This window comes from Blastomonas sp. SL216 (assembly GCA_026625625.1).
Lineage (GTDB): Bacteria > Pseudomonadota > Alphaproteobacteria > Sphingomonadales > Sphingomonadaceae > Blastomonas.
In genome coordinates, this window is sequence record CP113055.1 from 3,579,136 (window position 1) to 3,636,806 (window position 57,671).

Annotated in this window: 39 protein-coding genes (2 of these 39 only partly in view); 20 read left to right on the forward strand and 19 right to left on the reverse strand. The window is 65.1% G+C overall.

Going from position 1 to position 57,671, the window contains the following annotated elements; genetic code table 11:
* The 3 genes from pyrF to purB all read right to left on the reverse strand — a co-directional run.
* Positions 1 to 361, reverse strand: the 5' portion of a protein-coding gene (pyrF, locus tag OU999_16900; GenBank protein ID WAC23391.1) for an orotidine-5'-phosphate decarboxylase. Its footprint begins 314 nt before the window's first position; the window shows 361 of its 675 coding nt (coding positions 1-361); it begins with the start codon at positions 359 to 361; its stop codon lies beyond the left edge, outside the window.
* Positions 362 to 390: 29 nt separating this feature from the next.
* On the reverse strand, positions 391 to 717 hold the full coding sequence (locus OU999_16905; protein ID WAC23392.1) for a hypothetical protein: 327 nt from the start codon (positions 715 to 717) through the stop codon (positions 391 to 393).
* Between the two features lie 118 nt (positions 718 to 835).
* On the reverse strand, positions 836 to 2,146 hold the full coding sequence (gene purB, locus OU999_16910; protein WAC23393.1) for an adenylosuccinate lyase: 1,311 nt from the start codon (positions 2,144 to 2,146) through the stop codon (positions 836 to 838).
* A gap of 203 nt (positions 2,147 to 2,349) precedes the next feature.
* Between purB and OU999_16915 the strand changes: the two genes are divergently transcribed.
* Both OU999_16915 and OU999_16920 read left to right on the forward strand, forming a co-directional pair.
* Positions 2,350 to 4,701, forward strand: a complete 2,352-nt coding sequence (locus tag OU999_16915; protein WAC23394.1) for a transketolase — start codon at positions 2,350 to 2,352, stop codon at positions 4,699 to 4,701.
* A gap of 73 nt (positions 4,702 to 4,774) precedes the next feature.
* Positions 4,775 to 8,113, forward strand: coding sequence for a PAS domain-containing hybrid sensor histidine kinase/response regulator (locus OU999_16920; GenBank protein WAC23395.1), 3,339 nt, complete (start codon positions 4,775 to 4,777; stop codon positions 8,111 to 8,113).
* A gap of 5 nt (positions 8,114 to 8,118) precedes the next feature.
* Here OU999_16920 and OU999_16925 read toward each other — a convergent pair whose 3' ends face one another.
* Positions 8,119 to 8,739 (reverse strand): response regulator transcription factor, encoded by a 621-nt coding sequence (locus tag OU999_16925; protein WAC25461.1) that lies wholly within the window; start codon positions 8,737 to 8,739, stop codon positions 8,119 to 8,121.
* Positions 8,736 to 10,691 (reverse strand): acetate--CoA ligase, encoded by a 1,956-nt coding sequence (gene acs, locus OU999_16930; protein WAC23396.1) that lies wholly within the window; start codon positions 10,689 to 10,691, stop codon positions 8,736 to 8,738. The genes OU999_16925 and acs overlap by 4 nt, the downstream gene beginning before the upstream one ends.
* 188 nt (positions 10,692 to 10,879) lie before the next feature.
* Between acs and OU999_16935 the strand changes: the two genes are divergently transcribed.
* Together OU999_16935 and OU999_16940 are read left to right on the forward strand one after the other, a co-directional pair.
* Positions 10,880 to 12,277, forward strand: coding sequence for a DcaP family trimeric outer membrane transporter (locus OU999_16935; GenBank protein WAC23397.1), 1,398 nt, complete (start codon positions 10,880 to 10,882; stop codon positions 12,275 to 12,277).
* Between the two features lie 26 nt (positions 12,278 to 12,303).
* The gene (locus OU999_16940) at positions 12,304 to 13,974 is read left to right on the forward strand and encodes an MFS transporter (GenBank protein ID WAC23398.1); all 1,671 of its coding nucleotides are present in this window, start codon (positions 12,304 to 12,306) and stop codon (positions 13,972 to 13,974) included.
* Between the two features lie 97 nt (positions 13,975 to 14,071).
* Here the strand turns inward: OU999_16940 and OU999_16945 are convergent, their stop codons facing one another.
* Positions 14,072 to 14,515: a MarR family winged helix-turn-helix transcriptional regulator gene (locus tag OU999_16945; GenBank protein WAC23399.1), complete on the reverse strand. Its 444-nt coding sequence runs from the start codon at positions 14,513 to 14,515 to the stop codon at positions 14,072 to 14,074.
* A 76-nt stretch (positions 14,516 to 14,591) separates the two neighbouring features.
* Between OU999_16945 and OU999_16950 the strand changes: the two genes are divergently transcribed.
* The 4 genes from OU999_16950 to OU999_16965 all read left to right on the forward strand — a co-directional run bounded on the left by OU999_16950 (position 14,592) and on the right by OU999_16965 (position 20,527).
* Positions 14,592 to 16,037: an aldehyde dehydrogenase gene (locus OU999_16950; protein ID WAC23400.1), complete on the forward strand. Its 1,446-nt coding sequence runs from the start codon at positions 14,592 to 14,594 to the stop codon at positions 16,035 to 16,037.
* A 126-nt stretch (positions 16,038 to 16,163) separates the two neighbouring features.
* Positions 16,164 to 17,000 (forward strand): p-hydroxycinnamoyl CoA hydratase/lyase, encoded by an 837-nt coding sequence (locus OU999_16955; GenBank protein WAC23401.1) that lies wholly within the window; start codon positions 16,164 to 16,166, stop codon positions 16,998 to 17,000.
* A gap of 18 nt (positions 17,001 to 17,018) precedes the next feature.
* Entirely contained in the window at positions 17,019 to 19,151 is a 2,133-nt protein-coding gene (locus tag OU999_16960) for an acetate--CoA ligase family protein (protein WAC23402.1), read from the forward strand.
* A gap of 62 nt (positions 19,152 to 19,213) precedes the next feature.
* A complete protein-coding gene (locus OU999_16965; GenBank protein WAC23403.1) occupies positions 19,214 to 20,527 on the forward strand; it encodes an MFS transporter in 1,314 nt (437 codons plus the stop codon).
* A 378-nt stretch (positions 20,528 to 20,905) separates the two neighbouring features.
* Here OU999_16965 and OU999_16970 read toward each other — a convergent pair whose 3' ends face one another.
* Positions 20,906 to 22,855 (reverse strand): 9-O-acetylesterase, encoded by a 1,950-nt coding sequence (locus OU999_16970; GenBank protein WAC23404.1) that lies wholly within the window; start codon positions 22,853 to 22,855, stop codon positions 20,906 to 20,908.
* On the reverse strand, positions 22,855 to 24,513 hold the full coding sequence (locus OU999_16975; GenBank protein WAC23405.1) for a glycoside hydrolase family 43 protein: 1,659 nt from the start codon (positions 24,511 to 24,513) through the stop codon (positions 22,855 to 22,857). Before OU999_16975 ends, OU999_16970 begins: the two co-directional genes overlap by 1 nt.
* Positions 24,514 to 24,692: 179 nt before the next feature.
* Here OU999_16975 and OU999_16980 point away from each other — a divergent pair, with 179 nt between their 5' ends.
* From OU999_16980 to OU999_17015, 8 genes are all read left to right on the forward strand, one after another.
* Positions 24,693 to 27,416, forward strand: a complete 2,724-nt coding sequence (locus OU999_16980; protein ID WAC23406.1) for a DUF4982 domain-containing protein — start codon at positions 24,693 to 24,695, stop codon at positions 27,414 to 27,416.
* Between the two features lie 106 nt (positions 27,417 to 27,522).
* Positions 27,523 to 28,653, forward strand: a complete 1,131-nt coding sequence (locus tag OU999_16985; GenBank protein ID WAC23407.1) for a glycoside hydrolase family 43 protein — start codon at positions 27,523 to 27,525, stop codon at positions 28,651 to 28,653.
* 5 nt (positions 28,654 to 28,658) lie between these two features.
* The gene (xylB, locus tag OU999_16990; GenBank protein WAC23408.1) at positions 28,659 to 30,140 is read left to right on the forward strand and encodes a xylulokinase; all 1,482 of its coding nucleotides are present in this window, start codon (positions 28,659 to 28,661) and stop codon (positions 30,138 to 30,140) included.
* The gene (gene xylA, locus OU999_16995) at positions 30,137 to 31,444 is read left to right on the forward strand and encodes a xylose isomerase (GenBank protein ID WAC23409.1); all 1,308 of its coding nucleotides are present in this window, start codon (positions 30,137 to 30,139) and stop codon (positions 31,442 to 31,444) included. The genes xylB and xylA overlap by 4 nt, the downstream gene beginning before the upstream one ends.
* Positions 31,445 to 31,539: 95 nt before the next feature.
* A complete protein-coding gene (locus OU999_17000) occupies positions 31,540 to 33,120 on the forward strand; it encodes an aldehyde dehydrogenase (NADP(+)) (GenBank protein ID WAC23410.1) in 1,581 nt (526 codons plus the stop codon).
* Positions 33,117 to 34,088, forward strand: a complete 972-nt coding sequence (gene gguC / locus OU999_17005) for a GguC family protein (GenBank protein WAC23411.1) — start codon at positions 33,117 to 33,119, stop codon at positions 34,086 to 34,088. The genes OU999_17000 and gguC overlap by 4 nt, the downstream gene beginning before the upstream one ends.
* Entirely contained in the window at positions 34,085 to 35,005 is a 921-nt protein-coding gene (locus tag OU999_17010) for a Gfo/Idh/MocA family oxidoreductase (protein ID WAC23412.1), read from the forward strand. The genes gguC and OU999_17010 overlap by 4 nt, the downstream gene beginning before the upstream one ends.
* An 18-nt stretch (positions 35,006 to 35,023) precedes the next feature.
* Positions 35,024 to 35,734: an FCD domain-containing protein gene (locus tag OU999_17015; protein ID WAC23413.1), complete on the forward strand. Its 711-nt coding sequence runs from the start codon at positions 35,024 to 35,026 to the stop codon at positions 35,732 to 35,734.
* 21 nt (positions 35,735 to 35,755) lie between these two features.
* Here OU999_17015 and OU999_17020 read toward each other — a convergent pair whose 3' ends face one another.
* Together OU999_17020 and OU999_17025 are read right to left on the reverse strand one after the other, a co-directional pair.
* On the reverse strand, positions 35,756 to 37,552 hold the full coding sequence (locus tag OU999_17020; GenBank protein WAC23414.1) for a dihydroxy-acid dehydratase family protein: 1,797 nt from the start codon (positions 37,550 to 37,552) through the stop codon (positions 35,756 to 35,758).
* Positions 37,553 to 37,590: 38 nt separating this feature from the next.
* Positions 37,591 to 38,721 carry a galactose mutarotase gene (locus tag OU999_17025; protein WAC25462.1) on the reverse strand — a complete coding sequence of 377 codons (1,131 nt, stop codon included), beginning with the start codon at positions 38,719 to 38,721 and terminating at the stop codon, positions 37,591 to 37,593.
* A 50-nt stretch (positions 38,722 to 38,771) separates the two neighbouring features.
* Between OU999_17025 and OU999_17030 the strand changes: the two genes are divergently transcribed.
* Positions 38,772 to 40,133 carry a sugar MFS transporter gene (locus OU999_17030; GenBank protein WAC23415.1) on the forward strand — a complete coding sequence of 454 codons (1,362 nt, stop codon included), beginning with the start codon at positions 38,772 to 38,774 and terminating at the stop codon, positions 40,131 to 40,133.
* A gap of 228 nt (positions 40,134 to 40,361) precedes the next feature.
* On the forward strand, positions 40,362 to 43,364 hold the full coding sequence (locus OU999_17035) for a TonB-dependent receptor (GenBank protein ID WAC23416.1): 3,003 nt from the start codon (positions 40,362 to 40,364) through the stop codon (positions 43,362 to 43,364).
* 136 nt (positions 43,365 to 43,500) lie between these two features.
* Here OU999_17035 and OU999_17040 read toward each other — a convergent pair whose 3' ends face one another.
* From OU999_17040 to OU999_17055, 4 genes are read right to left on the reverse strand one after another with little or no spacing between them, the layout of a single operon-like run.
* Positions 43,501 to 44,754 carry an SGNH/GDSL hydrolase family protein gene (locus tag OU999_17040; GenBank protein WAC23417.1) on the reverse strand — a complete coding sequence of 418 codons (1,254 nt, stop codon included), beginning with the start codon at positions 44,752 to 44,754 and terminating at the stop codon, positions 43,501 to 43,503.
* 51 nt (positions 44,755 to 44,805) lie between these two features.
* Entirely contained in the window at positions 44,806 to 46,098 is a 1,293-nt protein-coding gene (locus tag OU999_17045) for an MFS transporter (protein WAC23418.1), read from the reverse strand.
* An 8-nt stretch (positions 46,099 to 46,106) separates the two neighbouring features.
* Positions 46,107 to 47,318 (reverse strand): D-galactonate dehydratase family protein, encoded by a 1,212-nt coding sequence (locus tag OU999_17050; GenBank protein ID WAC23419.1) that lies wholly within the window; start codon positions 47,316 to 47,318, stop codon positions 46,107 to 46,109.
* Positions 47,319 to 47,326: 8 nt separating this feature from the next.
* A complete protein-coding gene (locus OU999_17055; protein WAC25463.1) occupies positions 47,327 to 49,639 on the reverse strand; it encodes a glycoside hydrolase family 3 C-terminal domain-containing protein in 2,313 nt (770 codons plus the stop codon).
* A gap of 220 nt (positions 49,640 to 49,859) precedes the next feature.
* Between OU999_17055 and OU999_17060 the strand changes: the two genes are divergently transcribed.
* Complete coding sequence (locus OU999_17060; GenBank protein ID WAC23420.1) at positions 49,860 to 51,953, forward strand: alpha-glucuronidase; 2,094 nt, start codon at positions 49,860 to 49,862, stop codon at positions 51,951 to 51,953.
* 4 nt (positions 51,954 to 51,957) lie between these two features.
* Here OU999_17060 and OU999_17065 read toward each other — a convergent pair whose 3' ends face one another.
* On the reverse strand, positions 51,958 to 52,764 hold the full coding sequence (locus tag OU999_17065) for a ThuA domain-containing protein (GenBank protein WAC23421.1): 807 nt from the start codon (positions 52,762 to 52,764) through the stop codon (positions 51,958 to 51,960).
* Positions 52,765 to 52,847: 83 nt separating this feature from the next.
* Between OU999_17065 and OU999_17070 the strand changes: the two genes are divergently transcribed.
* Entirely contained in the window at positions 52,848 to 53,921 is a 1,074-nt protein-coding gene (locus OU999_17070; protein ID WAC23422.1) for a LacI family DNA-binding transcriptional regulator, read from the forward strand.
* 11 nt (positions 53,922 to 53,932) lie between these two features.
* Here OU999_17070 and OU999_17075 read toward each other — a convergent pair whose 3' ends face one another.
* The 4 genes in view from OU999_17075 to OU999_17090 are tightly spaced (at most 30 nt apart) and all read right to left on the reverse strand, a layout consistent with a single transcriptional unit that may run on beyond the window.
* A complete protein-coding gene (locus OU999_17075; protein ID WAC23423.1) occupies positions 53,933 to 55,354 on the reverse strand; it encodes a sugar porter family MFS transporter in 1,422 nt (473 codons plus the stop codon).
* Positions 55,355 to 55,384: 30 nt separating this feature from the next.
* Positions 55,385 to 56,245: an SMP-30/gluconolactonase/LRE family protein gene (locus OU999_17080; GenBank protein WAC23424.1), complete on the reverse strand. Its 861-nt coding sequence runs from the start codon at positions 56,243 to 56,245 to the stop codon at positions 55,385 to 55,387.
* 1 nt (position 56,246) lies between these two features.
* Positions 56,247 to 57,023, reverse strand: coding sequence for an SDR family NAD(P)-dependent oxidoreductase (locus OU999_17085; protein ID WAC23425.1), 777 nt, complete (start codon positions 57,021 to 57,023; stop codon positions 56,247 to 56,249).
* On the reverse strand, positions 57,020 to 57,671 hold the 3' portion of the coding sequence (locus OU999_17090) for a fumarylacetoacetate hydrolase family protein (GenBank protein WAC23426.1). The gene runs 482 nt beyond the window's last position; the window shows 652 of its 1,134 coding nt (coding positions 483-1,134); its start codon lies off the right edge, out of view; the stop codon is at positions 57,020 to 57,022. Before OU999_17090 ends, OU999_17085 begins: the two co-directional genes overlap by 4 nt.

The following is a 57,671-nucleotide window of genomic DNA, read 5'->3' on the forward strand; positions in this document are numbered from 1 at the left end:
CGCTGTCGTCCAGGCTGGTGAGCATTGTGACGGCGACGACCTTGGTATGCGCGCCAGCCGCCGCCTTGGCATCTTCCATCATCGCGCGGCCCCCGGCGGCATGGATGGTGACGATCGCCGGCTCCAGCACATGGATGGCCTGCATCGCGGCGGCGACGGTATTGGGAATGTCGTGCAGCTTGAGGTCGAGAAAGATCGGAAGCCCCAGCTTGGCGATCTCGTGCACGCCGTGATGGCCATGGGCGCAGAAGAATTCCAGCCCCAGCTTTACCCCGCCGATATGGCTGCGCACCTGCTGCACCAGAGCGGAGGCGCGCGCCAGATCGGGAAGATCGACCGCGAGATAGATGGGATTGGACATGATGAAAACGTGACCCCTGTTATGATCCTTCAGACCGACCGCAGCGCAGGTTCCGGCTCGGCGGGAACTTCGGCGACCGGCGATGGCGCGCTCGCCTGTGCCGGGACCGATGCTGCGCGCGCCTGGTTGGCCTCCAGCGTGATGATGCGGCGTTTCAGCCGCCAGCTGGCGGTGCGATGATAGGCCCAGAGCGGAACGAAGCCCGCCAGAAAGGTCAGCATCAGCAGCACCGGCAGCTTGGTGACCAGCTGCAATCCGCCCCACAGGTCGACCGTGACGGCCTGCCAGTTATTATACGCGAAAACGACGAACACCACCGCGACCATGATGAGCATCAGCGTCTTCAGAAACTGCATGACCGCCCAGTCTCTCTCAAGTCCAGCCTCCTTCAAGTCCTGCCCGCGTCCCGGCGGTCGATGGGACAGCATAGGGGCATTATCCCGGCTTGACCAGCCTCGGGCCAGCTAGCCAGGTTCAGCCGAAAACCCGCGCAAAGATCGTGTCGACATGCTTGAAATGGTAATCGAGGTTGAACTTCTCCTCGATCTCCTCTGCCGAGAGTGCCGCCGTGACCTCTGCATCGGCCTTGAGCAGTTCGAGCAGCGATAGCGCGCCGTCCGATTCCCACACCCTCATCGCGTTGCGCTGGACCAGGCGATAGGCGTCCTCGCGGCTGACCCCGGCCTGGGTGAGCGCCAGCAGCACGCGCTGCGAGTGGACAAGCCCGCCCATCTTGTCGAGATTCTTCTGCATCCGCTCAGGGTAAACGAGCAGCTTGTCGACCACCCCGGTCAGGCGCGCCAGCGCGAAGTCGAGCGTGATCGTCGCATCCGGTCCGATATAGCGCTCGACCGAGCTGTGCGAGATATCGCGCTCGTGCCAAAGTGCCACGTTCTCCATCGCCGGGATGGCGGCGCTGCGCACCATGCGGGCCAGGCCGGTCAAGTTCTCGGTCAGCACCGGGTTGCGCTTGTGCGGCATGGCCGAAGAGCCCTTCTGGCCGGGGGAGAAATATTCCTCCGCCTCCAGCACCTCGGTGCGCTGCAAGTGGCGCACTTCGGTCGCCAGCCGCTCGATCGACGAGGCGATGACGCCCAGCGTCGCGAAATACATGGCGTGGCGGTCGCGAGGGATGACCTGGGTCGAAACGGGCTCGAGCGCCAGGCCGAGCTTCTTGGCGACATGCGCTTCGACGCGCGGGTCGATATTGGCGAAGGTACCGATCGCGCCCGAAATCGCGCAGGTGGCGATCTCGGCGCGCGCGGCCTTCAGGCGGGCGCGGCAGCGGTCGAATTCGGCATAGGCTTGGGCAAGCTTGAGGCCGAAAGTGGTCGGCTCGCCATGGATGCCGTGGCTGCGGCCGATGGTCGGCGTGTATTTGTGCTCCATCGCGCGGCGCTCGATCGCGGCGAGCAGCGCGTCCATGTCTTCGAGCAGGATGTCGGTGGCGCGGGCGAGCTGGACGGCCAGGCACGTATCGAGCACGTCCGAGCTGGTCATGCCCTGGTGCATGAAGCGCGCCTCGTCGCCGACCTGTTCGGCCACCCAGGTCAGAAAGGCGATGACATCGTGCTTGGTGACCGCCTCGATGGCGTCGATCGCGGCGACATCGATGACCGGGTTGGTCGCCCACCAGGCCCAGAGCGCCTTGGCGGCGGACTTGGGCACCACGCCGATCTCGGCCAGCGCGTCGGTGGCGTGCGCCTCGATCTCGAACCAGATGCGGAACTTCGCCTCAGGCTCCCAGATGGCGGTCATTTGCGGGCGGGCATAACGGGGGACCATAAGCTGTCCTTGCGACAAGAGGCGAGATTGGGACGCGCGCAGGCGACCCCGGCGAGTCCGCCGCGCAGCTAGCAGCAAGCCGCCAAGGGTTCAACCGGCGGCAACCCCGCGTTGTCGTTCGCGGCACGAAAATGCTGGATGATCGTCATCGGTTTCGGGCATGGGAGGAACACGATTCCCCCGATCCGAAGCAAAGGCCCGCCATGGTCATAGATACTGTAACCACCGAAAGCCGCGCTGAAACCGTCCGGCTGCTGACCGAGATCGAACAGCGGCTGCGCTGGCTGTCGTCCTGGATGATCCACAACGCCAACAATATTCGCGAAAAGCGCGATGGATTGAAGGTCGGCGGACATCAGGCGAGCTGCGCGTCGATGACCGCGATCATGGCGGCGCTCTATTTCCACGCGCTGCGCCCGCAGGACAAGGTGGCGGTCAAGCCGCATGCAGGACCCGTGCTACACGCGATCCACTATCTGCTCGACGAGCAGACGCGCGAGAAGATGGAGCGCTTTCGCGGGCTGGGCGGCGTGCAGAGCTATCCTTCGCGCACCAAGGACAGCATTCCGGTGGATTTCTCGACCGGCTCGGTGGGCCTCGGTGTGGCGATCACCGCGTTTTCGTCGCTGGTGCAGGACTATCTGATCGCGCACGGCCAATTGCGCGAGGAGCAATCGGGGCGGATGATCGCGCTGATGGGCGATGCCGAACTCGACGAAGGCAATATCTACGAGTGCCTGATCGAAGGGTACAAGCACGACCTGCGCAACTGCTGGTGGATCGTCGACTATAACCGCCAGTCGCTTGATGCGACCACCGCCGACCGCATGTTCCGCCGCTTCGACGATATCTTCGAGACCTGCGGCTGGCGCGTCGTCACCCTGAAGCATGGCAAGCTGCAGCGCGCGGCGTTCAAGCGGCCCGGCGGCAAGGCGCTGGAGGACTGGATCGAGACCTGCCCCAATGCCGATTTTGCCGCGCTGACCTATCTCGGCGGCGCGGCATGGCGCGAGCGGCTGATGCACGATATCGGCAAGAAGCGCGGGGTGGCCGAGCTGCTCGGCTCGTTCGACGATTCAGGGCTGGCGCAGCTGATGACCAATCTGGGCGGGCACTGTATCGAGACGCTGCTCGACGCGTTCGACAGCATGGATGACGAGCGCCCGACGCTGCTGATCGCCTATACCGTCAAGGGTTTCGGCCTGCCGCTCGCCGGGCACAAGGACAACCATTCGGGCATGATGAACGGGGCCCAGATCGAGGGTTTCCGCGATGCGCTGGGCATCGCACCGGGCGAGGAATGGGGCAAATGGTCGGGGCTGGGCGACAATCTCGCCAGCGCATTGAAGGCTTTCGTCTCCGACTCCCCGATCGCGCGCAAACAGGCCGAATATGCCGCGCCTGCGATCCCGCTGCCCGACCGGCTGCCCGTGCCCGAAGGGGCCGAGCAATCCACTCAGGCCGCGTTCGGCAAGATCCTGCACGATCTCGCCAAGTCCGATGCGCCGCTGGCCGACCGGCTGGTCACCACCGCGCCCGATGTGACGCAGACGACGAACCTTGGCGCGTTCGTCAATCAGCGCGGGCTGTTCCGGCGGCAGGAACTGGCCGATGTGTTCCAGCGCGTGAAAATCCCCTCGGCGCAGAAATGGGCGGCGCACCGCGCGGGCCAGCATATCGAGCTCGGCATTGCCGAGAACAATTTCTTCCTCGCGCTCGCGGCTCTGGGCCTGTCCGCCCCGCATTTCGGCACGCGGCTGATGCCGGTGGGCACGGTCTATGATCCGTTCATCGCGCGCGGGCTCGATGCGCTCAATTACGGCTGCTACCAGGATTCGCGCTTCCTGCTGGTCGGCACGCCTTCGGGCATCACGCTGGCGGGCGAAGGCGGCGCACACCAGTCGATCAACACGCCGCTGATCGGCATGGGCCAACCGGGGCTGGAAAGCTTCGAACCGGCGTTCGCCGATGAGGTCGCGCTGATGATGGCTTTCGCGTTTGCGCATATGCAGGCAGACGATGGCGCGTCGGTCTATCTCAGGCTCACCACCCGCGTCATCGAACAGGTCCAGCGTCGCGACAGCGCCTGGGAGGCAGAGGCGCTTGCCGGCGCCTATTGGCTGCGCGAGCCTGCGCCGGGGGCCGAGGCCGCGATCGCCTATTGCGGCGCGGTCGCTCCGGAAGCGCTGGCGGCCTGGGATGCGTTGAAGGACGACATTCCCGGCCTCGGCCTGCTCGCGGTGACCTCGCCCGACCGGCTGCACCGCGACTGGTCTGCAGAACGCTCGGCGCGCTGGACCGGAAATCCCGGCGGCCAGAGCCATGTCGCCAGGCTGCTGGGGGCACTCGCACCGAGTGCGGGCCTGGTCACCGTGCTCGACGGATCGCCCGCAGCCTTGTCCTGGCTCGGCGGCGTCCGCGGTCACCGCGTCAGCCCGCTCGGCACCGACCGCTTCGGCCAGACCGGCGACCTGCCCGACCTGTACCGCACCTACCGGCTCGACCGCGAGGCGATTATCGATGCGATGGCGGAGCTGTTCGTCGGGCGCGATTGACCGCGCTTGCCCCGCTGACATAGGGTAGCGCCTCACGAGCCCGACCGGGCCGGGGGAGGAGCTTGCCGGTGCCATGAGCCTGCCGTCTGCGGCATTTATCGGGCTTGCCGTCATCCTGCTGCTGTTCGCGGTCGCGGCGCTGGTGGAGCGGCGCGCCGGCGAGGCGCAGCGCTGGCCCTGGTTGCGCCAGCTGGCCTATACGCTGGCGCTGGGGGTCTATTGTTCCAGCTGGACCTTCTATGGCGCGGTGGGCAGCATCGTGCGCGATGGCTGGTTCTACCTGCCGATCTATCTCGCGCCGATCTGCCTGTTGCTGCTCGCCCCGCGCTTCCTCAAGCGGCTGGCCCAGGCGGTGGCGGAGGAACAGGCGACCACCGTGTCCGATTTCATCGCCGCGCGCTTCGGCCATGACAATGGCGTGGCGCGGCTGGTGACGCTGATCGCGCTGGTCGGCACCATCCCCTATGTCGCGCTGCAATTCCGTTCGATCGGCGGGGGGCTGTCGCTCGCCTCTGGCCGCCCGATTGCCGATGCGGCGATGATCGGTGCCGCGCTGCTGCTCGCCTTGTTCGCGATCCTGTTCGGCGCGCGCCGCTATGAGCTCGCCGGGCGCAGCGAGGGGCTGGTCTACGCCATCGGCCTGGAATCGGTGATCAAGATCGTCGCGCTCACGGCAGTGGCGGCGGTGGCGGTGCTGCTACTTTCGGGGGCGGACGCGGGCGCGGTCGATCGCGGCGCGGCGCTGATTGCCGAGAATTTCCGGCCCGAGCGGCTTTCGGTCGAGTTCGCGGTCATCTTCCTCATCTCGCTGATGGCGATCATCGCGCTGCCCCGGCAATTCTATATGGGCCTGGTCGAGGCGCAGGACAGCGGCGCGCTGCACCGGGCGCGGTTGGGGCTGGCTGCCTATCTTGCCGTGATGGCAGTGATGGCGCTGCCCATTGCGCTGGCGGGCGCGAGCATGGTGCAGGCAGAAGCCGGAGCGGACCTGTATGTGCTGCAAATCCCGGCGCTGGCGGGCAGCAACGCGGTGCTGGTACTGGCGCTGGTCGGCGGTATCAGCGCGGCGGCATCGATGGTCATCGTCGATTCCACTGCGCTCGCCACCATGGTCTCGAACGACCTGATCTTTCCCGCGCTGCTGCAGCGCGACCGCTCCGACGCGGCCGAGGGTGCATTCGGACGGCGCATGCTGCGCGTGCGGCGCGCCTCGATCCTGGGCATCGTCGCCGCCTCGCTCGCCTGGGCGCTGCTGATCCCGGCGGAGAACACGCTGGCCTCGATCGGCCTCGTCGCCTTTGCCGCGATGGCGCAGTTCACCCCGCATCTTATCCTGGCGACGCAGGGCGGCGGGCGCGATGCGCTGGCGGCGCGGGTGAGCCTGGGCATAGGCTTTGCCCTGTGGCTTTACACGCTCGCCCTCCCGCCGATCCTGCCCGGTGGCTGGATGATGGCGCTGCAAGGCACGCTGGCCGATCCGATGCGGCTGTTCGGCATCGGCAATGCCTCGCCGCTGGTGCATGGCGTGGCGTGGAGCCTGGGGTGCAACCTCGTCGCCTATAGCCTGGTTGCCGCGCGCAAGGTGCAGGCCCGGCCCTTGCTGTGGCAACTGCGCGGGGCGCAGAAGATCAGCGATCTGGATGATCTCGCCCGGCTGACCGCCAGCTTTGTCGGGACCGAGCGCGCGCTGGCCGAATTTCCCGATGCAGCGCCGGGCGTCGCGATCACTCGTGCCGCCGCGCAGCGCGCACGCGATCTGATCGCCCGCGTGGTGGGGGCATCCTCGGCGCGCGCTCTGGTCGCCTCGGCACTGGCGGGCAGCCAGATGAGCCTTGCCGATGTGACGCGCCTGCTCGGCGAGCGCGGTCAGTCGCTCCGCTTTTCGCGCGAGCTGCTGGCGGCGACGTTTGAAAATGTCGATGCCGGGATCAGCGTGGTCGATGCCGAGATGAACCTGATCGCGTGGAACAGCCAGTATCTCGACATATTCGGCTATCCGCCCGGGCTGGTGCGGGTGGGCACGCCGATCGCGGAGCTGATCCGCTACAATGCGCGGCTCGGCGATTTCGGCTCGGAGGATATCGAGCATCATGTGGACAAGCGGCTGATGCACATGCGCCGCGGCCAGCCGCACAGCTTCGAGCGGCAGCGCAAGGACGGGCGCGTGATCAAGACCGTGGGCGGGCCGATGCCCGGCGGCGGCTATGTCACCAGCTTCACCGATATCAGCGACGAGGCGCGGATGCGCGACGAGCTCGAGCGCACGCTCGCCGAGCTGGAACAGCGCGTTGCCGACCGCACGCAGGAGCTGAGCAGCGCCAACCGCCAGCTGGCTGAGGCGACGCGCGACAAGACGCGCTTTCTGGCGGCGGCAAGCCATGATCTTTTGCAGCCGTTGCACGCCGCGCGGTTGTTCACTGCGGCGCTGACCCGCGATGCCGAGCCGGGCACGCAGATGCTGGCACGCCGGATCGACAGCGCGATCGGAGCGGCCGACGGGCTGATCCGCGCGCTGCTCGACATCAGCCGGCTCGATGCAGGCGGGGTGGAGCCGAGCCCCGAACCGGTGGCGCTGGCGCCCTTCCTGACCGACCTGGTCGAAAGCTTCGCGCCCATGGCGGACGACAAGGCGCTGGCGCTGCGGATCGGTACGCTTGGCGGAGACGTGCATACCGACCCTGGCCTGTTGCGGTCGATCCTGCAGAATTTCCTGTCCAACGCGCTGCGCTACACGCCTGAAGGGGGCGTCCTGGTCGGCACGCGGCGGCGCGGCGGGCGCATCCGCATCGACATTGTCGATACCGGGGTGGGCATCGCGGCGGATCAGATCGACACGATCTTTGCCGAGTTCACCCGGCTGGGTGCGGTCGAGGCCGAAGGGCTGGGGCTGGGCCTGGCGCTGTCGGAACGGATTGCGCGGCTGCTGGGCGGGGTGATCGAGGTGCGCTCGGTCCCCGGCAAGGGCAGCCGGTTCAGCCTGTCGCTGCCTGCCGCCGCCGCGCACCGTGCCCCTGCGCCAGCGCAGCCCATGCCGCTCGCCAGTGCGCGGGGCCAGGCGCTCAAGGTGCTGGTGATCGACAATGATCCGCTGATCGTCGAGGGCACCGTGAGCCTGCTGACGCTGCTCGGCCATCGGGTGACCGGGGCAGGCGATCCGGACACCGCGCTGGCGCTGGCCGGGCCGTTTGATGCGGCATTGGTCGATTTTCACCTGGGTGCGGCCATCGACGGGCTGGCGCTGATCGCCGCATTGCGCGCCCGGCACCCGGCGCTGCCCGCCGCTTTGGTGACCGCACAGGGCTCGCCCGACGTCGCACGGCGGGCGGCCGACATGGGCGTGGTGCTGATCGCCAAGCCGGCAGGCGCGGACCTGATCGGCGGGTTTCTGGCGTCGGTCGCTGGAGCGCGCTAACCGGCCTAGTGCTTGAGGTCCAGTCCCAGCGAGCGGGCGACCAGCGCGGCCTGGGTGCGGTTCTGCACGCCCAGCTTGCGCATGATCGTCGTCATGTGCGCCTTCACCGTCGCCTCGCTCATGGCCAGGTCGTGCGCGATCTGCTTGTTGAGCTTGCCGTCGATGACCTCGCGCAGCACGCGCAGCTGGGTAGGGGTGAGTCCGGCGACGTCCTGTGGCAGCGGCTCAGGCGTGCCGACAGGTGCCGCGGCAGGAGCGCGCCCGCCCAGGGCTCGCGCGATCGCCGCTTCGATGGTGTCGAGATCGCTGTCCTTTGACAGGAAGCCGACGGCGCCCAGCTGCCGCGCTTCTTCGGCGACCGCGGCCCCTTCGGCGCTGGACACCACCAGAATCGGCACTTCGGGCCGCTCGGCATGCAGCATGGCAATGCCCGAATAGCCCATCGCGCCGGGCATCTTGAGGTCGAGCAGGATGAGACGCAGACCCTCAGCCGTGCTCGCGGCGGCTGCGGCGGCGGCCAGCGTTCCGGTTTCCAGGATCTGCGCCTGCGGAGCGACCCGGCTGACCGCCAGGACCAGCGCCTGGCGGAACAGCGGGTGGTCATCCGCGATCAGGATCGTTTCTATGTCGCGTCTGCCATTTGCGGTCTGCCCGCGACAAGATGCTCGACAACCTGGGGATCGGCAAGCGTCGATATATCGCCCAGGTTAGACAGGTCGTTCTCGCCAATCTTGCGCAGGATGCGGCGCATGATCTTGCCGCTGCGGGTCTTGGGCAGGGCGGGGGTGAACTGGATGATGTCGGGCGTGGCGATGGGGCCGATCTCGCGGCGGACCCATTGCACCAGATCGCGGCGCAGCTGCTCGTCGGGCTCGACCTCGACATTGGTGGTGACAAAGGCATAGATGCCCTGGCCCTTGACCGCATGCGGCATGCCGACCACAGCGGCCTCTGCCACCTTGGGATGCGCGACCAGCGCGCTTTCCACCTCGGCCGTGCCCATGCGATGGCCGGAGACGTTGATCACATCGTCGATGCGCCCGGTGATCCAGTAATAGCCATCCTCGTCGCGCTTGCAGCCATCGCCGGTGAAGTACAGCCCCTTGAAGGTGGTGAAATAGGTCTGGAAGAAGCGCTCGTGATCGCCCCAGACGGTGCGCATCTGGCCGGGCCAGCTGCGGTCGATGACCAGGCACCCTTCTCCTGCGCCCTCGATCACCTGGCCTTCATTGTCGAGCAGCAGCGGCTTTACCCCGAACATCGGGTTGGCGGCAGAGCCCGGTTTCAGCGCATGAGCGCCGGGCAACGGGGTCATCATGCACGCGCCGGTCTCGGTCTGCCACCAGGTGTCGACAATCGGGCAGCGGCTCTCGCCGACGACGCGGTGATACCATTCCCAGGCTTCGGGATTGATCGGTTCGCCCACCGATCCGAGCAGGCGCAAGGACTTGCGGCTAGTCTTCGTGACCCATTCGTCGCCCTCACGCATCAGCGCGCGCAGCGCGGTGGGGGCGCCGTAGAAGATCTCCACGCCGAACTTGTCGACGATCTGCCAGAAGCGGGATGGATCGGGCCATGTCGGCACGCCTTCGAACATCACCGTGGTCGCGCCGGTCATCAGCGGGGCGTAGACGACATAGCTGTGCCCGGTCACCCAGCCGACATCGGCGGCGCACCAGTAGATCTGGCCGGGGCGGTAATCGAAGACATATTGGAAGGTCATCGCCGCCCAGACGCTGTAGCCGCCGGTGGTGTGCAGCACGCCCTTGGGCTTGCCGGTGGAGCCCGAGGTATAGAGGATGAACAGCGGGTCCTCCGCGCCCATCTCCTCCGCCGGGCATTCGGCGGACTGGCCCGCGACGCCCCGCGCCCAGTCGATGTCGCGGCCCTCCACCATCGGCACGTCCGCCCCGGTGCGCTTCAAGACGATGACGGTCTCCACCGCCTCGCAATGATGGCCGAGCGCCGCATCGACATTGGCCTTCAAGGGCACGCGCTTGCCGCCGCGCAAGCCTTCATCGGCGGTGACGACGATGCGGCTGTCGCAATCCTGGATGCGCCCGGCGAGCGCCTCGGGCGAGAAGCCGGCGAACACCACCGAATGGATCGCGCCGATCCGCGCACAGGCGAGCATCGCGACGGCCGCTTCGGGCACCATCGGCAGGTAAAGGGTCACCCGCTCGCCCTTGCGCACGCCTTGCGCCTTGAGCAGATTGGCGAAACGGCAGACCTGTTCGTGCAGTTCGCGATAGGTGATCGCGCGCGAGGGCTCGTCCGGGCTGTCGGGCTCCCACAGGATCGCGACCGTGTCGCCGCGTTCGGCCAGGTGCCGGTCGAGGCAGTTGGCGGCGAGGTTGAGCGTGCCATCGGCAAACCAGCTGATGCCGAAATCGGCTTCATGGAAGCTTGCCTCGCTGACCCTGGTGAACGGCCTGATCCAGTCGATCCGCTGCGCTTCCTCGCGCCAGAAGGCGTCGGGCTGCTCGATCGAGCGTGCATAGCGCTCTTCATAGATCGGCGCGGTGATCAGCGCGTTGGCGGCCCAGTCGGCGGGCACGGGATAGATGCTCTCGGCCATTGTCACTCTCCTCATAAGGCTGCGTCTGAGGGCGCAGGGCTGAGCGCATGATAGGCCGCTCGCGGCGCGCCGGACCATTAGACAAAGGTCGTAGACCCTCGACCATGGTCGCTCTGGAAGGCGAGGCGCTTTCGGCAAAGACTGCAACGGCTACCGGGAGAACCCGGAGCGGGGTTGAGGAGAGCGCGATGCCAAGGGGTTATCGATCATGGGGAGCGGTTCTGCTGTCCGCCAGCGCGCTGGTCGCGCCGCAGATGGCGCAGGCGCAGACGGCGCGCGAAGCGGCGCTGGAAGAGCGGCTGGCCAGGCTGGAAACCGAAATGCAGGCGCTGCGCTCCGAGTTGAGCGCCGCCCGCAACGCGCAGGCAGAGACCGCCGCAGCGGCGACCGAGGCTGCCAGCCGCAGCGAGGAAGCGGTGACCCGGCTGGCCGCGCTCGAGGCCAAGCCGAGCGCGCCTGCCGAGGGCTTCCGCGTCGGCGGCACCACCTTCAAGCTGGGCGGCTTCGTCAAGGCCGTGGCGAGCGCGACGCGCTATGACGATGGCATGCTGGCTGGCGGATCGCTGGGCAAGGAATTCTACCTGCCGCAGCAGATCCCGGTCGGCGGCACATCGACCCGGGACTTCATGGCCAATGCGCGCCAGACGCGGCTGTTCTTCACCAGCTCGACCCCGGTGGCGGGCAAGGAACTGAAAAGCCATATCGAGTTCGACTTCGCGCTGGCGACGGCGCCGCCGGGCGCGCAGCGTGCGACCAATGCCTATACGCCAACGCTGCGCCGCGCCTTCCTCACCTACGACAAGTTCCTGATCGGTCAGGAATGGACCACCTTCCAGAACCCGGCGCTGCTGCCCGAGAGCACCGATTTCGTCGGGCCGCTGGAAGGCACGGTGTTCGTGCGGCAGATGATCGTCCAGTACCGCCAGCCGCTCAGCCCGGAGCTGGAACTGCATCTGGCGCTGGAAAATCCGCAGACAGAGACGGTCAACACCACCAATGCCGCGCTGGCCGATAACGACCAGGACCGCGTGCCCGATCTGGTTGCCAAGCTGGTCTACAAGCAGCCCAATCTGGACCTGCATGTCGCAGGACTGGTCCGCCAGCTTTCGGTGCATGATGGCGGCAGCAAAGATGACATGGTCGCCTGGGGCATTTCGGCAGGCGGCAAGTTTGCCTTCGGGCCGGACAAGCGCCACGATGTCCGCTTCAGCGCGACCTATGGCGATGGTATCGGTCGCTATCTCGGCCTCGGCTATGCGCCCGACGCGCTGTACGACCGCAATGTGCTGGGCAACCGGCTGATCAATGTCGGCAATTTCGCGGGCTTTGCCTCGCTCAAGCTTGGCTGGACGGGCAATCTGCGCTCGACCCTGGCGGTCGGCTACAGCCATGCCGACTATCCCGGCGGCATCACCGTGCCGGGGCTCGCCAATGTTTCCGCGTACAGCGCGGCGCTCAATCTCTTCTGGTCCCCGGTCAAGAATCTCGACATCGGCGTCGAAGTGCGTCACGCCGAGCGTGAAGTGGCCAATGGTCTGAAGGGGCAGATGGACCGCCTGGAGATGGCGGCAAAATACACCTTCTGAAGATACAAGCACAAGGAGTGGGTATTATGGCTACGGTATATGAGGATGCTTTACCCAAGCATCACCAGGCTACCCAGGGGGAGAAGCTGGTCATCGCCGCTTCCTCGCTGGGCACGGTGTTCGAATGGTATGATTTCTACCTATACGGCCTGCTGGCGACGTACATATCCGCCCAGTTCTTTTCGGGCGTGAACGAGACTACCGGCTTCATCTTCGCGCTGGCCGCCTTTGCCGCCGGTTTTGCCGTCCGCCCCTTCGGCGCATTGGTCTTCGGGCGCATTGGCGATCTGGTCGGGCGCAAGAACACCTTTCTTGTGACCATGGGCATCATGGGGCTTTCGACCTTCGCGGTCGGCCTGTTGCCCAGCTATGCCTCGATCGGCGTTGCCGCGCCGATCATCCTCATCCTGATGCGGCTGGCCCAGGGCCTGGCGCTGGGGGGCGAATATGGGGGCGCTGCCACCTATGTCGCCGAGCATGCGCCCGAAGGAAAGCGCGGGCTCTATACCAGCTGGATCCAGACCACGGCCACCTTCGGCCTGTTCGCGGCGCTGCTGGTGGTCATCGGCTTCCGCTTCGCGCTGGGGGAAGAAGCCTTTGCCGCATGGGGCTGGCGTCTGCCGTTCCTGATCTCGATCGTGCTGCTCGCGGTGTCAATGTGGATCCGGCTGCAGCTCAACGAAAGCCCGGTCTTCCAGAAGATGAAGGACGAGGGCACCACCTCCAAGGCGCCGCTGACCGAAGCGTTCGGCCAATGGGGCAACCTGCGCTGGGTGCTGGTCGCGCTGATGGGCGCGGTCGCGGGCCAGGCGGTGGTCTGGTATGCGGGGCAATTCTATGCGCTGTTCTTCCTGGAAAAGACCCTGAAGGTCGATGGCGCGACCGCCAATATCCTGATCGCGGTTGCGCTTGCCCTTGCCACGCCGTTCTTCGTCTTCTTCGGCTGGCTGTCGGACAAGATCGGCCGCAAGCCGATCATCCTGGGCGGATGTGCGCTGGCGGCGGTACTTTATTTCCCGCTGTTCGGCGCGCTGACCCAGGCCGCCAATCCGGTGCTGGCCCAGGCCCAGGCCTCGGCTCCGGTCACGATCAGCGCGCACCAGAATGAATGCTCGTTCCAGTTCGATCCGGTCGGCAAGAACACATTCGATTCCACCAGCTGCGACATCGCCAAGACCTATCTTGCCAAGGCGGGCGTCAGCTACAGCAATGCCGAAGCCGCAGCGGGCACGATCGCGACGGTGAAGGTGGGTGACAAGACGTTCACCGCCCCCGATGCCGCCAAGCTTTCGGGCGACGACAAGAAGGCCGCGATCAAGAGCTTCCAGGACGAGCTCAAGGCGGGCCTGATCACGGCGGGCTATCCCGAAAAGGCGGATACGGCGAAGATCAACAAGGTGGCCGTGATCGCGATCCTCTGGGCGCTGGCGATGCTGGTGACCATGGTCTACGGCCCGATTGCCGCGATGCTGGTGGAACTCTTCCCCAGCCGCATCCGCTACACCTCGATGTCACTGCCCTATCATATCGGCAATGGCTGGTTCGGCGGCTTCCTGCCGACCACGGCCTTCGCGATGGTCGCAGCCACCGGCAACATCTATTACGGCCTGTGGTACCCGGTCGTGGTGGCAGCCGCCACGGTGGTGATCGGCCTGATCTTCCTGCCGGAAACCTTCCGCCGCAACATCGACGATTAACAGAGCCCAACGAGGTCGCATCACCCTCATGCCAGCGTGTCGGTCCAGCCGGCACGCTGGTTTTTTGTTGCCCCGCTGCGGAGCGACCTCAGCCTGTTCAGCCGAGCGTGCGGATCTGGCGCAGCGCGGCCAGCAGCCTGCTGACATCCGCATCGCCGAACAGCGCCTGAAAGCGCTGCTCGTGCCGGTCGATGGCGCTGTGCGCCTCTTTGGCCAAGGCTTCGCCTGCAGGCGACAGGAACAGCGCCTGCGAGCGCCCGTCCACCGGCGCGCGATAAACCAGGTCGCGCTTGAACAGGCCCGCGATCAGCGGGACCATGTTCGCGCGCTTGATCGCCAGCAGCCGCCCGACATCGCTTTGCGTGCAGCCGGGGGATGATTCGATCACCAGCAGGATCGATGCCTCGACCGGGCGCAGGCCGGTTTCGCGCAGCGATGCGGACAGATCTGCCATCATCACCGATGATGCCCGCCGAAGCTGATAGCCGAGCAGTGCATCGAGCGGATCGTGCAGGGTCTGGTTGTGATCATTTTTGGCCATAAGCGGCTTTACCCGGATTGCATCGCCTCGCCAACATTGATATGCGACATATCAATTAAAGCAGAGGATGACCCGAATGTTCAAGACACCCCTGTCGATCGGCGGAAAAGCTGTCGATCATGGCGCCTGGTTCGAGCGGCTCGACCCGATGACCGGTGACATTGCTACCCAGGCTGTGGCCGCCACGCCCGACGATGCCAATGCCGCTGCAGATGCCGCACAGGCCGCCTTGCCGGGCTGGGCCGCGCTGGGGCCGGGCGCACGCCGCGCCGCGCTGACCCGCGCCGCCGACGCAATGGCCGCACGCGCCGGCGATTTCATCGCCGCAATGCAGGCAGAGACCGGATCGACGGCTGCCTGGGCCGGTTTCAACCATATGCTCGCGGTCAGCATCGTGCGCGAAGCCGCGGCGATGACGACACAGATCGGCGGAGAGGTGATCCCGTCGGACAAGCCGGGCTGCCTTGCCATGGCGATCCGCGAGCCTGCGGGCGTCGTGCTGGGCATCGCGCCGTGGAATGCACCGATCATCCTGGGCGTGCGCGCGATCGCCATGCCGCTGGCCTGTGGCAATACCGTGGTGCTCAAGGCGTCTGAACAGTGCCCCGAGACGCATGCCCTCATCGTGCAGTGCTTCATCGAGGCGGGGCTGGGCGACGGCATCGTCAACCTGATCACCAACGCGCCGCAGGACGCAGGCGAGGTGGTGGGCGCGCTGATCGATCATCCCGCCGTGCGCCGAATCAACTTCACCGGATCGACCGCTGTCGGCCGGATCATCGCTCGGCGCGCGGCCGATCATCTCAAGCCCTGCCTTCTCGAACTGGGCGGGAAGGCCCCGCTGATCGTGCTGGAGGATGCCGATCTGGACGAGGCGGTCAAGGCCGCGGCCTTTGGCGCGTTCATGAACCAGGGCCAGATCTGCATGTCGACCGAACGGATCATCGTCGTCGATGCGGTGGCCGACAGCTTTGTCGCGAAATTCTCCGCCAAGGTCGCGACGCTGGCCGTGGGCGATCCGCGCGAAGGCAAGGCGGCACTGGGCGCGGTGATCGATCGCAAGACGGTGAACCATGTCGACGAGCTGGTGCACGATGCATTGCAGGCAGGGGCGGTGCTGGCGAGCGGCGGCACCGCAGAGGGCGTGCTGATGCCTGCGCATGTCGTCGACCGGGTGACGCCCGCGATGCGGCTGTTCCGTGAAGAAAGCTTCGGCCCGGCGGTGGCGGTGGTGCGCGCGCGCGACGAGGCTGAGGCGATCGCGCTGGCCAACGATACCGAATATGGTCTGTCCGCCTCGGTCTTCACCCGCGACATCGCGCGCGGGCTCAAGGTCGCACGGCAGATCAAGTCGGGCATCTGCCATGTCAACGGGCCCACGGTGCATGATGAGGCGCAGATGCCCTTTGGCGGGGTCAAGGCCTCTGGCTATGGCCGCTTCGGCGGCAAGGCCGGGATCGATGCGTTCACCGAGCTGCGCTGGATCACGGTCGAAACCGAACCCGGCCATTATCCGATCTGATCCGCGACTGGGCCTCCGCATCATGACCCAGCCGATTATGGCCGCGCGCGGCGCGCTCCGCTGCGACCCAGTTTGGTTCGATTTCCAAGACATTTCCCGACATTTCAGCAGAAAGGGCCTGACCCGATGACCGAACGTACCGAAGAAGAAACCGTCGCCTATACCGTGGCGAACCGCATTGCGTGGGTGAAGTTCAACCGCCCGGAGAAGCGCAATTGCATGAGCCCCAAGCTCAACCGTCAGATGGGCCGGGTGCTTGATGAGCTTGAGTATCGCGAAGATGTCGGCGTGGTCGTGCTGACCGGCGAGGGCACGAGCTGGTCGGCTGGCATGGACCTCAAGGAATATTTCCGCGAGAACGAGGCGCTGGGCCTGGGCGCGACCCGCAAGGCGCAGCGCGAGGCCTATGGCTGGTGGCGGCGTCTGCGCTGGTACCAGAAGCCGACCATCGCGATGGTCAACGGCTGGTGCTTTGGTGGCGGCTATGGCCCGCTGTTCGGCTGCGATCTCGCCTTCGCGGCGGATGAGGCGACCTTTGGCCTGTCGGAGATCAACTGGGGCATCCTGCCCGGCGGCGGCGCGTCCAAGGTCGCGGTCGAGCTGATGCCGTTCCGCAAGGCCATGTACCACGCGATGATGGGCGAGAATATCGATGGCAGGACCGCCGCCGAATGGGGCCTGGTCAATGAATCGCTGCCGCTCGACCAGCTCCAGGCGCGGGTCGAAGAGGTGGCTAACGTGCTGCTGCAGAAAAATCCCGTGGCGCTCAAGGCAACCAAGGATGCGATCCGCCGCGTGCGCGAGATGAGCTATGACAATGCCGAGGATTTCCTGATCCGTGCGCAGGAAGCCGCGAACAGCTTTGACAATGATGGACGCAAGGAAGGCATCAAGCAGTTCATCGATGACAAGACCTACAAGCCGGGCCTTGGGGCCTATGCAATCAACAAGCAGCCAGCCTGATTCCGGAGCACCCTGACCATGACTGATGTGCAAGTCCTTGAAGCCAAGGCCGCCCCGCGCCCGGATGTTCGCCGCCTCTTGTCGCCGCGATCGGTGGTGGTAGTGGGCGCGTCGGACAAGCCCGGTGCGCTGGGCGCGACGGTTGTCACCAACCTGGAGCGCAACGGCTTTGCCGGGGATATCCACCTCATCAACCCCAAGCGCGCCGAGATCGGCGGCAGGCCGTGCCTCGCCTCGATCGACGACCTGCCGATGGAAGTCGATGTCGCGGTGCTCGCCATTCCGCGCGCCGGCGTGCTGGATGCGGTGCGTGCGCTGGGGCAGCGTCGCTGCGGTGCGGCGATCATCTTTTCCGCCGGCTTTGCCGAGGGCGGCGAGCAGGGCTTGGCCGATCAGCATGAGCTGGCGCGGATCGCGGCAGAGGCGGGCATGGTGATCGAGGGGCCCAATTGCCTGGGCCTGGTCAACTATGCCGACCGCATTCCGCTGACCTTTGTCGAGACGCTGGTGCCCCAGCCGGGATCGGGCAGCGGCATCGGCATCGTTTCGCAATCGGGGGCGATGGCGGCGGTGCTGGCCACGACCTTCCTGTCGCGCGAGATGAATGTCCGGTTGTCGATCTCCACCGGCAACGAGGCGGGATCGGGCGTCGAGGATTATGTCGAGCATCTGGTCGGCGATGCCGATACGCAGGTGATTGCGATGATCGTCGAGCAGTTCCGCCAGCCGCAGCGCTTTCTGGCAGCCGCCAGGGCAGCGCGCGCGGCGGGCAAGCTGATCGTTCTGCTGCACCCGGGCAAGTCGAGTGCGGCGCGCGAAAGTGCCGCCACCCATACCGGCGCAATGGCAGGCGATTACGTGCTGATGCGCGCCATGGTGGAGCGCGCCGGAGTCGTCTTTGCCGAGACACTTGAAGAGCTGGGCGATATTGCGGAGATCGCCTCGCGCTGTCCGGCCCTGCCTTCGGGCGGCCTTGCCGTGCTGGGGGAATCGGGCGCGTTCAAGGCGCTGACGCTCGACCTGTGCGAAGAGCTGGGCATCGACCTGCCGGTGCTCGACGATGCCGGTGCCCCTGCGGTGCGCGCGGCGATGCCGGATTTTGTCGCGGTCAGCAATCCGCTCGACATCACCGCGCAGGGGCTGGTCGAGCCTGCGATCTACAGCCGTCTGGTCGAAGCGTTGCAGGCCGATGATCGTTTCGGCTGCATCGTCACCGGCATCATCCAGACCGACGCGACGACGATGGCGATCAAGCTGCCGCCGCTGCTCGGCGCGGTCGAGGGCGGCGCGAGGGCCAAGCCCCTGATCTACGCCAGCCTGGACGAAGGCACGGCCCCATCGCGCGAGGACCTGAACCGGTTGCGTGCGGCTGGCGTTCCGGTATTCCCGAGCACCGAACGTGCCTTTCGTGCGATCGCCCGGCTGATGGCGCTTTCCAAGCGGGACCTTGCCGAACGTGCGCCTGCACCGGTTGCGCTCGATCTGCCGGTGGGCAGGGGGGTCATTCCCGAATATCAGGCCAAGGCCTTTCTGGCCCCTGCAGGCATTGCCTTCCCGCCGGGTGACTTTGCCGCCACGCCCGAAGACGCTGTCGCCATCGCCGAGCGTATCGGCTTTCCCGTCGCGATCAAGGCGCAGGCGGCCGCCCTGGGGCACAAGAGCGATGCGGGCGGGGTCATCCTGAACCTTGCCGATGAAGCCGCGCTGCTCAGCGCCTGGGACCGGCTCTATGCCAATGTCGCAGCCTATGATGCAACCTTGCACCTGGACGGTGTGCTGGTCGAGGCGATGGGCAAGCGCGGGGTCGAGCTGATCGTCGGGGCCAAGCGCGATCCGCAATGGGGGCCGGTGGTGCTCGTCGGCTTTGGCGGCGTGACCGCCGAATTGCTCCAGGATGCGCGCCTTCTGACCCCGGACATGACCGCAGCGACGATCATCGCCGAACTGGGCAAGCTCAAGAGCGCGCCGCTGCTTCACGGTTATCGCGGCGCACTGCCCTGCGATGTCGCGGCGGTGGCACAGCTCGCGGTGCAGATGATGGATGTGATGGCGGGCACCCCTGCCATTGCCGAGGTTGATCTCAACCCCGTCATCGTCTTTCCGCAGGGCGAAGGTGTGGTGGCGCTCGACGCATTGATCTACACGCATTGATCCGGCTTTCCGGCAGGGCTGCCGGAAGGACCAGGACCAGGCGGCAACGAGAGGAACCAGGCATGAGCGAGCGCGCGGCTGAGGCCGAAGATCCGGCGGTCGTGATCGATTCCGGCCCGATGTCGGGCTTTCAATGGTCGATCATTGCAACGATGGTCGGGCTGAATGCGCTCGATGGGTTCGATGTCATGTCGATCAGCTTTGCATCGCCCGGCATTTCGGCTGCCTGGGGCATCGACCGCGGCGTGCTGGGGCTTGTCCTGTCGATGGAGCTGGTCGGCATGGCGCTGGGCTCGCTGACGCTGGGCCGGCTGGCCGATACCGCCGGGCGGCGCAACACCATCTTGCTGTGCCTCGCGCTGATGACTGTCGGCATGCTCGGTGCAGCCAGTGCGGGCGGCGTTATAGCGCTCTCGGCCTGGCGCGTGCTGACCGGGCTCGGCATCGGCGGCATGCTCGCGGCGATCAATGCAGCCGCAGCAGAGGCGGCGAACGCGCGCTATCGGCCGCTGGCGGTGGTGGTGATGGCGGGCGGCTATCCGGTCGGCACGGTGCTGGGCGGGCTGGTGGCGACGCAGCTGCTGCAGCATTTCGAATGGCCGTCGGTGTTCCTGTTTGGCGCGGCCTGGTCTGCGCTGATGATCGCGGTGACATGGTGGCGCGTGCCGGAATCGATCGCGTTCCTAGCCAGCCGGCAGCCGCCCAATGCGCTTGAACGGATCAACCGCACGCTGAAGGCGATGGGCCACCGCACGGTGGCCAGCCTTGCGCAGCACCATGCGCAAACGGGGCGGGTGCCGCTGTCGCGGCTGTTCGCGCCCGAATGGCTCAAGGTGACGGCGGCGATGACGCTCGCCTATCTCGGCCATATCATGACCTTCTATTTCGTGATGAAATGGATCCCCAAGATCGTGGCCGATCTCGGCTATCCCCCGGCAGAGGCGGCAGGGGTACTGGTCTGGGCCAGTGTCGGCGGAGCATCGGGATCGCTGGTCCTGGGGCTGATGACGCTGCGCCTGCCGGTGCGTGGCCTGACCATCGCGGCCATGGCGCTTTCGTGCGTGCTGGTGGTCATTTTCGGCATGGGCCAGCCCGATCTTGCGCGCCTGTCGATGGTCGCAGCGGCCGCCGGCTTCGTCACCAATGCCGGGGTTGTCGGCCTGTACGCCATTGTCGCCACGCGCTTTCCGGTCGCCCTGCGCGCATCGGCGACGGGCTTTGTCATCGGGGTGGGACGCGGCGGATCGGCGCTCGCCCCGGCGCTGGCCGGGCTGCTGTTTGCCGCCGGCTATGGTCTGCCGATGGTCGCCCTGCTGATGAGCCTGGGATCGGTGCTCGCCGCGCTCGCCCTGTTCATCGGTGACCGGCGCACCTAGCCGGCGACCCGCTACCCCAGCCCGTTTACGGCACGGCGCGCCGACATCCGAACCAACCGCACACCCCACAGGCCTTCCAAAGATATCGATCTTCGTTGCGGAGGTAGAAATCAGTATCCCTATTGGACTGGGATTCTCGGTGGCAAAGGCTGAGTGAATAATTCATCCGCCAGGGCCGCTGCACGATAATGTCGACACTGGATGCAAAACGCCCCGGCCAGCCGGGAGATATCCGGGATTGCAACCGAATGGCAGTTCTTCGAGCTTGGCCGTTTTGCTGGCTTCTGCAGGCAGCTCTGTGGCGAGTCACCTTCCGAGACGCTCCGACGGGGCCGGGGCTGAAGCGACATGCAGCGCGTGTCGCCAAGACACAGGCAATCACGGCACTGTGATTTCGAACGGCGCTGCGGGCAGCCCTGCGGCGTCGAAAAGGTTGACCACCGGGGTGTCGGACCAGGCATAGCGTACCCGCGTCACAGACTGGCCATCCGTAGGCAGCAGGACGGTGCGGCCAGATACCTGGCCCAGGGCATAGCGACATGATCCGCCTTGCGCGCCGCACAGCTCGAAGCCGATCGCAACCGGGCTGTTGCGCGTCGTCAGATCACCCTCGACACCGACAAAGGTCAACAGCAGCTTGTCATCGGCCGTGCGCACAGCATTTGCGATGATTGGCCCGGTGGCGGGCCGGGCCGCACCATAGGCCAGCGTCTGCATCGCCCTGGAGAGGCGTCGCCCGACTTCGCGCTTCTGGCCCGGATGGATATCGAGCGGATCACCAAGATCTATTGCCAACGCTAGCGCAGATCGCCCGGTGTCCGCTTGTGTGGCTTGCCGCTGTTCCTCGCGAAGCTCGGCCCAACCGCTTTCGGAAGGGCTGGTGGAAGGCATCCCGAAGCCTGCGAGCTGAACAATCGCGAACGGCAGGTTGCTGAGGCCGAACTGTTGCCGCCAGCCAGCCATCATCGCCGTCAATCGACCGGCATATCCCGGCAGGCCGACATCGGATTCGCCCTGATACCAGGCCACGCCTTTCAGACCGATGCGGCCCAGTGGCGCGATCATCGCGTTATAGATCGTGCCGGCCACAGCGGTATCCTCCCAGGGCGCGCGGGGTGGCCGCGCGGCCTTGCGCGTCTCGATGGCATAATCCCAGCCGTCGCCCAGTGCGATCACCGTGCCGTCTGCGAGCACCAGCTGCATCGCCTCGGCTGGTCCGGGCATGCCGCCGCGGCCATAGCTGTCGTTGGCGTTGACCGTGATGACGTTGCGCCCCGCCTGCAGGGCTCCAGCCTTGAGCGCATAGATGCGGGGCTTGGCGGGATTGCCGCCGCTTCCTGCCGGCCTGCCGTTGACCCAGGTCTGGTCGGCATCATCGACTGGCCCGATCGCCAGCGTGGCAGACTGGCGCGCCTGGGCCGGGGTCAGGGTGAGTACGCGCCGGAACCAGACCATGCCGTTGAACGCTTTCAGCGCATCGACACCCCAGTCTTCCCAATAGCCGATGCGTGGCACCGGCTGCCAATCGAGCGCTGCATCGGCCTGCCACGGTTCGCGGCCCGAGGCATCGCCGCTGGCCTTGCGCCACCAGGCTTCCCAGATGCTGCCCGCTTGCGCCGAAGCGGCGGCAGGATCGCGCGCATAGAGCTTGCGCAGTTCCGATGCTGCACCCAGCCCGGATGCGGTGAGCGCATCGTCGCCCATCCACGCGCTGATCCTGCTGCCGCCCCAGCTGCTGTGGATCGCGCCGATCGGAACATTCGCGCTGCGCCGCAGGTCCTGTGCCATGTAGAAGCAGGCTGCCGAAAACCCGCCCGCGGTCTGGGGCCCGGATCGTAGCCAGCCGGAGACCTTGCCCAGGTCGCGCGTCGGTGCGAGGGCCGTTTTGCGCTCGATCGAGAACAGCCGCAGCATGGGATCGTCGGAGGCGGCGATCTGATTGTCGGCATCCTGCGCGCGCGCCACGGCCAGTTCCATGTTCGACTGGCCCGAACACAGGAAAACATCGCCGACCAGCACGTCGGTTGCGCTTGCGGTGCCGCTCGCCGTGGTGACCGTGAGACTGTACGGCCCGCCCGCCGCCATTGCGGGGAAGTCGAGATCGAACCGTCCTTCGTCGTCGGCGCGGGTACTGGCCTCCATCTGGCCCAAGCGGCCAGTGACGGCCTCACCGGGGGCGGTACGGCCGCGCACTGCGATGGGGTGTTCGCGTTGCAGCACCGCATGGTCGCCGAAGACAGGGTCGAGCACCGGCTGCGCTATCGCGGGCAGCGCCGCCATGCCGCAGGCGATCAGCGCGGCGCAGGATCGCAAGGCAGATGCCCGCATCAGTGGCGTCCCACATAAGGGCCGATGACCGTGCCGGTGAAGCCGCGCGCCTCGCGGGTACTGAGGAAGCGCGCATCGAGATCAGACTTCAGCGTCTGCATCTTGCCGCCGACCGTGTAATCGAACGCCATCGTGCCACGATCGGCGCGGATCGTCAGCGTCACCGGACCGCTCGGGGTGACGGGGGCGGACGCCACCAAGGTGTCGCTATCCGCCCGGTTGCGCGTGGTCAGTGCGACCATCGTCTTGCCGCCGATCCGGGTCAGCCCGAAGAACAGGAACGACTGGTCGCTCTGCATCGCTGCCAGCCCGGCGCGGTCACCGTCCTTGTCGGGATCGTAGTGCAGGACCGTCGAGACAGTCGCGACATGATGCTGCTGACGCCGGCCCCAGAACGCGGGGACGCCCTGCTGATCGCCCATCGCCGCGGCTGGCTCCATCACCAGCGCGCCGTTTTCCATCCGATGAAACGGAGACTTGGGCGTGCGCACGCCGATCCACTGCATCGCCAGCTTGGGCCCGTCGAAGCTGTCGACATAGCCGAAATCGCCCGACAATGGCGGGGCGCCGGGACGGTCTGCGGGCAGGGCAGGGCGCTTGGCAGTGAACGGAATGCGGTCGCCATCAGGCAGGATATGCGGCCAGCCGTGGCGCCAGGTGACGGGGAGCAGAAAGGTCTCGCGGCCGATATTGTAGAGATCATCACCATAGGGCCGGGTGGCAAGGAAGGTCGCCCACCAGTTGCCATCGGGCGTCTGCACGAACTTGGCGTGCCCCGCCGATGTCACCGGATTGGGTCGTGCGGGATCGAGCGTGCGCTGGCTGAGAATCGGATTGCCCTGATAGGGAACATAAGGGCCGCGCAGTTTGTCCGAGCGCAGCACGACCTCGCTGTGCTTGTCGCCGGTCCCGCCCTCGGCCGCGATCAGATAATAGAAGCCGTCTTTCTTGATAATGTGCGGCCCTTCGATCCAGATCGGCTTGGTGCGGATGTCGATGCCGCCGTTGACCAATTGGGTGCTCTCGCCCACCATCTTGCCGCTGCGCCAGTCGAACTCCTGGATCCAGATCGCGCGGTGGCCGTCATAGCGCTTGGGCTCGTCGGGGGCGCGGTTGTTGATGATATAGGCCTTGTCGCCTTCCCAGTAGATCGATGGGTCGATCCCCTCGAACGGCAGCCAGACCGGGTCCGACCAGGGGCCTGCCGGGTCCTTGGCGGTGATGAAGAAATTGTCTTTGCACCGCACGCAGGTGTTGACGATGTAGAACGTGCCGTCGTGATACGAGATGTCCGGCGCGAACACCCCCTGCGACACCGGAAGCCCTGAAAAATCAAGCTGCTCCGGGCGATCTATTGCATTGCCGATCTGCTTCCATGTCACCAGATCGCGCGAGTGGAACACCGGCAGCCCGGGAAAATGGGTGAAGCTGGAGGTGACGAGATAATAATCGTCCCCCACCCGCGTGATCGACGGGTCAGGGTAATAGCCCGACAGCACAGGGTTGCGGTATTCGTCGGCAGCGACGGTGACCCGTTCCTGCGCGCGGCCCTCATAGCGGAATTCATCGAATCGCGCAGGCGCGGCCTGGGCGTCTGCGGCGCCGAGACCCGCCAGCAGGAACGATGCCGCCGTACGGCGAAATGCGCGATATGCCATCTGGCCCAGTCTCCTTCGATGCGTCGCTGCAGGACGTCTTGCCTTCTGACATACACAAAATAAAAACTCAGACAAATAGTTGATCGCAGCTGCGGGGCCGCTAGGATATGGGCAAGACGAACAGGAGGCGGCCGCTGTGGCGGACGGACCAGATTCAGGACAGGCAGGGGAGTTTGGCAGTGTTGGCAATCACTTACGGCAAGACGGCGGACAGCCGCGCCGCCTGGCCGGGGCTCTCGGTGCTGATGATCCTGCTGCTGGTGCTGTCCGGTCCCGTTTTCGCGCAATCGGCGCCGCGTCAGCGCGAATCGATCAACAGCGGCTGGCGGTTCACCCTCGGCGACCCTGTCGGCGAGACCGCGGAACTGCGCTATGATGTCCGTCCGGCCTATGACGATGCTGGCGACGGCAAGGAAGCCGATGCCCGGCCCGAAGAGGCGGCAAAGGTTCGCCGGGACGGATCCGGCGTGCTCAAGCCCTGGATCCTGCCCACCGCCAATCCTTTCATCAAGGATCCCGCCAAAAGACATGTGGCGCCCGAGGGCAATCCCGGCGGCGATGTCGCCTATGTCCAGCCCGGGTTCGACGACAGCGGCTGGACGCTAGTCGATTTGCCGCACGACTGGGCGATCGCAGGACCCTTTCTCGCGCAAGGCCCCTATGGCGGCATGGGGCGGCTGAAAAGCTGGGGCGTGGGCTGGTACCGGCGCGCGATCGACATTCCCGCGAGCGACAAGGGCAAATCGATCTTCCTCGATGTCGATGGGGCGATGTCCTATGCCACCGTCTGGCTCAACGGGCAGATCGTTGGCGGCTGGCCCTATGGCTATAACAGCTGGCGGGTGGACCTCACCAAACACATCGTCCCCGGTGGCCGCAACGTGCTGGCGATCCGGCTCGACAATCCGCCCGCCTCGGCGCGCTGGTACCCCGGCGGCGGCCTGTACCGCGACATCTGGCTGACCAAGGCGCAGCCGGTGCGCGTGGCGCAATGGGGCAGTGCGGTGACGACGCATGATGTCTCGGCAGCGTTCGCCACGGTCAAGGTCGCGCTGGCGATCGACAATGCCGGGAGCGAGGGCGCATCGGTCAGCGCCGTGACCGAGATTTTCGCGCTCGATGCCTCGGGCAAGCGCAAGGGCCGCGCGGTCGCCCGCATCGATCATGCGCCGGGCGAAGCGCCGGCAGGTGGCAGCGTCAGACTGCAGGGTGACGCTGTTGTCCGCCAGCCGCAGCTATGGGGCCCGCCGCCCACGCAATCGCCCCACCTTTATCTCGCGGTGTCGACGATCCGGCACGGCGGCCGCGTCAGCGATGTCTACGAGACCCGCTTCGGCATCCGCGATGTCCGGTTCGATCCCACCCAAGGCCTCGTCGTCAACGGCGAGAGGCTGCGCATCCAGGGCGTGAACAACCACCATGACCTCGGCGCATTGGGCGCGGCGTTCAACCGCCGCGCGGCGCAGCGCCAGCTCGAGATCCTGCGCGACATGGGGGTGAACGCCATCCGCATGAGCCACAACCCGCCCGCGCCCGGGCTGCTCGACCTCACCGACGCCATGGGCTTTCTGGTGATGGACGAGGTGTTCGACAGCTGGGAGCTGAAGAAGACCCCGCTCGATTTCCACCTGATCTTCCCCGAATGGCGCGAGGCCGACCTGCGATCGATGATCCGGCGCGACCGCAATCACCCGTCGGTCATCCTGTGGAGCGTCGGCAACGAGGTCGGCGAGCAGTATAGCGGCGAGGCGGGCGCCAGCCTGACCCGCGAGCTGGTCATGATCGCCAAGGACGAGGACCCCAGCCGGCTGACCACGCTGGCGATGAACTTTGCCAAGGCCGACATGCCGATGCCGCGCGAGGCCGAGGTGATCAGCCTGAACTATCAGGGGGCCGGGATCCGCGGCATCATCGGGCAATATCCCGCCTTTCACGCGGCATTCCCCGACAAGGTGATCCTCAGCAGCGAAAGCGCCTCGGCGCTGTCGAGCCGGGGCGAATATCTCTTCCCGGTTGCGGGCGCGATCAGCGGTCCGGTGCGCCCCTATTCGGGCGGCGATCCGGTGACTCACCAGGTCAGCGCCTATGAGATGCACGCGGCCGATTTCGGCTCGTCGCCCGACCGGGTGTTCGCCAGCGACGATCAGCATCCTTATGTGGCGGGCGAGTTCGTGTGGACCGGGTTCGATTATCTCGGCGAGCCTACGCCTTATTATACCTCGCGCAGCTCGTATTCGGGGATCATCGATCTCGCCGGTTTCCCCAAGGATCGCTTCTGGCTGTATCAGGCGCGCTGGCGGCCCGACTTGAAGTTCGCGCACATCCTTCCGCACTGGACCTGGCCGGGGCGCGAGGGTCAGGTTACCCCGGTGCACGTGTTCAGCTCCGCCGACGAGGCCGAACTGTTCGTCAACGGCGTGTCGCAGGGCAAGATCAAGAAGCGCGACTATGAATATCGTTTCCGCTGGGATTACGTGACCTACGCGCCGGGCGAAGTCCGGGTCGAGACCTGGAAGCAGGGCAAGCCCTGGGCGCAAGCCAGCGTTGCCACCACCGGCGCTGCCGCAGCGCTTGCGCTGAAGCCCGATCGGGCGGTGATTGCAGGCGACGGCCAGGACCTGTCGTTTGTCACGCTGAGCGTGGTGGATGCGAAAGGTGCGATGGTGCGACCGGCGAAGGACCCGGTGCGCTTCAGCATCGAAGGGCCGGGCGAGATCGTCGCCACCGACAATGGCGATCCCACCGACATGACCGCGTTCCCCTCGCACCAGCGCCAGGCGTTCAACGGGCTGGCGCTGGTGATCGTGCGCGGTCTTCCGGGGCAATCGGGCAGGGTGACGGTGCGCGCGGAAGCCGACGGGCTGGCCCCGGCAAGCGCTGTCATTACCGTGCAAAAGCCATGACAACGCGGACCTGGACTTGCATCTTGCATCAGAAATGGTAGCGCTAACTCAGACTCCGGGCGGCAGCGATCGATCCGGGCGGATATAAGGTAGAGGAGCAGTTGCGATGAATCGAATGAGCGCATTGGCACTGGGAGCTGCGCTGGCAGGCCTGGCCGCGACAACCGCGTGCAGCCCGCAACCCGCCGCCGATAACGACGCGCCGGAAGCCGCCAGCGATGCCGCAGTCAGCACCGACCGGGCCAAGGCCGATCCCTCGCGCTATCTCTCGCAGCCGCTGGTCACCGAAATCTACACCGCAGACCCGTCAGCGCATGTCTGGGACGGCAAGATCTATGTCTATCCCAGCCACGACATCGATGGCCCGACGCCCGAGGATGATCTTGGCGCGCATTTCGAGATGCGCGATTATCGCGTGCTGAGCATGGACAGCATCGGCGGCAAGGTGACGACGCACCCGGTGGCGCTCGACGTCAAGGATGTGCCCTGGGCGGAAAAACAGATGTGGGCGCCCGATGCCGCGCGCAAGAACGGCACCTATTTCCTCTACTTTCCAGCGAAGGACAAGCAGGGCGCGTTCCGCATCGGCGTCGCGACTTCCAAATCGCCTGTGGGCCCGTTCAAGGCGGCGCCGCAGCCGATCAAGGGCAGCTTCTCGATCGACCCTGCCGTGTTCACCGACGATGACGGCAAGTCCTATATGTATTTCGGCGGCATCTGGGGCGGGCAGCTGCAGCGCAACACCACCGGCACGTACGATCCCAACGGTTCGAAGACCGATCTCAAGGCGCCCGACAAGCCCGCGCTCGCCCCCAAGGTGGCGGCGATGGCCGACGACATGATGGAGTTTTCGGAAAAGCCGCGCGATCTGGTGATCCTCGACAAGGCGGGCAAGCCGATCCTCGGCGGCAACACCGATCGCCGCTTCTTCGAGGCATCGTGGATGCACAAGTACAACGGCAAATACTATTTCAGCTACTCGACCGGTGACACGCATTACCTCGTCTATGCGACCGGAGACTCGCCTTATGGTCCGTTCACCTATCAGGGCCGCATCCTGGAACCGGTCGAAGGCTGGACGTCGCACCATTCGATTGTCGAATGGGATGGCCGCTGGTGGCTGTTCTATGCGGATACCCAGCTGTCCGGCACCACCCGGCTGCGCAACGTCAAGGTGACCGAGCTGTTCTACAATCCTGACGGCTCGATCAGGACCATCAAGCCGATGGTGAAGTAACCGCGATGTTCCTGGGCATCGATATCGGCACCTCGGGGGTCAAGGCGGTGGTGCTCGACGAGCATGGCGCGGTGGTGGCGCAGGGCACCGCCGCGCTCAGCGTCCAGCGGCCGCAATCCTTGTGGTCCGAACAGGACCCCGACGCCTGGTGGCAGGCGACGACCGCGGCTGTCCGTGCGATCGATCCGGCGGTGCGCCGCTCGGTGCGCGGCGTTGGCCTCGCTGGGCAGATGCACGGCGCGACCTTGCTGGGGGCTGACGACCAGCCGTTGCGCCCCGCGATCCTGTGGAACGACGGCCGCTCGTTTGCCGAATGCGGCGAACTGGAGACGCGCGAGCCCGATCTGCGCGCAATCTCGGGCAATATCGCGATGCCAGGCTTTACCGCCCCCAAGCTGCGCTGGGTCGCCAACCACGAACCCGATGTATTCGCGCGGACGCGCACCGTGCTGCTGCCCAAGGATTATATCCGGCTGCAGATGACCGGCGAAAAGGCCTCCGACATGTCGGATGCGGCGGGCACCTTGTGGCTCGATGTCGCGCGGCGCGAGTGGAGCCCTGCGCTGCTTGCGGCAACCGGGCTGGATGTGTCCCACATGCCGCGGCTGGTCGAAGGAACAGACGTCTCCGGCACGCTGCGCGCCGAAGTCGCCGAGCTCTGGGGCATGGGCGTGGTGCCCGTGGCGGGCGGCGGCAGCGACAATGCAGCAGGCGCGGCGGGAGTCGGCGTGGTGCGCAATGGCGATGCCTTGCTGTCGCTCGGCACGTCAGGAGTGATCTTCGTCGCCACCGACGCCTTCCGCCCCAATCCGGCGCGCGCGGTCCATGCCTTCTGCCATTGCCTGCCGGGGCTGTGGCACCAGATGTCGGTGCATTTGTCGGCCGCCTCGTGCATCGACTGGGTCGCGCGGCTGACCGGGGCTGCGGGCGCGGCCGACCTTTTCGCGCGCGCCGAAAGCACCGGCCCTGCCAGCGGGCCCGAGATCTTTCTGCCCTATCTCTCGGGCGAACGCACCCCGCACAACGATGCCGAGGTGCGCGGCGGCTTTCTGGGGCTCGACCATGACACCACGCCCGAACGGTTGGCGCAGGCGGTGCTCGAAGGCGTGGCGTTCGCGCTCGCCGATGGGCTCGACGCGCTGAGCGATGCGGGCACCCATGTGGAGCGGCTGTCGGTGATCGGCGGCGGCGCGCGCTCGCGCTATTGGGGGGAAACCCTGTCCGCCGTGCTCGGCGTCGAACTGGTCTATCTCAAGGGCGGCGAAGTCGGCCCGGCGCTGGGCGCAGCGCGGCTGGCGCAGCTCGCCGTCGATGGCGGATCGCCCGCAGACATCTGCGCCGCCCCGCCGGTCGCGCATACACTCCACCCCGATGCGGACATCGCCGACCGGCTCGCACCCAAGCATGCCGCCTTTCGCGCTGCCTATCCGCGCATCACCCCCCGCAATCATGAGTTCCCCGTTAAACTGACTGGACCTGTCCCATGACCGACTATTTCGCCGACATTCCCACCATCCGCTTCGAAGGCACCGAGACCGACAACGAACTGGCCTATCGCTATTACGACAAGGACCGGGTGGTGCTCGGCAAGCGGATGGAAGACCATCTGCGTTTTGCCGCCTGCTTCTGGCACACCTTCTGCTGGCCGGGCTCGGACGTGTTCGGCGCGGGCACGTTCGATCGGCCATGGCATCGCGGTGCCAATGATGGCCCGGCGTCTGCCGCCAAGCGCGCGGCAGCGTTCGACTTCTTCACCCGGCTCGATATCCCCTATTACTGCTTCCACGATGTCGACGTGATGGCCGACGCGCACAATATCGCCGAGCATCGCGCCAATTTCGCCGAGGCCGTGGATGATCTCGAACGCCTGCAGGCGAGCTCTGGCCGCAAACTGCTCTGGGGCACCGCCAACCTGTTCGGCAACCCGCGCTTTGCTGCCGGCGGCGCGACCAATCCCGATCCGGAGGTGTTCGCCTTCGGTGCGATGCAGGTGCGCGATGCGCTCGAAGCGACCCACCGGCTGGGCGGCGCGAACTATGTGCTGTGGGGCGGGCGCGAAGGCTATGAGACGCTGCTCAACACCAATCTGGGCCGCGAGCTCGACAATCTGGGCCGGTTCCTCAACCTGGTGGTCGACCACAAGCACAAGATCGGCTTTGGCGGCACCATCCTGATCGAGCCCAAGCCGCACGAGCCGACCAAGCATCAATATGATTTCGACAGCGCGACCGTCTACGGCTTCCTCAAGCGCTATGGGTTGGAGAACGAGGTCAAGGTCAATATCGAGGCCAACCACGCGACGCTCGCCGGGCATACGTTCGAGCACGAGATCGCGATGGCGAGCGCGCTCGGCATTTTCGGGTCGATCGACGCCAACCGCGGCGATCACCAGAATGGCTGGGATACCGACCAGTTCCCCAATTCGGTCGAGGAACTGACCCTGGCGATGGTCGAGATCCTGCGCGCGGGCGGCTTCACCACTGGCGGCTTCAATTTCGATGCCAAGGTTCGCCGCCAGTCGATGGACGCGGTCGACCTGTTCTATGGCCATATCGGCGGCATCGACACCGTGGCGCGCGGGCTGCTCAATGCCGCCGCGTTGATCGAGGATGGCCGGATCGATGCGATCAAGGCCGAGCGTTATGCCGGATGGGACGGCGACTTCGGACAGGCAATCGCCGGGCTGGACCTGGCTGGAATCGCCGATCTGGCGGTCAGCAGCAACCTCGATCCCAAGCCGCGCTCGGGCCGGCAGGAGCGGATCGAGAACCTGATCAACCGCTTCATCTGAGCCGATGGCGCTCGAAAAGGGACCGAACCCGCGCTTGAGAACAGGCGCGGGACGCCCTATTATGTCTGAGTAATTAATTTTTCGGAGATGTGGTGATGATTGATGGTGCGATGCTTGTCGGCAGCGAGGCACGCCAGGCGGCAGCCCGATTCCAGAGCCAGGATCCGGTCAGCGGGCAGGCGCTGTCGCCCGATTTTTCGTCCGCCACCGCCGAGGATGTGGCCGAGGCCTGCGCGCTGGCAGCTGGGGCGGCGCCCGTCTTTGGCGCCAGCGATCCGGAGAGCCGCGCCAGCTTCCTCGAAGCGATCGCCAGCGAAATCGAAGGCATCAGCGATGACCTGATCGTCCGCGCGATGCAGGAAAGCGGGCTGCCGCGTGCCCGGCTCGAAGGCGAGCGCGGGCGCACCACCGGGCAGCTTCGCCTGTTCGCCAAGGTCGTCCGCCAGGGCGACTGGCTTGATGCGACGATCGACCCGGCGATGCCTGACCGCGCGCCGCTGCCCCGGCCAGACCTGCGCCGGATGAACATCGCGGTCGGTCCGGTCGCGGTGTTCGGAGCCTCGAATTTCCCGCTCGCCTTCTCGGTCGCTGGTGGTGACACCGCCTCGGCATTAGCCGCAGGCTGCCCGGTGGTGGTCAAGGGCCACCCGGCGCATCCTGGCACCGGCGAACTGGTCGCGCGCGCCATCCAGCGTGCAGTGGCTGCCTGCGGTCTGCCCGAAGGTGTATTCTCATATCTGCCGGGCGAGACCAACGCATTGGGCGAGGCGCTGGTCGCCGATCCGCGCATCAAGGCGGTGGGCTTTACCGGATCGCGAGGCGGCGGGCTGGCGCTGATGCGGATTGCCGCAGCCCGCAGCGAGCCGATACCGGTCTATGCCGAGATGTCGAGCATCAACCCCGTCATCCTGATGCCCGCAGCGCTGGCGGCACGCGGCCGGGCGCTGGCCGAAGGCTTCGTCCAGTCGCTGACCATGGGCGCCGGGCAATTCTGCACCAATCCCGGGCTGGTGGTTGCGGTCGAGGGTGCCGATCTGGACGCCTTTATGGCCGCCGCAGCCGAAGTGATGCAGGGCAGCGCGCCGCAGACCATGCTGTCACCGTCGATCCACGACAATTTTGCCAAGGGCGTGTCTGCGCTGGCAAGCCATGCGGCAGTGGAGACCATCGCGCGCGGCCAGAGCGAGACCGGTGCCAACCAGGCGGTCGCCGCTCTGTTCCAGACCAGCGCGCAACAGTTTCTCGCCGATGTCGCGCTGAGCCATGAGGTGTTCGGTTCCTCATCGGTCATTGTGCGCTGCCGGGATCTGGGCGAGGTGGCGAAGGTCATCGCCAGCCTGGAAGGCCAGCTGACCGCCACGCTGCAGCTCGACGACGGAGATGTCGAAGCGGCACGTACGCTGCTGCCGTTGCTGGCCGACAGGGTCGGGCGGGTGCTCGCCAACGGCTGGCCGACCGGGGTCGAGGTGGCGCATGCGATGGTGCATGGCGGGCCGTTCCCCGCGACCAGCGATGGCCGCACGACATCGGTGGGCACGCTCGCGATCTACCGGTTCCTGCGCCCCGTGGCGTTCCAGAACCTGCCCGCTGCGCTGCTGCCTGGCGGGATTGCCGATGAGAACCCGTGGGGCGTCGCTCGGCGGGTCGATGGTCTGCGCGAAGGCTCGCCGCGGTGATCGCCAGCCTCGTCCAGTTCGACGACGGCGCGCGCGGGGTCGCCGCGTTCCGCGATGGCACCGCTTATCGGGTGACGGGCGCAGACACCTCTCTGGCGCTCGCGCAAGCGGCGCTGGCGGCAGGGTCCAGCCTGGCCGACTATGCCGCCGACCGGCTGGGCGATCCGATCGATCTGGCGACCGTCCGCCTGCTGTGCCCGATCGACCATCTTGACGATGCGCATCTGCTGGTCAGCGGAACGGGCCTGACCCATCTGGGCTCGGCCGAGGGGCGCGACGCGATGCACCGCGCGGTGCAGGACAATCCCGACCCCACCGATTCGATGAAGATGTTTCTGATGGGCGTCGAGGGCGGCAAGCCTGCCGATGGCCAGCCGGGTGTCCAGCCCGAATGGTTCTACAAGGGGGACGGGTCGATCCTGGCGGTCCCCGGCGCGCCGCTCGAAATGCCGGGCTTCGCGCTCGACGGCGGCGAGGAGCCCGAGATCGCCGGGATCTACCTTATCGCTCCCGATGGAACGCCGACGCGGATCGGTTTTGCCCTGGGCAACGAGTTTTCCGACCATATCACCGAGCGCGGCAACTATCTGTGGCTGGCACATTCCAAGCTGCGCGCGGCGGCGCTGGGGCCTGAGCTGCTGCTGGGCGATCTGCCCGCCGATATCCGCGGCACCAGCACGATCTGGCGCGACGGGCAGGCGGTTTGGCAGAAACCATTCGTCTCGGGTGAAGCCAACATGTCGCACAGCATTGCCAATCTGGAGCACCACCACTTCAAATATGCGGGCTTCCGCCGCCCGGGCGACGTCCATGTCCACTTTTTCGGTACCGCGACGCTGTCTTTCGCCGATGGGTTCATGACTCGCCCAGGCGACCGGTTCGAGATCGCGGCAGCCCCGTTCGCGCTTCCGGTGAGCAACACTCTTGCTCAGGCCGTGGATGCACCGGTGAGGATCGCCGCGCTGTGATCCGGATCGGCATCGTCGGGCTGGGCAAGATCGCGCGCGACCAGCATCTGCCAGCGATCGCCGAAAGCGCCGATTTCGTGCTGGCCGCGACCGCCAGCCGCAACGCCCGGGCCGAGGATGTCGCAGCCTATGCCGATCTGGACGCGATGCTGGCGGCCGAGCCAGACCTGCATGCGGTCGCCTTGTGCCAGCCGCCTCAGGTCCGCCACGCGGCCGCGCGCGCTGCGATTGCAGCGGGCAAGCATGTCTTTCTGGAAAAGCCACCCGGCGCGACCTTGTCCGAGGTCGAGGATCTGGCGGACGCTGCGGCGCAGGCGCGGGTGACGCTGTTCGCCAGCTGGCACTCGCGCTTTGCCGCAGGTGTCGAGCCTGCGCGCGCCTGGCTCGCAGACAAGGCGATTGAACGCATCGCCATCGAGTGGAAAGAGGATGTCCGCCAATGGCATCCGGGGCAGGACTGGATCTGGCAGCCAGGTGGCCTGGGCGTATTCGATCCCGGCATCAATGCGCTGTCCATCCTCACCCGGCTGGTGCCCGGTCCGGTCCGGCTGGAAGAGGCGCAGCTCGCATTCCCTGAAAACCGTGAGGCGCCGATCGCGGCGACATTGGCGATGCGGACGTCAGCTGGCGCGCCGATCTGCGCCACGTTCGACTGGCGACAGACCGGGCGGCAGAGCTGGAACATCGAGGTGAAGACCGATGCCGGGGTACTGCTGCTGGCGGACGGCGGCAACACGCTGCTGATCGATGGCGCAGCGCAGGCCTTGCCAGGCGAAGCGGAATATCCGTCGCTCTATGCGCATTTTGCCCGACTGATCGCCGAGCGGCGCAGCGATGTCGATGTCAGCCCGCTACGGCTTGTGGCCGATGCCTTCCTAACCGGGCGTCGTTCGTCTACGGATGCGTTTCACGACTGAACGAAAGGCAGGCGGATCATGGAGGACGCGCGCAGCGCATCGCCTCGCATCCACGGGGCAATCGCCCATGACATCGGCGTGGAGATCGTCGGCGGTATCCGCAAGCCCGGCGACGTCTTCGGCGGAGAGATCGAGGCCAGCGAGGCGCTGGGCATCTCGCGCACCGCCTATCGCGAGGCGATCCGCATTCTGGCCGCCAAGGGGCTTGTCGAAAGCCGCCCCAAGGCAGGCACGCGGGTCACCGCGCGGCACCGCTGGAACCTGCTCGACCCCGATGTTCTGGCGTGGACGTTCGAGGGCGAGCCCGACCCCGAGTTCATCCTCGACCTGTTCGAGCTGCGCGGCGTGATCGAACCGGCTGCCGCCGCCTTTGCCGCCCGCCGCCGCAGCCAGGAGCAGCTCGATGCCATGCAGGCGGCACTCGACGACATGGGCCGGCTGGGGCTGGCAGTGAGCGAAGGGCGCGCCGCCGACCAGCGCTTCCACCGCGTCATTCTGGCTGCAGCAGGCAACGAGGCGCTGGCCGCGCTGGCCAGCTCGGTGGGAGCTGCGGTCAGCTGGACCACCAAGTACAAGCAGCGTACCCGCGCGCTGCCGCGCGACCCCTTGCCCGACCATATCCTGGTGTACCAGGCGATTGCCGCCAGCGACCCCGACGGCGCACACCGGGCAATGGCGCAGCTGCTGCATCTGGCGCTGGCTGACATGGACCTGCCGCCCCGCGCCTGATCCAGCCCGCGACCGCGTGCCTCAATGGTTGTCGCGCGGCAGGCCCATCGTCTGGGCAATCCGCTGATATTTCTCAGCCCCTTCCAGGATCGCACCGCTGCTCATCTGGCCGACGACCGAGCGCTGGATTTCCTGCCACGGCGTCTGCGATGCGGGATAGGCAAAGCCGCCTGCCGCCTCCAGCGCGGCACGGCGTTCGGCCAGTTCCTCGTCGCTGACCAGCACATTGGCGGTGGCGTTGCGCAGGTCGATCCGCACCCGGTCACCGGTACGGATCAGCGCCAGCCCGCCCATGGCAGCGGCTTCGGGGCTGGCGTTGAGGATCGAGGGCGAACCCGATGTCCCCGATTGCCGCCCATCACCGATGCAGGGCAGGGCATGGACGCCTTCAATGATGAGATAGGATGGCGGACGCATATTCACGACTTCGGCCGCACCCGGATAGCCGATCGGCCCCGCGCCGCGCATGAACAGCAGGGTTTCAGGGGTGATCCCGGTGGCAGGATCGTCGATCCGCGCATGATAATCCTCCGGCCCGTCGAACACCACGGCAGGGCCCTCGAAGGCATCGGGATCGTCCGGGTTGGACAGATAGCGCGCGCGAAATTCGGGCGAGATGACGCTGGTCTTCATCACCGCCGCGTCGAAGAGATTGCCCGACAGGACGAGAAAGCCTGCATCCTGCACAAGAGGCTGCGCGAACGGGCGGATGACCTTCTCGTCCTCGATAGCGACACCGCGGCAGTTCTCGCCGATGGTCCGGCCATTCGCGGTGACGGCATCCTCGTGGATCAGGCCTTGTTCGATCAGCTGGTTGACCACGGCCGGCACGCCGCCGGCGCGATAGAAATCCTCGCCCAGATATTCACCGGCCGGTTGCAGATTGACCAGCAGCGGGATCTTGTGCCCCTCGCGCTCCCAGTCCTTGATCGGCAGATCGACGCCCATATGGCGGGCGATGGCGCTGAGATGGATCGGGGCGTTGGTCGAGCCGCCAATGGCGCTGTTGACGCGGATGGCATTGCTGAAGGCCTGGCGAGTCAGGATATCCGAAGGTTTCAGGTCCTCCCTGACCATGTCGACGATACGCCTGCCGGTTCGCCAGGCAACCTCCTGCCGGTCGCGATAGGGCGCGGGAATGGCGGCCGAGCCGGGCAGCGACATGCCGAGCGCTTCGCACAGCGAGTTCATCGTCGTCGCGGTACCCATCGTGTTGCAATAGCCGGTCGAGGGGGCCGAGGAAGCGACCAGCTTGATAAACTGCGCATCGTCGATCTCGCCCGCCGCCAGCATCTGCCGCGCCTTCCACACGATCGTGCCCGATCCGGTGCGTTCGCCCTTGTGCCAGCCGTTGAGCATCGGCCCCACCGACAGCGCAATGGCGGGGATGTTGACCGTCGCCGCCGCCATCAGGGCGGCAGGGGTGGTCTTGTCGCAACCGATGGTCAGGACGACGCCATCAAGCGGATAGCCATAGAGTATCTCGACCAGGCCGATATAGGCGAGGTTGCGATCCAGTGCGGCGGTCGGCCGCTTGCCCGTTTCTTGGATGGGATGAACCGGAAACTCGATGACGATTCCGCCCGCTTCGCGCACGCCTTCACGCACCCGCTCGGCGAGCACCAGATGATGCCGGTTGCACGGGCTGAGGTCGCTGCCGGTCTGCGCGATGCCGATGATCGGCTTGCCCGATTGCAGTTCTTCAAGGCTGAGCCCGAAATTGAGATAGCGCTCCAGATAGAGTGCGGTCATGTCGATATTGTCGGGATTGTCGAACCAGGCGCGGCTGCGCAGCTTCGGGCGTTGCGTATCGGACATTGGGACAGGAAGCTCCGGTAAGGGCAGGCAGCGCAGGGTCAGGGCGCAACCGACAGGCGATAGATCATGACATGCGAATAGGGGCGGCCGGGATCGACCCGGGCTGAAGCGAAGTCGGGCCGGTTGGGGGCATCGGGGAATTTCTGCGGTTCCAGCGCGATGCCGTCGCCCATGCGGTAGACATGACCGCGCTTGCCGATCACCGAGCCGTCGAGGAAATTGCCAGTGTAGAGCTGCACGCCCGGCTCGGTCGAAAGGACCTCCAGAATGCGGCCCGATTGCGGATCTTCCAGCCGCGCGGCCAGTTGCGGCAGGGGGGTGAGCCCCTTGTCGAGCGCGAAATTATGGTCATAGCCGCGCGCCCGCACGATCTGCGGATCGCGTCCATCGCGTATCCCCTGATCGAGCGACCTTGCGGTGCGAAAATCGAACACGGTTCCCTGCACGGGGCGCAGCGCCCCGGTGGGGATGAGCGTCTCATCGACCGGCGTAATGGCCGCCGCGGGAATGGTCAGCCGGTGCCCCAGCGCGCCGCCCGGCGCACCTTCGCCGGCCAGGTTGAAGATCGCATGATTGGTCATGTTGATCACCGTCGGGCGATCCGTACTGGCATCGAAGCGGATGGTCAGCGCGCCATGGTCGTCCAGGCTATAGGTGACCACAGCCTCGACTTTGCCCGGATAGCCCTGATCGCCATCGGCACTGGTCAATGCCAGCGTGACCGATGCCTGGCGGCCCTGGGTGACGCGCACGATCCGCCATGGACGCTTGTCGAAGCCGACCGCGCCGCCGTGCAGCGAATTGCCCTTGTCGTTCTGAGAGACCTGATAGCTCTTGCCGTCGATGGCAAAGCGTCCGCCAGCGATCCGGTTGGCATAACGGCCCACCGTCACGCCGAAATAGCTGGGTAGGCGGGCATAATCGGCGGCATCGTCGAACCCCAGCAGCACATCGGCAAGCTCGCCCGCGCTATCGGGTGCAGTGAGCGATTGCAGCGTCGCGCCATAGCTGATGATCCGCGCCGATACGCGGTTGGTGCCGGTCAGCGTCACGGCTTCGATCACCGTGCCGTCCTCCAGCGTTGCTGCAGTGCTGCGCTCGGCGGTCGCAGCTGAGGCCTGACTGCAGGGCAACAGGGCCATGCAGATCAGGCCGGATCGCCTCAGCATATGTGTCGCCACGATTGCATCCCCCTTGCAGCGCCTCTGATTGACGCCTCGTGGGCAAGTATATACTCAGACAATTACACCTGCACAAGAGCAAGGCTGGGGGAGAGAGCGTTACCATGGAAGCCAATCACCGCGCGGCGCCGATCGCAGCTGACGCCAGCGACCAACGGCGCGGTTACAGGCCCGCACTGACGCTACTGGCCAGCTTGTTTTTCATCTGGGGCTTCGTCACGGTGATCAACAACACGTTGCTGCCGCACCTGCGTAACGTGTTTGATCTCAGCTACACACAGACGACGCTGATCGAATCGGTCTGGTTCATCGCCTATTTTCTCGCCTCGATTCCCTCGGCCAGACTGATCGCGCGGATCGGCTATCAGCGCGCGATGGTCACCGGCCTGCTGGTGATGGCGATCGGTGCGCTGGGGATGATGCTGGCGGCGAGCCTGCCATCCTATGGTGTGACGCTGGTCATGCTGTTCGTCATCGCCGCCGGCATCACCCTGCTGCAGGTGGCGGCGAATCCCTATGTCGCTGTCATCGGCCCTGCCGAGTCGGCACCATCGCGTCTCAACCTTGTGCAGGCAATGACTTCGGCCGGGACCATGCTGGCGCCGCTTTTCGGGGCGTATCTTATTCTCGGGCGATCAAAGGGAGGAACCGCTGAGGCGGGGACGATCCTTACCGAGGCGGAACGGCTGGCGGATGCGCATTCGGTCATCCTTCCATATGGGCTTGTGGCGCTCGCATTGTTTGCGCTCGCTGCGATCGTTGCCCGTTTTCCCTTGCCGGCTTTAGGGTCGTCAACCGCCCGCGCATCGCGCGAGGAGCGCAAGGCGCTGTCGCTGTGGAAGCATCGCAACCTCGTCTGGGGCATTCCTGCGATCCTCGTCTATCTGATTGCCGAAATCGGGGTAGCCAACCTGTTCGTGAACTTCGTTAGCCAGCCTCAGATCGTGGGCCTGACCCAGGCCGAGGCCGGTCGCTATCTGACGCTGCTCTGGGCTGGGATGATGATCGGCCGGTTCGCGGGGTCTGCCCTGATGCAGCGCTTTGCCGCTGAGTCGGTGCTGGCGATATTCGCGGTCATTGCCTTCATGCTGATGCTGGCGACGGTGTTCCTGTCGGGGCCGGCAGCCATGTGGACGCTGATCCTTGTCGGCCTGTTCCATTCGATCATGTTTCCGACGATTTTCACATTGGGAATCCGGGAGCTGGGGCCGTTGACCGAAGAAGGATCGGGTCTGCTGATCATGGCGATTGCTGGCGGAGCACTGGTCGTCGTTCAGGGCTGGCTTGCCGATATTCATGGTCTCCAGGCTTCGTTCATGCTGACGGCAGCCTGCGAACTGTTCATCCTCTTCTATGCGATTTGGGGGAGCCGTCCGTCGGCATATGCGACAGGCTCTTGACAGCAATAACTCTGAGTATTATCAGTACGAGTGATAGCGCTACCATAGCGTGGACCGTGGCACGAAGCCAAGGCCGAACAAGGGGAGGATAAGATGGTTGCTCGCATCCAATCAGTGCGTGTAGGTCTTTTGAACGCGGTGGCCGCGTCTGCGCTTGCCATGCCCGGTATCGCGTTGGCGCAAAGCGCCGAGGACAATACGCCGGCTGCAAACGCTCCTGAAAGTGCCGTGGAAAGCACAGAAGGTGACGTTTCCGAGGGCGACATTGTCGTCACCGGTTTCCGTGCATCGCTCGAAAGCCAGACATTGGCCAAGCGCAACTCGGTCGGCTTCACCGACTCCATCTTCGCCGAAGATATCGGCAAGTTCCCCGATACCAACATCGCCGAATCACTGAACCGCATTCCTGGTATCACGATCGCGCGCGAAGTGACCGGCGAAGGTTCGTCGGTGGCCATTCGCGGCCTCGGAACGAACTTCACCCGCGTGCTGCTGAACGGTGCGCCTGTGGCCATTGCTTCGGTGCGTTTCGATGCGCAAAGCACCAATCGCGAGGTCGATCTGGACCTCATTCCGACCGAATTGTTCACTCAGTTGACCGTTAGCAAGTCGCCCACGGCGAGCCTGCTGGAAGGCGGCGCGGCTGGCACCATCAATCTGCGGGCTGCGCGCCCGTTCGATAATCCCAAGCCCTATATCAGCTATGGCCTGCAGGGTTCGAAGGTGGATATCGCGGACAAATGGGGCTATCGCGGCCATCTCGTCGCAAGCGCCACGTTTGGCGATTTCGGCATTCTCGTCGGCGGGGCCGCTGTCCGCAACAATTTCCGCGTTGACGGCTTCGAGACCATCGGCTGGACCAATCCCAATCTCACCGCGGCGCAGCGGACCAGCGGCACGCGCAACGCCACCGGCGGCGGCAATTTCACCATACCTGCGACCGTGCCGTCACGGGCAGGCAACGGACTGACGCCTGGGGCGACCATCGATCAGGCGCTGCTGCTTGCTCTCAACCCTGGCGCGACGATTGATCAGATCGACAACGGCATCATCCCGCGCCTCGGGCGTCCGCGCACCGAAATCGGCTTCCGCGAGCGCTATAACGGTCTCGTGTCGATCGAATGGCGCCCCAGCGACAATTTCAATTTCTATCTCGATGGCATGTACGCCCAGCGCGACACCGAATTCACGCGCACGGCAATGAACTGGGTCGGTCGCAACGGCGCGGTGATCCCGATCAACACGACTTATGACAAGGCCGACTGTGCTGCCGGTTGTACGGTGACCGGCGGTACCTTTGCGAACTCGCAGTTCTTCCTCGAATACCGTCCCTACAAGGACACGCAGGATTATTTCGGCATCAACCCCGGCATCGAGTTCAAGCTCAACGACTGGATCAGGGGCGACCTGCAGGCCAATTACACGAAGAGCAACTTTCGCCGTGAAAGCCCGACCTTCCTGGTCATCACCCCGCCCAACAGCGGCCTGACCGTCACCTACAAGAATGATGGCGGCATTCCCCAGATCCAGTCCAGCTTCGATCTGAACAATCCGGCGAATTTCGGCTGGGATGGCGGCGGCCGCGTCAATCTGAACGGCGAGGAGCGTGAGACCGAAACCAAGGGTGTTCGGGGCAGCCTGCTGTTCGGCGACGAGTCCCGCTTCAGCGTCCGTATCGGCGGTGCCTATGACGATACCAAGCGCCGCATCACGCCGTTCGACAATACGGCGGCGTGGCAGAACCTCATTTGCGGCAATGGCATCAACATCAACCTGCTGTCGCCCAATACCAGCGCTACCCCCTGTACCGGCCTCAATCAGCCGGGAACGGCGGCACCAGCCGGCTTCCCGACCTTCCCCGGCTATGGCACCAACGCCACGGCAGGTGCACCGCCGATCCGCTATGCCGGATCGCTCATCCCGACTGCGCTCGTGCCCAGCTATCTGCGGCCCGGCGATAACGGCTATATCACGGTCGATTGGGACAAGGTCCGGCGTGACACAAATTATGATGCCCTGCTCGCTGGCGCTACCGAAGTAGGTTCGGGCAGCAGCGGCGCCAATGGTGGTCTGATCCGCGAAAAGGTGACCGGCGCGTTCGTCGAGGCCAATGGCGTGTTCGATATTGGCGATAACCGCCTGCGCCTCAACGGCGGTGTCCGCTATGTCCATACCGAGCAGATCGTCGGCGGACGGGTCAGCGTTCCCGACCCGCGCAACAATCCCGTCGGTGCACCGCCCATTGCCGATGGCGGACGCTTCCCCAACATCATCACGTTCCCGCGCAGCAACAACAAATATTCGAACTTCCTGCCATCGGCGAGCGCTGCCTTCGACATCGGCGACACGGCAGTGGTGCGTGCCTCGATCTCGCGGACCATGACCAGGCCGGACCCGAATGCGCTGCTGCCCGGAGCCAGCTTCATCCAGCCATCGGCCGATATCGGCAACGTGGGTAATGCCGATCTTGATCCGTTCATTTCGGATAACATCGATCTGGGTGTCGAAATCTACACGGGCGGTGAGGGCGTGATCGCCTTTGCAGCTTTCCGCAAGTCGATTACCGGATTCACGGTGAACGGGATTACCAACGTCCCGTTCTCTTTCTTCGAACAATTCGGCATCAACGTAGACTCGCTGACCCAGACCCAGCGTGAAGCCCTGGCAGCCCGGGCGACACCTGGACAGGCCCTGCGTGATGTCATCGTCAGCGTGCAGCAGCAGGTCAATTCGGACGGCAAGCTCAAGGTCAATGGTCTGGAATTCCAGGTGACCCAGCCGCTTGATTTCCTGACCCGGCATATCGGCGTGACCGGCTTTGGCGTGCAAGGCAACCTGACCCTGATTGAGCAAAAGGGTGAGGGCGTGGGTGCTCCGGCGGTCGCTCTGGGGGTTGCGCCAACCACCTACACATTGACCGGCTATTACGACAAGAACGGTATCTCGGCCCGGTTGACCTATACGTATAACGAAGGTTCGCAGGTGTCGAACCCGAACCAAAACGGCATTGCTCAGGCGGCTATCTTTGGCCGCAGCTTTGGTCAGCTCGATTTTTCGGGCAATGTCGATCTGGCGCAAGTCTTTGGCAACGATTACCTTCCGACGCTGGTCCTGAACGTGATCAACATCACCAAGGAAGCGCAAAGCACTTTCTTCCAGTTCCCGAACGCGACCTTCAACCAGTATAATCCGGGTATGCAGGTTCTGGTCGGAGTTCGCGGCCGCTTCTGAGGGCGCGCACGGCAGGCATTTCTCCCCATCGGGCCGGTCGCAACGCGACCGGCCCTTTTTTGGCCAGGCTGCAGCGCGCGGACGCGGCAAGCCGGTCGCGCTGACGCGGGTCAGGAAATGCTAGCCGATAGGCTGCTTACTGGAATATCGAGAGAGGCACGGCCTCTGCCATTGCGCGGAAGCCAGCAGGGTTGGGGTGCAGGCCATCGCCCGTGTCATAGGCGGGGTTGAGATATCCCGGCCGCAGCGGATCGCGCATGATCGCATCGAAATCAATCACGCTGTCAAATGCCCCGGAGGTGCGGATCCACTGGTTGATCGCCTGGCGGTCTGCCTCGCTGGCTGCATCCGGCTTGTAGAAATCATTGCCCTTGAAGGGCAACAGGGTGGCACCATGAACGCGAATGCCCCGGGCATGGGCGCGTGCAATGATCTGCGCATAGGCGCCGGTCACCTGCGAGATCAGCGCGGCGTGCTCATCTGCGCTGACCGGGCGACCGCGCGCCAGATTGCCGATATCGTTGATCCCTTCCAGCACGATCAGGTGGCCGATACCTGGCTGCGCGAGAACGTCGCGGTCCAACCGCGCCATGGCACTGGGGCCAAGCCCGTCGAGCAGCACCCGATTGCCGCCGATGCCCTGATTGATCACTGCTGCGCGGCCAGCAAGCCTTCGCGCCAGAAAATCGGTCCAGCGGTCATTACCATTGGTGGTCGATCCGCGCCCGTCGGTAATGGAATCGCCCAGCACCACGATGCCATCTCGCGCTTCGCAGCTTTGCACTTCGAGCCCTGACAGCAGGTACCAGTGGTCGGTCGGAACGGCTCCGGGAAGACTGGCCATGCGGGTCGCATCGCCCTGCACCACATAGGATGTCGCGCGCGACCCGGGATGCGAGGTCTGGCGCTCGGGATGCTGCACGACATGAAAGGTAATGGCCAAATCCTGGAAAGCGCTGTCGTTCCACGGAACCGGATCGCTCAACCATTCGCCACCGGGCGGGATCACCGCGCCATCGGTTCCTCCAAAACGCAGCGGCACGAGCGTTTCGACCAGGATATCGGCGCTGGCATTGCTGGCCGATCGGGCCAGGGTTGCAGCCGCAATGCGGAGTGGTGTGGTACCGAACGCGTTGGACAGTCGTACCCGCAAATGGGTACCTGACAGGCTCGGGCGGATGATCTGGCGCAGCGAGGCGTTGGCGAGCGCGCCATCGGGCAGCGCATTTGCGGCGTCCGGCAGCATCTGGGCCGACGCCCAAGCCGCTTTCCACGGGCAGCTATGCCTGGCAGGGCTCGATCGAACAGGCGCAGGCGGGGTCTTGGCAGCGGCGGCGGGCGGCACGATTGCCAACGCGAGTGCGAGAAAGGACACGGCCCGTCCTGTCATCTTTCCTGTCTCCATTTTCCCTACAAGCGAACCGGTCGACAGACCGGAATATCAGGCGGAGCCGGTCATCCGCACCGCCTCGTAGCGCGGATTGAGCAGGTGGAACATGCCCAGCGCGACCAGATAGGCCATGCCGCAGGCGATGAAGAAGGGCTCGTAGCTTCCGACGCGATCCAGCAGCGCTCCCAGCGATTTCGAGGCAATGAATCCGCCGCATGCCCCGGCAAACCCGCCCAGGCCGATCAGTGTCCCTTGGGCAAAGCGCGGGAACTGATCCCCGGGAAGCGCGAAAAGGTTGGTGGAGAAACCCTGATGCGCTGCGCAGGCAAGCCCGATGCAGAGCACGGCGATCCAGATATTGTCCGCCTCGATTGCGAACATCACCGGCAGCGCGAACAACGCGCAGGCGAGCATGGCCTGCTTGCGGGCGCGTCCTGTCGCCACACCCTTTTTCAGCAGGTGCGAACTGTACCAGCCGCCGATAATGGCCCCGACATCGGCGAGGATGTAGATCGCCACCAGCGGCGGGCCGAAATTCTTGAGGTCATAGCCATATTGCTTGTTGAAGAAGTCCGGCAGCCAGAAGAGGAAGGTCCACCAGACCGGATCGATGAGAAACCGTCCGGTCATATAGGCCCAGGCCTCGCGATGCCGCAGCACGTTCAGGAAACCCGTGCGCCCGGCATCGTCTGCCGGTTCCGCTTCGATCCAGGCGCGTTCTTCCGTCGTGATTTTGGGGTGCTGGGCGGGATTGCGGTAGAACCGCCACCAGGCGAACAGCCAGATCAGGTTGAACAGGCCGGTGACGATGAACGCCCAGCGCCAGTCGAACGCCAGCCCCACGACGATGAACGAGACGAGCAGCGGGGTGATGATCGCGCCGACATTGGCACCGGCATTGAAGATGCCGATCGCCAGCGCGCGCTCCTTCTTGGGGAACCATTGCGAAGCGGCGGCGAGCGCGGAGGGGAAGGTGCCCGCTTCCCCCAAGGCCAGCGGTATGCGGGCGATCACGAAGCCGGTGGTCGATGTGACCAGCACCTGCGCAAAGTGGCCAAGCGTCCACATGCTCATCGCAAGCATATAGCCGGCGCGCGGCCCGATCCGGTCGATCAGCCACCCGAATGCGAGAAAACCGAGGCCATAACAGACCTGGAAATAGCCGCTGATGTCGCCATAGCCCGAATTGGTCCACCCATAGAGCGTTTCGAGCTGTGGCTTGAGCACGCCCAGCACCAGCCGGTCGACATAGGACAGGACTACGGCCGCAAACAGCAGCGCGCAGATGGCCCAGCGGATGCGTCCGCGCGGCTTGGGGGGCGGGCTATGCGGGGCGGCGGTCAAGGGACCGGTTACCAGTTGTACATCGTGCCGTCTTCCAGCCGGTTCACCGGCAGGAAGGCGCGTTTGTACTCAAAGCCTGCGGCCAGTTCCTCATCGATATCGACCCCGAGCCCGGGGGCATCGCCGGGATGCATCGCGCCATCTTCGAATGTATAGGCATGCGGGAAGACCGCATCGGTTTCGTCTGTATGCCGCATATATTCCTGCACGCCGAAATTGGGCACCGACAGGTCGAAATGCAGCGCAGCCGCCATGCAGACGGGGGACAGATCGGTCGCGCCGTGGCAGCCGGTGCGGATCTGGTAGAGATCGGCCAGCGAGGCAATGCGGCGAAGATGGGTGATTCCGCCAGCATGGACCACGGTGGTGCGGATATAGTCGATCAGCTGGTTCTGGATCAGCTCACGGCAATCATGGATCGAATTGAAGATTTCGCCGACGGCCAGCGGCGTGGTCGTGTGCTGCCGGATCAGCCTGAACGCTTCTTGGTTTTCCGCCGGGGTGGCGTCCTCGATCCAGAACGGCCTGTAGGGTTCGAGATCCTTGCCCAGCCGTCCGGCCTCGATCGGGGTCAGGCGATGATGAATGTCGTGCAGCAGGTGCACGTCCCAGCCCAGCGCTTCGCGCGCGGCCTTGAACAGTTCGGGCACGACCCGCAGATATTTGCTGGTGTTCCAGACATTCTCGGTCGGCAGGTCGGCATCGGCGGGTTCGTAGAAATAGCGATCCTTGCTGACGCCATAGGTCGATGCCATGCCCGGCACGCCGCATTGCAGGCGGATCGCCTTGTAGCCCTGACGCTGGTAATCGAGCGCGACCGCAATGGTGTCCTCGATTGTCGTGCCATTGGCATGGCCATAGACCATCACATTCTCGCGCGAGGCGCCGCCTAGAAGCTGATAGACCGGCAGCCCGGCGATCTTGCCCTTGATGTCCCATAGGGCGGTATCCACTGCGGCGATCGCGCTCATGGTCACCGGCCCGCGCCGCCAATAGGCGCCCTTGTAGAGATACTGCCAGATGTCCTCGATCCGGTGGGCATCGCGGCCGATCAGGCAGGGTATGACATGATCGGTGAGATAGCTGGCCACCGAAAGCTCTCGGCCGTTGAGTGTCGCATCGCCGAGCCCGGTGGTGCCATCGTCGCAGATGATCTTGAGCGTGACAAAGTTTCGGCCGGGGCAGGTGATGATAACGCGGGCATCGGCAATCTTGGGCATGGTGATCCTCAGACGATTTCGAGAGTGACGGTTTGCAGGTTGCGGCTGTCCGGTCCGGTCATGATGTCGAACAGGCCGGGCTCGACCACCTCGCGCATTTCGTCGTTCCAGATTGAGAAGGTGTCGGCATCGAGCGCGATCTCGACGGTGTGGCGCTCGCCGGGCCTCAGCGTCACGCGCTGGAAGCCCTTGAGCACCTTGAGCGGTTGGGTCACCGAGGCGACCTGATCGCGGATATAGAGCTGGACGACCTCGTCGCCCTCGCGGTTGCCAACATTCGTGACATCGACTGAAACGGTGACGTCTGCGCCCTTTCCGATCCGGGCGGCGGACAGCCGAGGTGGGCTGAGCTCGAACCGGGTGTAACTGAGCCCATGGCCGAAGGGGAAAAGCGGGTCGGTGGTGTCGAACAGATAGCCGCGCCGCGCCGAGGGCTTGGCATCATAGAAAACCGGAAGCTGGCCGACATGCCGGGCCACGGTGACTGGCAGCTTGCCGCCGGGATTGACGTCGCCGAACAGCGCCGCCGCCATCGCGTGTCCGCCCTGCTGGCCCATATACCAGCATTCCAGCAGCGCATTGGCCTGCTCGGCCACGGTCGGCCAGGAGGGCGGGCGACCATTGATCGCGACCACGACGACAGGCTTGCCGGTTGCCTTCATCGCCTGGAACAGCGCGTTCTGTTCGCCGACAAGGTCCAGGCTGGTGCGATCGCCCAAATGGTTCCTGGCAAAGCCTTCGCGGCTCGTCTGCTCGGTATCGCCGATGGCGAGCAGGATGACGTCGCAGGTTTTGGCGACCTCGGCGGCCTCGGCGATGAGCTGGCGGTTCTTCACCGGGTCGGCGAGCAGGATTTCGTTTGCGGAACGGTCCTCGCTCTGGGTGATGAATACGCCCTGAGCGAACAGGACCTCGGCCTTGCCCTCCAGCCGCGTCTTCACGCCTTCGAGCAGTGACACCGGATTGGTCGGTAACGAGGAATAGCCGCCGAGCCGGGCAATCGCTGCATTGGGGCCGATAACCGCGACACGCTTTTGGGCACCGGGCTTCAGCGGCAGCGTGCCGTCGTTGGTAAGCAGGGTGATGGCCTTTTCGGCAGAACGGCGTGCCAGGGCCAGCGCCTCGGCATTTGCGGTGAGCGTGGCTGCCGCGCGGGCATCGACCGGTCCGGCCTCGAACAGCCCGGCCCGGAACTTCAAGGCGAGCATCCGTTGGCAGGCAAGATCGACCAGCGCCATTGGAACCTTGCCCGCACGCACTTGATCCGCCAGCGAGCGGTATGCCTCGCCATCGGGCAAGTCGCTGTCCACGCCGGCGATCAGCGCCAGCCGAGCGGCCGCCGCCAGATCGGGCGCGACATGGTGCAGCGTAGCAAGCTCGCCAATGGCGGCATAATCGCTGACGATCAGGCCATCAAAACCCCATTCGCCGCGCAGGATGTCGTTCAGCAGCCAGCGATTGGCATGGCTCGGCACGCCATCGATCTCGTTATAGGACGGCATGACCGCCGCAATGCCGGTGCGCCGGACAATCTTGCGGAAGGGCGGGAAGAACCGTTCACGCAGCTCACGCTCGGCGAGCGGGGCAGGGGCGACATTCTCGCCGCTCTCGGGCTGGCCATGCCCGGTCATGTGCTTGAGCGTCGCAAAAACCTTGCCAGGGCCCAGAATCTTGCTGCGTCCCTGAAGCCCAAGCACCGCGGCTATGCCCATTTCCCCGCACAGATACGGGTCTTCGCCAAAGGTCTCCTCGATCCGGCCCCAGCGTGGATCACGCGCGATATCGACCACGGGCGACAGCGCCAAGAGACTGCCATGCGCGCGCATTTCGCGGCCGATCACGGCGCTGACCTTCTGCATCAGGTTGCGGTCAAATGTGCTGGCCAGACCGATCGCCTGCGGAAAGCTGGTGGCGGTCGGCGCCATATAGCCGTGCAGGCATTCCTCGTGGAACAGGATCGGAATGCCCAGCCGCGTCGATCGCGCCCAGCTCTGCGCGGCATTGATGAAGGCGATCGTGTTGGCGGGCGCGCGCCAGCGACCCGTGTTTTCCGCCGGGTTGTTGTTGGCCGTTGCCGCACCACCCTTGTCCGAAGGGCGGGCGATCTGGCCGATGCCGTGCGGATAGGCGGCGGATGCCTTTGCCGGGTCGAAGGCAAGGTCTGCGTCCATGACATCGCGCTTGGTCCGCGACAGCGTGATCAGCTGCGCGACCTTTTCGTCCAGCGTCATGCGCGACAAAAGATCGTCTACCCGCAGGTCGATGGGGGCCGTGGGGTCGCGATAGATGGGGGTGGCCGCCCGGGCCGCCACCGGCATCATCGCCAGCAGCGATACCGAGCCGCTCCACAGGAACAGGTCGCGACGGGTTGCGCTGACTCCCTTGTTCGTTGTCCGCTTCATCCGTCTCTCCCGTCCCGCAAGCTGCAACATTCTTGTTGATGTTGCTGTCGTGATACCGCTACCATGCACGGCACAACAAAGGCTTGTCAATGCCATTGCAAACCGCCAGCGCATCGGTGCGGCGACAGGGAGAGAGGAAATGAAGCTCATTCGACGCCTGAGTTCGCTCTGGGCCTGCGCAGCGCTCGCCCTGGCTTCGCCCGCGCTTGCGGATGATGGCTATCGGCTCTGGCTGGGCAGTGCGCGCGAGCAGACCAGCCCGGTCCCGGTCGAGCTGTCGGACGATTCTCCCACCCTTCGCATTGCGGCCGAGGAGTTGCGCCGCGCCTTGCCCGCCGGATCGCGTCCGGTGTTGCTGGCGCGCGCCGACGATCCGGCGCTGGCGGGTCTGGGCATCGAGCGACAGGCGCTGGGCCTTGAGGGGTATCGCGTGCAGCGTGCCATGATCGGCGGGCGCGAGATGACCCTGGTGACCGGCGCCACGGACATCGCGATCCTCTACGGTGCGTTCGCGGTGCTGCGGCACATGAACAGCGGGGGCGATGCGGCGGATCTCGCGCTGATCTCGGTCCCGAAGACGCGCCTACGAATCCTCAATCACTGGGACAATCTCGATGGCGCCGTGGAACGGGGCTATGCGGGCCAATCGCTCTGGGACTGGTGGACGCTGCCCGACTTCAAGCATCCGCGCTATGCCGATTATGCCCGCGCCAATGCCTCGATCGGCATCAACGGCACGGTGCTCAACAATGTCAACGCCAAGGCACAGAGCCTGACCGCGCCTTACATCGCCAAGGCGGCGGCGCTGGCGGAAGTCTTCCGGCCTTATGGCATCAAGATCTATCTGTCGGCGCGCTTTTCTGCCCCGATCGAGATCGGGGGGCTGAAGACCGCCGATCCGCGCGATCCGGCCGTGGCGGCCTGGTGGAAGGCCAAGGCGGGCGAGATTTACCGGGCCATCCCGGACTTTGGCGGGTTTCTGGTCAAGGCCAACAGCGAAGGGCAGCCCGGCCCGCGCGATTACGGGGCCAGCCATGCCGATGGGGCCAACATGCTCGCTGCGGCGGTCAAGCCGCATGGCGGGATCGTCATGTGGCGCGCCTTTGTCTATGCCGACACGGACCCGGAGGACCGCGCCAAACAGGCCTATACCGAATTCAAGCCGCTAGACGGCCAGTTCGCCGACAATGTGCTGGTGCAGGTCAAGAACGGCGCGATCGACTTTCAGCCACGCGAACCCTTTCACCCGCTGTTCGGCGCGATGCCGAAGACACCGCTGATTGCCGAATTCCAGATCACCAAGGAATATCTCGGCTTTGCCACGCATCTGGCCTATCTGGGGCCGCTGTTCGAGGAGGTGCTGGATGCACCGACCGGCGTCAGGCGCGGCGAAACGGTGGCGTCGGTGATCACCGACAAGGCCGATGGCCAGGCGCTCAGCGGCATGGCCGGGGTCGCGAATATCGGTCGCGACCGCGACTGGTCAGGCAGCACGTTCAACCAGGCCAACTGGTATGTGTTCGGTCGTCTCGCCTGGGACCCTGCGCTTTCGTCTCAAGCGCTTGCGCGCGAATGGGCGGCACAGACCTTTGGCGATGACCCGGTCGTCATCGACACGGTGGTCGCCATGATGATGCGCTCGCGCGAGGCGGTGGTCGACTATACCGGCCCGCTGGGCCTGGCCCATCTGTTTGCCACCGGCCACCATTATGGCCCTGGCCCCTGGGTGTCCGATCTGGCGCGACCCGAATGGAACCCGGTCTATTACCACCGCGCCGACAAGCAGGGCATCGGCTTCGACCGCACCCGCACGGGCAGCAATGCGATCGCCCAATATGCCCCGTCCATTGCAAGGCGCTACGCCGATCCGCGCAGCACGCCGCCAGAGGAGTTGTTGTGGTTCCATCATCTGCCCTGGGATTACCGAATGGCCGACGGCAAGACCCTGTGGGAGGAACTGGTGCGCCGCTATGATCGCGGAGTGGCCGAGGTCGCAGCGATGCGCGAACAATGGGCAACGCTCAAGCCCAGGATCGACGCCGAACGGTGGACCAAGACTGACGTGTTTCTGGCCGTGCAGCACAGAGAGGCGCAGTGGTGGCGCGATGCGAGCCTGGCTTACTGGAGGTCGATCAACGGTCTTGCCCTGCCAGCGGGATCAAAAGCGCCGGAACACAGCCTGGAACATTACAAGCAGATGCGCTTTCCGTTCGCTCCGGGCAATCCGCATTGAACCGTCAGCAGCGCTTGCCCGCCGCCCATTCGATCGCGTTCCCGATGAGCCTGCGATGCAGCGGTTCGGCATAGCTTTGCGCTTGATGGCCCAGCGCCGAGAAGATCGATCGCCCCCGCGCCACGCACCGGGTCCAGACGATGGGATGGCTTGCGCCCATCCGCTGCTCGGGTGCGGGACGATAGCTGGCCTCGTCAAGCGTCGCCACAATGCGGGTGTTCTGGCCCGTCGGCACCCTGTCAAAGGCGTACCATTCTTCGGTGCGCGTCCATTTTGCCGGGATACCGCGCATGACCTTGTGCCGCGGCGTGGTGACATGGATGTCGCCTTGCTGGAACTGGTCGGGCTTGGATGTGTGCCCGATGAATTGGACGCCCAGCAGCGCGTTGCGATACCAGGGCCAGTCGTAATGATGGTCGCCGCCCGCTCCGTGCAGCAAAACCACGCCGCCGCCACCTTCCACCCATTGCCGAAAGGCGGTGCGCTGGCTCTCGGTAAAGATGTTGCCGCTGGTCGAATTGAGCACCACCACCTTGAACTGCGCCAGGTCGCGCGGGTTCATGACGGCAGCATTCTCCGTGGCGAAGACATCCCGCCCGCCGTCCTTGACAATCTCCTGGATCGCAATGGTGGCTGCCACGATCTGCTCGTCATCCCGGTAGCCGTTCGTCTTGGACAGCACCAGTACGGCACCACGCTTCAACGGTGGCAGCGGGGGAGAGGCTTCGTCCATCACCGGGGTCGGCCAGTATTTCGGATTCTTGACATAGGGGACAGGTTGCAGCGCGAGCGCCAGCAGCAGTTCGATCATATCTCGCCTTTCAAGAGCACCGGGGTTATTGCGCGCAGAACGGCCCGCCAGCCCAGGGGCCGTTTCGATCCGAAGGACCAAGCATGAGAGCAAGTCGCGGCCCGCGCCGCCAGCGCAACGTTCCCACGATCAGCGATGTGGCGGCGCATGCGGGTGTGTCGCCCATGACGGTAAGCCGCGTCATCAATGGCGAAACCAATGTTCGGGCAGAGACCAGACGCAAGGTGGAAGAGGCGATCGCGGCTCTCAATTATGCTCCCAATGCTGCAGCACGGACCTTGGCGGGCGGGGATGACATCCGCATCGGATTGCTCCACTCGAACCCGTCGTTCGCCTATCTGAGCGAGTTTCTGGTCGGCAGTCTCGATCAGGCCAGCCGCAGCAACGTCCATCTCGTTGTCGAGAAATGTGATGAGGACCGGGGCGGCGAGGCGGCCGTGGACCATCTGTTGCGCGGTCGCATCGACGGCGTGGTCCTGCCACCACCGCTCAGCGATTCCATGCCGATTCTGACCGCGCTGGAAGACCGGGGCATCCCGGTGGTGGCGGTCGCCACCGGCCGGGCGCCGGATTGGGCGATGTCGGTGAGGATCGACGATCGCCGCGCGGCGGAGGACATGACCCGGCATCTGGTGCAGCTTGGCCATGTGCGCATCGGCTTTATCTCCGGCAATCCGAACCAGACCGCCAGTGCCGAACGGCTGGAAGGCTATCGTGCCGCGATGCTGGAAGCTGGACTCGCGTTCGCGGATGAACTGGTGGCAGAGGGCATGTTCACCTATCGCTCTGGCCTGGATGCAGCAGAACAGCTCTTGTCTCTGGAAAACCCGCCGACAGCGATATTTGCGGCCAACGACGACATGGCAGCGGCGACGGTCGCCATCGCGCACCGTCAAGGCCTGGATGTGCCGGGCGACCTGACGGTTTGCGGGTTTGACGACACCGCGCTGGCGACCACCATCTGGCCCGAACTGACCACCATCCGCCAGCCGGTGCTGGAAATGTCGCGCCAGGCCATCGAACTGCTGGTCCGCAAGATCCGCGAGAGCCAGGCGAGCAGCGTGGACTGTCCCAACATCCTTGCAGATTACGAGCTGATCCGCAGACAGTCGGACGCGGCCCCGCGCCGCCGTCCGACGGTGCGCAAGCCGCGCTGACCGCAAGGCCATCAGCCGGCCATGTCTTCCAGCTCGATGCCACGGGTTTCGACCACCATCTTGCGGACGAAGAAGAACGAAATCCCCGCAAAAAGGGCATAGCCCATATAGGTGACGGCAAGCCCGGGTGAGGCGGCCAGCGACGGGAAACTCACCGATATGGCGGCATTGGCGATCCACTGCGCAAAACCGGCCACTGCCAGGCCCGACCCGCGGATCTGGTTGGGGAACATTTCACCCAGCATGACCCACATGATCGGTCCCCAGCTGAGGTTGAAGAAGATCACGTAAAGATTGGCTGAAACCAGCGCGACGACGCCATTGTTGCCAGGCAGCGAAACGCTGCCATCCGCACCGGTGACGGCGGTCGAAAACGCATAGGCGACAACGGCGAGCGTCACCGCCATGCCGGCAGAGCCGATCAGCAGCAATGGCTTGCGACCGATGCGGTCTACCAGCAAGATGGTGGCCAGACACGCGCCGATCGAAAGGACGCCCGAAAGAATGTTGGTCTGCAGCGCATAGTCTTCGGAGAATCCGACCGCCTCCCACAGCGCCGCCCCGTAATAGAACACCACGTTGATGCCGACAAACTGCTGGAAGATCGCCAGGCCGATACCGGTCCAGACGATGGGACGGACTTTGCCAGACGCTTTGTCGACCAGGTCGGACAGGCGCGCGCGGTGCTGGTCGGCGGCAAGGCTGTTGCGGATCTCGACGACCTTGCGATCCGCTTCTGCCGCTCCGAACAGCCGTGCCAGCACCGCATGCGCGTCCGTCTCACGGCCGCGCGCAACCAGATATCGCGGGCTTTCCGGAATGACCAGAAGCGCAGCACCGTAGATTGCGGCAGGTACTGCCTGCAGCCAGAACATCCAGCGCCAGGCCGGATAGCCCATCCAGAATTCTGCTGTCGAACCGCCTGCATATCGGGCCAGGGCAAAGTTGGCGACAAAGGCACCGGTCAGTCCGGTAATGATCATCACCTGCTGCACGCTCGACAGCCGGCCGCGGATGTTCGCAGGCGTTACCTCGGAAATGTAGACCGGCGAGATGACGCTCGCTGCGCCAACCCCCAGACCGCCGATGATGCGTGCAATGATGAAGATGATCGACGACGATGCGGCACCGGCGAGCAGCGCGCTCGCCAGGAACAGCAGTGCCGACAGCAGCATCACGCCACGCCGACCGATGCGGTCTGCCATCCGCCCCGCTCCGAACGCGCCGATGGCCGAGCCGACCAGGATCGCGCCGACATTCACTCCGATGCCGAACTTGCCCAGGTCGAACGCGCTTTCAAGCCCCTTCTGGGTCCCGTTGATGACGCCTGAATCATAGCCGAACATGAAGCCGCCGATCGTTGCCACGGCGACGATTGCGATGATGAACCCGATATTGACCTGCCCCTCGCGTGGCTGCGCTACAGTCGCCATTCTTACCTGCTCCTTGAAATTCTCTTGTTCTTATATGCCTGCGGGCACCACCGGCAGCCCCGTCACTCTCGGGTCGAATGCAAACAGATTGCCCGCCAGCGGCTGTGCCTCGAGCGCGCTTCGGTCAAGCCCCTTTCGCGCCGTCGTTGCATAGGCGGTCGCCAGATTGTCGCCGCCGAATGCGATCTTGGTGACATTGGCCACGGGAAAGCGCTCCACATGCATCAACCGGCCCGACGGGTCATAACGTCGCACGCCCCAGCCGCTGAAAAGTGCGACCCACAGGCAGTTTTCCGCGTCGATCACCGATCCGTCGGGATAGCCCGCACCGTCCTCGATGACGATATGCCGGACCGGCTCACCCAGCGTGCCATCCGGGTGGATCGGCACCGTCCAGATGGTCTTGCCCAGGGTGTCGGTGTGGTACAGGGTTTGCCCGTCTGCCGTGACGGCGGGGCCATTGGTGATGGTAACGGGGGGCAATCCGGTATCGCGGCACGCGCCCGCTTCACAGCGGTACAGCCTGCCTGTCATCCGGGTTTCACCGTCATCCATGCTGCCGAACCAAAGCCTGCCGGCTTTGTCGGTAGCGGCATCGTTCAGCCGATTGCCGGGCAAGCGTGGCTCCGGATCGTGCAGAAGCGAAAACTGCCCGCTTGCGGGGTCAAACCGGTGCAACCCTGACTTTACCCCGGCGATCATGTCTCCGCGGACGGAAGGCAGCACCCACCCGATCTGGTCGGGCGCGTCCCAATGCCGACTGCTGCCATCCTCAGGGCAGAAGCAATGCACCCGCGCCGCCTTGATGTCGACAAACCACAGCCTGCCATCGCTCCAGACTGGCCCTTCGCCGAGTGTGGCAGCGACAGGCAGGACGGAGGACAAGGTCATCTCAGCGCCATCCGGCATCGACAAAATACTCGTGCCCGGTGCACATCCGTCCGTCATCCGATGCGAGGAAGAGCGCCAGCGCTGCCACATCGGCCGGTTGAATGCGCTGGTTGAGACACTGGGCTGCGACGATCTCCGCTTCGGCTTGCGGCGAATACCATTTCTGCTGACGAGGAGTCTGCACATTGCCCGGTACGATTGTCGTCACGCGGATATTGTCGCGCCCCAGCTCGCGAGCCAGGCCGCGCGTCATGCCCTCGATGGCTGCCTTGGCGGTCTGGTACAGCACAAGCTCCGAAAGACCGAGATGCCAGCTGATGGATCCGAAATTGATGATCGCGCCGCCCCCCGCCTTGCGCATGGATGGCACCACAGCCTGGGCGGCGAAGAACAGGTGGCGCAAGTTGGTCGCCATCCGTTCCTCCCAATATTCCGGCGTGACATCCATTATGCTGTGGCGGTCATCATTGGCGGCATTGTTCAGCAAGATGTCGATCCCGCCGAGCTGGCTCTGCACATCGGCCAGACAGGCCCGAAGCGGCCCGATCTCGCGCAGGTCGCAATGGTGGTAGGATGCCTCCGGCAGCTGCGCGGCCAATGCTTCGCCGGCAGCATTGTCGACATCCAGAAAAACGATCCTTGCACCCTGTTCAGCAAACCGTTCGACCAGCGCCGCGCCAATTCCGCTGGCGCCGCCAGTCACAAGCACTCGCTTGCCGGCAAGGCTTGGATAGATTGCGGTGCGGCTTTGCGCGCTGATGCATGCCTGGACCGTCATGCCGGCCCCCGCAACAGGCCACGACCCGCCAAGTTTGCCATCAGCGCACCGATGCCCATGCGCCACGGCTCGGCGTCCCTCGATGTCACCACGCGGTTGACGAGCCGCCCAAGCTTCATGTTCTCGATGGCAACCACATCGCCAACTTTGTGGGTAAAGCCCCGGCCTGGCTCGTCGCGATCCTGAACCGGTGCGAACAGTGTGCCCAGAAAAAGGGCAAAGCCGTCCGGATACTGGTGTTCGCTCAACGTCTGGTCAACCAGATCAAGTGGATCCCGACTGATCTCGCGCATGTTGCTCTCACCCTTGAGCACATAGCCATCGGTGCCTGCGATGGTCAGGCGTATGTCTGCTTCGCGAACGTCATCGATAGAAAAGCTGTCGTCGAAAATGCGGACACAAGGGCCCAGCGCGCACGAGGCGTTGTTGTCCTTGGCCTTGCCGAGCAACAGGGCAGAACGCCCTTCAAAGTCGCGAAGGTTCACATCATTGCCGAGCGTCGCGCCTATGGCCGTACCGCCACTGTTCACCAGCAGGGCAATCTCTGGCTCAGGATTGTTCCAGTTGGAATCGGAGCGGATGCCGATTTCAGCGTCGCCGCCTACCGATGCCAGCACCGGCGCTTTGGTGAAGACCTCGGCATCCGGA

What these genes read in the sequence shown, in the direction of transcription:
- OU999_17060 (WAC23420.1), top strand. Translation starts at nt 49,860, where the DNA reads ATGAAGCTCATTCGACGCCTGAGTTCGCTCTGGGCCTGCGCAGCGCTC.
- OU999_16955 (WAC23401.1), top strand. Translation starts at nt 16,164, where the DNA reads ATGACCGAACGTACCGAAGAAGAAACCGTCGCCTATACCGTGGCGAAC.
- xylB (WAC23408.1), top strand. Translation starts at nt 28,659, where the DNA reads ATGTTCCTGGGCATCGATATCGGCACCTCGGGGGTCAAGGCGGTGGTG.
- xylA (WAC23409.1), top strand. Translation starts at nt 30,137, where the DNA reads ATGACCGACTATTTCGCCGACATTCCCACCATCCGCTTCGAAGGCACC.
- OU999_16985 (WAC23407.1), top strand. Translation starts at nt 27,523, where the DNA reads ATGAATCGAATGAGCGCATTGGCACTGGGAGCTGCGCTGGCAGGCCTG.
- OU999_16965 (WAC23403.1), top strand. Translation starts at nt 19,214, where the DNA reads ATGAGCGAGCGCGCGGCTGAGGCCGAAGATCCGGCGGTCGTGATCGAT.
- OU999_16960 (WAC23402.1), top strand. Translation starts at nt 17,019, where the DNA reads ATGACTGATGTGCAAGTCCTTGAAGCCAAGGCCGCCCCGCGCCCGGAT.
- OU999_17070 (WAC23422.1), top strand. Translation starts at nt 52,848, where the DNA reads ATGAGAGCAAGTCGCGGCCCGCGCCGCCAGCGCAACGTTCCCACGATC.
- OU999_16905 (WAC23392.1), bottom strand. Translation starts at nt 717, where the DNA reads ATGCAGTTTCTGAAGACGCTGATGCTCATCATGGTCGCGGTGGTGTTC.
- OU999_16975 (WAC23405.1), bottom strand. Translation starts at nt 24,513, where the DNA reads ATGGCATATCGCGCATTTCGCCGTACGGCGGCATCGTTCCTGCTGGCG.
- OU999_16935 (WAC23397.1), top strand. Translation starts at nt 10,880, where the DNA reads ATGCCAAGGGGTTATCGATCATGGGGAGCGGTTCTGCTGTCCGCCAGC.
- OU999_16920 (WAC23395.1), top strand. Translation starts at nt 4,775, where the DNA reads ATGAGCCTGCCGTCTGCGGCATTTATCGGGCTTGCCGTCATCCTGCTG.
- OU999_17085 (WAC23425.1), bottom strand. Translation starts at nt 57,023, where the DNA reads ATGACGGTCCAGGCATGCATCAGCGCGCAAAGCCGCACCGCAATCTAT.
- OU999_17015 (WAC23413.1), top strand. Translation starts at nt 35,024, where the DNA reads ATGGAGGACGCGCGCAGCGCATCGCCTCGCATCCACGGGGCAATCGCC.
- OU999_16970 (WAC23404.1), bottom strand. Translation starts at nt 22,855, where the DNA reads ATGCGGGCATCTGCCTTGCGATCCTGCGCCGCGCTGATCGCCTGCGGC.
- OU999_16940 (WAC23398.1), top strand. Translation starts at nt 12,304, where the DNA reads ATGGCTACGGTATATGAGGATGCTTTACCCAAGCATCACCAGGCTACC.
- OU999_16915 (WAC23394.1), top strand. Translation starts at nt 2,350, where the DNA reads ATGGTCATAGATACTGTAACCACCGAAAGCCGCGCTGAAACCGTCCGG.
- OU999_17080 (WAC23424.1), bottom strand. Translation starts at nt 56,245, where the DNA reads ATGACCTTGTCCTCCGTCCTGCCTGTCGCTGCCACACTCGGCGAAGGG.
- OU999_17055 (WAC25463.1), bottom strand. Translation starts at nt 49,639, where the DNA reads ATGATGCCGGTGGCGGCCCGGGCGGCCACCCCCATCTATCGCGACCCC.
- OU999_17065 (WAC23421.1), bottom strand. Translation starts at nt 52,764, where the DNA reads ATGATCGAACTGCTGCTGGCGCTCGCGCTGCAACCTGTCCCCTATGTC.
- acs (WAC23396.1), bottom strand. Translation starts at nt 10,691, where the DNA reads ATGGCCGAGAGCATCTATCCCGTGCCCGCCGACTGGGCCGCCAACGCG.
- OU999_17020 (WAC23414.1), bottom strand. Translation starts at nt 37,552, where the DNA reads ATGTCCGATACGCAACGCCCGAAGCTGCGCAGCCGCGCCTGGTTCGAC.
- OU999_17075 (WAC23423.1), bottom strand. Translation starts at nt 55,354, where the DNA reads ATGGCGACTGTAGCGCAGCCACGCGAGGGGCAGGTCAATATCGGGTTC.
- purB (WAC23393.1), bottom strand. Translation starts at nt 2,146, where the DNA reads ATGGTCCCCCGTTATGCCCGCCCGCAAATGACCGCCATCTGGGAGCCT.
- OU999_17040 (WAC23417.1), bottom strand. Translation starts at nt 44,754, where the DNA reads ATGACAGGACGGGCCGTGTCCTTTCTCGCACTCGCGTTGGCAATCGTG.
- OU999_16945 (WAC23399.1), bottom strand. Translation starts at nt 14,515, where the DNA reads ATGGCCAAAAATGATCACAACCAGACCCTGCACGATCCGCTCGATGCA.
- OU999_17000 (WAC23410.1), top strand. Translation starts at nt 31,540, where the DNA reads ATGATTGATGGTGCGATGCTTGTCGGCAGCGAGGCACGCCAGGCGGCA.
- OU999_17050 (WAC23419.1), bottom strand. Translation starts at nt 47,318, where the DNA reads ATGCCCAAGATTGCCGATGCCCGCGTTATCATCACCTGCCCCGGCCGA.
- OU999_16950 (WAC23400.1), top strand. Translation starts at nt 14,592, where the DNA reads ATGTTCAAGACACCCCTGTCGATCGGCGGAAAAGCTGTCGATCATGGC.
- OU999_17025 (WAC25462.1), bottom strand. Translation starts at nt 38,721, where the DNA reads ATGCTGAGGCGATCCGGCCTGATCTGCATGGCCCTGTTGCCCTGCAGT.